Here is a 57,671-nt window from a genome sequence, read left to right on the forward strand (position 1 = left end):
CGCCTTGTAGTGCGGGTCGATCTTCAGCGCGGTATGCGCACGCGAAGTGGTCGCGCCCCCGATCAGCAGCGGCAGGTCGAAGCCCTGGCGCTCCATCTCGCGGGCGACGTGGCTCATCTCCTCCAGGGACGGGGTGATCAGCCCGGACAGGCCGATCAGGTCTGCGTTGTGCTCGCGGGCAGCATCGAGGATCTTCTGCGCCGGCACCATCACGCCGAGGTCGACCACGTCGAAGTTGTTGCAGGCCAGTACGACGCCGACGATGTTCTTGCCGATGTCATGCACATCGCCCTTCACCGTGGCCATGATGATCTTGCCGTTGCTCTTGGCGGTGTCACCGCTGCGCGCCTTTTCCGCCTCGATGTAAGGCAGCAGGTAGGCCACGGCCTTCTTCATCACGCGCGCGGATTTCACCACCTGTGGCAGGAACATCTTGCCGGCGCCGAACAGGTCGCCGACGATGTTCATGCCGTCCATAAGCGGTCCTTCGATCACGTCCAGCGGGCGGCTGGAGGCCTGCCGGGCCAGTTCGGTGTCTTCCTCGACGAAGGCATCCAAGCCGTGTACCAGGGCATGTGCCAAGCGCTGTGCCACCGGCTTGTCGCGCCAGGCCAGATCTTCGGTCTTCGCCGCGCCCTTCTTGCCCTTGTAGCGCTCGGCGATCTCCAGCAGGCGCTCGGTGGCATCGCTTCGACGGTTGAGGATCACGTCCTCGACACGCTCGCGCAGGTCCGGCTCCAGTTCGTCGTAGATCGGCATCGCGCCGGCGTTGACGATGCCCATGTCCATGCCGGCGGCGATCGCGTGGTACAGGAACACCGAATGGATGGCCTGGCGCACGGTTTCGTTGCCTCGGAACGAGAACGAGACGTTGGAGACGCCGCCGGAGACATGGCAGTGCGGAAGGGTCTGCTTGATGATGCGGGTTGCTTCGATGAAGTCCACGGCGTAGTTGTCGTGCTCTTCGATGCCGGTGGCGACGGCGAAGATGTTCGGGTCGAAGATGATGTCCTGCGGCGGGAAGCCGATCTCGTCGACCAGGATGCGGTAGGCGCGTGTGCAGATCTCGACCTTGCGCGCACAGGTGTCTGCCTGCCCGGCCTCGTCAAACGCCATCACCACTGCCGCGGCACCATAGCGCAGCACCTTGCGCGCGTGCTCGCGGAACAGCGCTTCGCCTTCCTTCAGCGAGATCGAGTTGACCACGCTCTTGCCCTGCAGGCATTTCAGGCCGGCCTCGATCACGCTCCACTTTGAGGAGTCGACCATCACCGGGATGCGCGCGATGTCCGGCTCGGACATGATCAGGTTGAGGTAGCGCGTCATCGCCGCTTCCGAATCGATCAGGCCCTCGTCCATGTTGACGTCGAGGATCTGCGCGCCGCTGGCCACCTGCTGGCGGGCCACGTCCACCGCCTCCTCGTAGCGGCCTTCCTTGATCAGCTTGCGGAACTGCGCGCTGCCGGTGACGTTGGTGCGTTCGCCGACATTGATGAACAGCAGGTCCGGGGTGATGACCAGAGGTTCCAGGCCGGACAGGCGGGTAGGGCGGACAGGCGTCATGGCAGGCGTCGGCTCAACAGCAGTAGGGCGGGAAGTGCGGGACAGTGGCGGCAACGTTCATGCGGCCTGCTCCCGGGTGCCGGGCAGTGCGCGCGGCGCCAGTCCGGCCACGGCATTGGCAATTGCACGGATATGCTCGGGGGTGGAGCCACAGCAACCGCCGACCAGGTTCAACAGGCCATCCTCGGCGAAGCCGCGCAGGGTGGTGGCCATCTCTTCAGGGGTTTCGTCGTACTCGCCGAACGCGTTGGGCAGGCCTGCATTGGGGTGGGCGCTGACGTAACAGTCGGCGACCTGCGAGAGGGTTTCCACATGCGGGCGCATCGCATCGGCACCCAGCGCGCAGTTCAATCCGATCGACAACGGCCGGGCGTGGGCGAGAGATGCGTGGAAGGCCTCGGCGGTCTGCCCGGACAGGGTGCGACCGGAAGCGTCGGTGATGGTGCCGGAGATCATCACCGGCAGCCGCGCGCCGCGCGCATCGAACGCTTCCTCCAGCGCATACAGCGCGGCCTTGGCGTTGAGCGTGTCGAAGATGGTCTCGACCATGAGGGTGTCGGCGCCGCCGTCGATCAGGCCCTCGATGGCTTCGCGGTAGGTGTCGCGCAGCTCGTCGAAGCTGGTGTTGCGGAAGCCGGGATCGTTGACGTCAGGGCTGATCGAAGCGGTGCGGCTGGTCGGGCCGATCACCCCGATCACGAAGCGCGGCTTGCCCGGGGTGGTTGCGGCCACTGCATCACAGCACGCGCGCGCGACCGCAGCGCCGGCCTTGTTCAACTCGTACACCAGGTGTTCGAGGTGGTAGTCGGCCTGGCTGACCGACGTGGCGTTGAAGGTGTTGGTCTCGACCAGATCTGCGCCCGCTTCCAGGTAGGCGGTGTGGATGTCGGCGACGATCTGCGGCCGGGTCAGCAGCAGCAGATCGTTGTTGCCCTTCAGGTCATGGCCTTCCGGTGTGGCGTGATCGCAGCCGGGGCCATGCAGATGGTCGTAGCCATCGGCGAAGCGCTCGCCACGGTAATCGTCTTCCTGCAGGCCATGGCGCTGGATCATCGTACCCATCGCGCCGTCGATGATCAGGATCCGCTCGCGCAGGGCGTCGAGCAGGGCGTTGGCACGATCTGGATGCAACCAGGGCAGGGCGGGCATGGCGGTCTCGGGCTCAGGGCTTGTTGGCGATCAGCGAAATCACTTCGAAGTGCGGCGGACGCTTCTCGCGGGTGACCGTCTCCAGGCTGGACACCTGCAGGCCGGCCTTGTCGACGAACCTGCGCAGTTCCTTGTCGCTGAAGCCGAGGTTGACGTGGCCATAGGCCTCCACGGCCGCCTTGTGCTCGTGCCGGGCCAGGCTGCACAGCAGCAGGCGGCCACCCGGTCGCAGTACGCGCGCGGCTTCGGTCACTGCCTGCGCCGGTTTGCTGGCGTAGGTCAACGCGTGCATCAGCACGACCAGATCGAAGCTGCTGTCCTTGAACGGCAGGGCATGCATGTCGCCCTCGCGCACTTCCACGTTGGGCAGGCGGCGCAGGCGCTCGCTGGCGGCGGCGACCACGCGTGCGCTGGTGTCGATGCAGATGTAGCGCTTGGCATGCGGGGCGACGAGTTCGGCCAGCACGCCATCACCGGAGGCAATGTCCAGCACGTCGCCGGTTTCCAGCAGTGGCAGCGCGGTGCGCGCAAGGGCCTCCCAGGTCCGGCCTGGAGAGTAGTGGCGCTCCATGTCGCCGGCCACGCTGTCGGCCCAGTTCTGGTCGGAGGCGCGGTGGGCCAGCACGGCGGCGACGCGTTCGGCGTCCTGGCGAAGCAGCGGGTCGTCGCTTCCATTGCTCAAGGCATGCCACAATGCACGCTGCGCCGGGTCCAGCTGGGCCTCGTCGAAGCGGTAATAGGCCGACACGCCGGCACGGCGGTCGCGGACCAGGCCGGCTTCCTTCAGGCGTGCCAGGTGGGTGGACACCCGCGGCTGTGCCAGCCGGGTGATCGCCGACAGTTCGGCCACGGTCAGTTCCTCCTGCTCCAGCAGCGCCAGCAGGCGCACGCGAGTGGCATCGGCGAACACCTTCAGGCGGGTCGACCAGTCTTCCAGATCCATAAACATCTACCTATCGCGATATAGAGATATATTCGCTGAAGGGGCTGTCGCGGTCAAGTCGCCAGCGTACGGAAACTGCCGGGCCCCGGTACAATCGGAGCACCTGGGCGCGCCGTATGCGGCCCATAACTTCATGTACCCGGGAGGGTGTTGTGGATTTCAGCTTTACCGAAGAGCAGTTGATGCTGCAGGACGTTGCGCGGCGCATCGCGCAGGAGAAGATCGCCCCCAGTGCGGAGCATCATGACCGCACCGGCGAGTTCCCGCTGGACAACATCCGCCTGCTGGGCGAGAACGGCCTGATGGGCATTGAAGTGCCGACCGAATACGGCGGTGCGGGCATGGACCCGGTTGCGTACGTGCTGGCGATGGTGGAGGTCGCCGCCGCCGACGCAGCCCATTCGACCATCATGTCGGTCAACAATTCGCTGTTCTGCAACGGCATCCTGACCCACGGTACCGAGCAGCAGAAGCAGACCCACGTACGTGCCATCGCCGAAGGCACGGCCATCGGCGCGTTCGCGCTGACCGAGCCGCAGTCCGGTTCCGATGCCACCGCCATGCGCTGCCGCGCGGTGAAGCAGGCCGACGGCACCTTCGTCATCAATGGCAAGAAGAGCTGGATCACCTCCGGTCCGGTGGCCAAGTACATCGTGCTGTTCGCGATGAGCGAGCCGGACAAGGCCGCGCGCGGCATCACCGCCTTCATCATCGATACCGACAAGGCCGGTTTCGGTCGTGGCAAGACCGAGCCCAAGCTGGGCATCCGCGCCTCGGCCACCTGCGAGATCGAGTTCAACGACTACGTGGCGCAGGCCGAAGACGTGCTGGGCCAGGAAGGCGAGGGATTCAAGATCGCCATGAGCGTGCTCGATGCCGGTCGCATCGGCATCGCTTCGCAGGCCATCGGCATCGCCCGTGCCGCCTATGAAGCGACGATTGAATACGTCAAGGAGCGCAAGGCATTCGGCGCGGCCATCGGTACCTTCCAGATGACCCAGGCCAAGATTGCCGACATGAAGTGCAAGCTGGACGCAGCGCTGCTGCTGACCCTGCGCGCGGCGTGGGTGAAGGGCCAGGGCAAGCGCTTCAGCAATGAGGCTGCCATTGCCAAGCTGACCGCCTCTGAGGCGGCGATGTGGATTACCCACCAGGCGGTGCAGATCCACGGCGGCATGGGGTATTCCAAGGAAATGCCGCTGGAGCGCTACTTCCGTGATGCCAAGATCACCGAGATCTACGAAGGTACTTCGGAGATCCAGCGCCTGGTGATCGCCCGCAACGAAACCGGGCTGCGCTGAGTCGCATGGCCGCGCCGCCGCAATGGCGGCGCGGCGGTAGGTCCACGCCACGCGTGGATGCGCTGTTCTCTGGCCGTCTGTAGAGCCGAGCCCATGCTCGGCTCCGGTACAAGCAGCCGAGCATGGGCTCGGCTCTACAGAGCGGCAACCTGCGCATCGCCATACATTTCATTCTGCGGCGCCCTCCCAAAGCCCCGCTACAATGCAGGCCGTTTTTTTCATGGGTCTGCACGATGATCTATCGCGGTTGGGGAATCATGACGCTGGTGACGCCGATTGCAGCGATCCTGCTGCTGGCGTACTTCTTTCCGCATGACGGCCCCAAGGGCAATACTCCGCTGTCACAGGTTCTGTTGGGCGCAGGCCTCGGCGCAGCGGTGAACGTGGTGCTGGGCCTGTGGCTCAACCGTGCGCCGCGGCAGAAGGGGGAGGCCGCGCCCCACCATTTCTTCTTCGTACCCATGCAGTGGGCCTCGCTGATTCTGGTGGCGGTGTGCGCCGTGGTCGCGGTGATGCGCTGAGGCGTTGCCCGAACAGCGCCAACCCAGGTTGACGGATATCGGCCATGCCGTTGTTCCGGTAGATGCCAACCTGGGTTGGCATGAATTCAATTGTGGCAATAAAAAGGCCCCGGATCGCTCCGGGGCCTTCTCGTTCTCAGCGCAGCACCGGATCAACGATCCGGACGATGTGCGGCATCCGCATCGCGCTGGCGTTCCATGAACTCCTTGGACGGTTCGTCCAGCTTGTCGCCCAGCATGCGGCGCACGACCACGAAGAACACCGGGATCATCAGCAGGCCGAGCAGGGTGGCGAACAGCATGCCGCCGATCACGCCGGTACCGATGGCGTGGCGGGAGTTGGCGCCGGCACCGGTGGAGATCGCCATCGGGATCACGCCCATGATGAACGCGAACGATGTCATCAGGATCGGGCGGAAACGCAGGCGCGCCGCTTCGATGGTGGCATCACGCAGGTTCTTGCCTGCTGCGCGCTGCTCCACCGCGAACTCCACGATCAGGATCGCGTTCTTCGCCGCCAGGCCGATCACGGTGATCAGGCCGATCTTGAAGAACAGATCGTTGGGCAGGCCGCGCAGCATCGACAGGCCGAGGGCACCCAGCACGCCCAGCGGCACCACCAGCAGCACCGCCACCGGGATCGACCAGCTTTCATACAGGGCGGCAAGGCACAGGAACACCACCACGATGGACAGCACCAGCAGCAGGGTCGCAGCGTTGCCGGCCAGGATTTCCTGGTAGGACATGCCCGACCAGTCGTAGCCGAAGCCGGCCGGCAGGTCGTCGTTGACGATGCCTTCCATGGTCTGCATCGCCTCACCCGAGCTGGTGCCCGGTGCCTGCGAACCGACGATGTTGATCGCCGAGTAGCCGTTGTAGCGGCTCAGCGACGGCGGCGCCGACACCCATTCGGACTTGACCACCGTGTTCAACGGGATCATCGCGTTGGTGCCATCGGCGTTCTGGGTCAGGCTGGACGGGCTGTAGAAGCTCTTCAGCGATTCCTGGCCAGTGCGGTACGGACCATCGGCCTGCATGGTCACGCGCTTGATGCGGCCTTCGTAGAAGAAGTCGTTGACGTACACCGGGGCCAGCATCAGCTGGATGGTGCTGTACACGTCCGACACCGACATGCCCATCGACTGCGCCTGCACGCGGTCCACGTGCAGCTGCAGCTGCGGCGCGTTTTCCAGGCCGTTGGGGCGCACGCCAACCAGGTGGTCCGGCTTCTGCGCGGCCTGGCCGAGCAGGATGTTGCGGGCCTGGGTCAACTGTTCGTAGCCGGCACCGCTACGGTCCTGCAGCCACATGTCAAAGCCACCGAACTGGCCGAGGCCCTGCACGGTGGGCAGGTTGACCACAAAGATCTGCGCTTCCTTGATGCCGTAGAACGCGCCGTTCATGTTCTGGATGAACTCGGGCGCGGTGAACTTGCGTTCCTCCCACGGCTTCAGGCGGATGAAGCCCATGCCCACGTTTTCGCCGGAACCGACGAAGCTGAAGCCGGCCACCTGCAGCATGCCTTCATAGCCATCCTGCTTTTCCAGGATGCCACGCATCTGCGCGAACACTTCGTTGGTCTGGCCCTTGGTCGAGCCCGGCGGCAGCTGCACGATCGCCAGCGCATAGCCCTGGTCTTCTTCCGGCAGGAAGCTGCCCGGCATGCGGGTGAACAGGAAGCCGCACAGCGCGGTCAGCACCACGAACAGGATCATCCAGCGCGGCGCATGGCGCACCGCCGAGGTGATGTGCCCCACGTAGGTGTGGCTGATCTTGTCGTAGTACTTGTTGAAGGTGCGGTAGACGATGTTCGGGTTGTCGTTGTGCGTCGGCTTGAGGAAGGTCGCGCACAGCGCCGGGGTGAAGCCCAGCGCCAGGAACGCCGAGAACGCCATCGAGATGGCGATGGTCAGCGCGAACTGCTTGTAGATCTCACCGGCGGCACCGCCCTGCAGGGCGGAGGGGATGAACACCGCGGCCAGCACGACGGTGATCGCCACCACCGCGCCGGTGATCTGGGTCATCGCCTTCTGCGTGGCCGGCTTCGGCGCCAGGCCCTCCTCGGTCATGATGCGTTCGACGTTCTCGATCACCACGATCGCGTCGTCGACCACGATGCCGATCGCCAGCACCATCGCGAACAGCGTCAGCTGGTTGATCGTGAAGCCGATCATCCACATGCCCAGGAAGGTACCGAGCAGGGCCACCGGGATGACCAGGGTCGGGATCAGCGTGGCGCGGAAGTTCTGCAGGAAGATCAGCATCACCAGGAACACCAGGAACACTGCTTCAAACAGTGTCTTGACCACTTCCTGGATCGAGATCTTGACGAAGGTGGTGCTGTCGTACGGCGAGAACCAGGTGACCCCGGCCGGGAAGCTGGGCTGCAGCTCGTCCATCTTGGCGCGCACCGCTTCGGCCACGTTCAGGGCGTTGGCGCCCGGCAGCAGCTGGATGGCGAAGGCGCCGGTCGGCTTGCCGTTGTACTGGGTGTCGAAGCCGTAGTTGTTGGCACCGAAGGCGACGCGGGCGATGTCCTTCAGCAGCACGCGCGAGCCATCAGCGTTGGCACGCAGGATGATGTTCTCGAATTCCTGCGGCGAGCTGAAGCGGCCTTCGGCCGAGACCGTGGCGGTGAAGTGCTGGCCTTCCGGCGACGGATCCGAACCCAGCGCGCCGGCGGCGAACTGCACGTTCTGCGCACGCACCGCGGCCAGTACCTGGCTGGCCGACAGGCCGTAGCCCTGCATCTTTTCCGGGTTCAGCCAGATGTTCATGGCGTACTCGGAACCGAACTGCTGGGTGCTGCCGACGCCGGGGATGCGCGAGACCTGGTCGAGCACGCGCGAGCCCACGATGTCGTTCAGCGCGTCACGGTTGATGGTCGGGGTATCGGACTGCAGCGCCACCACCATCAGGAAGCCGGCGTTGGCCTTGGCCACCACCACGCCCTGCTGGGTGACTTCCGAAGGCAGGCGTGGCGTGGCCAGCGAGACCTTGTTCTGCACCTGCACCTGGGCGATGTCCGGATCGGTACCGGTCTCGAAGGTCAGGGTGATCTGCGCACGGCCGTTGGAGGCGGACGAGGAGCTGAAGTACAGCAGGTGATCGATGCCGGTCAGCTGCTGCTCGATCACCTGGGTGACCGACTTTTCCGTGGTATCGGCGCTGGCGCCCGGGTAGGTGGCCGAGACGGTGACCTGCGGCGGGGCGATGTTGGGATAGGACTCCACGCCCAGGTTGAGGATCGCGATCACGCCGCTGAGCGAGATCAGGATCGCAACCACCCAGGCGAAGACTGGATGTTCGATGAAAAATTTAGGCATGACGGAAGGTTCCCGTTACTGCTTGTTCGAATCGGTGGCGGCCGGCTTGGCCGCATCGGCCTGCTCGGGCCTGGCCGCGTCGGCCGGTGCCTTGCCTGCAGCCGGTGCAGCGCCCGCCGGGGCGGCGCCGCCTGCGGCCGGCTTGCCGTTGGCGTCCTGGCCAGGGGTCCACGGCTTGGCCACCGCCGGTGCACCTTCCTTGACCTTCTGCACGCCGGCCACGATCACCTTGTCACCGGCGGCCAGGCCGTCGCTGACCAGCCAGCTGCCGTTCTGCGCGCCATCGGTCTTCACGTTCTTGCGCACGACCTTGCCGTCGGCGCCGACCACCATCACGTAGCCGCCGGTGGTATCGCGCAGCAGGGCCTGCTGCGGCACCAGGAAGGCGTTGTTGCGCTCGCCCAGGTTGGCCTGGAAGCTGACGAAGGCGCCCGGCAGCAGGATCTGCTGCGGGTTCGGCAGCAGCGCGCGCAACGACACGGCGCCGGTGGCCGGGTCGACCGTGGTCGAGGAGAAGTCCAGCGTGCCCGGCTCACCATAGGTGGTGCCGTCGGCGAGCTTGACGTTGACCGTGGCCTTGCCGTCGCCGGACAGCGCCAGCGCGCCCTTGGCCTGCTGCGCGCGCAGCTGGGTCAGCTCGTCCACGCTCAACGAGAAGTTGACGTACAGCGGGTCGAGCTGGTCGACGGTGGTCAGCAGGGTCACATCGCCCTGGCCCACCAGCGCGCCCTCGGTGACCTGCTGCTTGTTGGCCACGCCACTGATCGGCGCGGTCACTTCGGCATAGCCCAGGTTGATCCGCGAGGAGGTCACTGCCGCTTCGGCCTGTTTGACCGCGGCCAGCGCGGTGCGCTCGGCCGATTCGGCGTTGTCCAGGTCGGACTTGGAGACGAACTGCTGCGGGGCCAGCGAGCGTGCGCGGTCGGCGGCGACCTTGGCGTTGGCGTAGGTCGCGCGGGCCGAGGCCAGCTGGGCCTCGGAGGCGTTGAGCGAGGCACGCAGCGGCGCCGGGTCGATCAGGAACAGGGTCTGGCCCTGCTTGACCTGCGAGCCTTCCTGGTAGACGCGCTTGAGCAGCACGCCGGGCACGCGTGCGCGGACGTCGGCGCTGCGGAACGGCGACAGGCGGCCGACCAGTTCGCGCTGCAGCGGCAGGGTCTGCGGCTTGGCGTCGATCACGCCCACCTCCGGCGGCGGGGGCGTCTGCTGTTCCGGCTTCTTGCAGGCAGCCAGCGCGACAGCAACGGCGCACGTCAAGGCAAGGGTGCGGAGTGGGGCGGTCATCAGGAGGAACTCCGGGGTTGGTTTGTAGACGGGGCCGGCGACGGCTGAGGCGCGAAGGCGCGCAGGAAGCTGTCGACGGAGAACTCTGCCCAGCGCCGACGCAAGAGCGCGTCATCACGGTGGGGGGTATGGAAGCGCTGTTTGTCGAAATCCTGACCGGCGATCATGCTCAGCAGCAGTTCGGCCATGAAGTGCGGGTCGTCATGCCGGAGCTGGCCCTGCATGCAAACGGTTTCAATCCATTCAGCAAGATGAAGCGACAGCGCGCCGGCACCATGCCGATACAGCGTACGCGCCTCTTCGGGAAACTGGGCCGCCTCGGCCGCGATCAGCCGGCAGGCCTGCCCTACGTGCGGTTGGTTGAAATGCTCCAGGAAGTCGGTGGCGAACTGGAGCAGGCTGGCACGCAGGTCGTCACTGCGGAGTGCACGAACCATGGCCCCGGTGGCGTGGCCGACGTGGCGCTGCATTACCCGGCGCAGCAGTTGCTGCTTGCTGCCATAGCGCGAGTAGAGGGTCTGCTTGGAACAGCCGGCATGCTGGGCCACCGCGTCCATGCTCATCTGGATGCCCTGCTGGGCCAGCAGTTCGCGCACGGCATCGAACACGCGCTCATCGCGTGCGTCGAGGGCAACGGGGAGGTAGGCCGGGTTCACGCGGTGGACTATACCGTCCAGTTCAGGATTGTGGAATCGAATCGGCGTCGCCGCGTGTGTCTTCCGGTAACACGCTTTGCCGATCCTGTCGGCAGTGCTGAAGCAGGCGCCAGCTCCATACCGGAGCGAACTGAATAGGCGTCTAAACCGCAGCAAACCCGAATCTGCTTATTCCGTCCTGCAGCAAGGCCTTTTCGTGCGGTAGGGCTACAATTTCATTTTCCCAACTGAGCAAGCGCATCGCTCTGCCATGAAACCGCAAAAAACCGCAGCCAAGACCGTGAAAAACAAGACGAAACCAGCAGAGTCGGAGGTCGCAGTGACCGCTGGTTTCTCCCTGGAGCCGGTGTACACGGCCTTGCGCAAGCGCTACCCCGCGGCCGCACAGGCCGAAGCAGTGGCCTTCGCCACTGACTTCTACAAGCGCATGGAGTCGGACGAGTTCCCGCACCACAGCGCTGAAGAGTGGGCCGCTCTCGCGGCTGAGACGCTGGAATTCGCCCGGGCCCGCAAGGCTGGCAAGGCCAACGTCCGCGTGTTCAATCCGACCGCGAAGGCCAACGGTTGGGAATCGCCGCATACCGTGCTGCAGATCGTCAACGACGACATGCCGTTCCTGGTCGATACCGTCACCATGTCGCTGGCCGAGCAGGGCGTGGGCGTCCACGTGCTGGGCCACCCGGTACTGCGTTTCACCCGCGACAAGGCCGGCAAGCTGGTCAAGGTCGGCGAAGGTGATGCCGAGTCGGTGATGCTGCTGGAAATCGACCGCCAGCCGGCCGATGCGATGGCCGCCATCGAGCAGGCCATCAACAAGGCGCTGGATGAAGTGCGTGCAATCGTGCGCGACTGGCAGCCGATGAAGGACAAGGCGCTGGCACTGGCCGACGACCTGGGCAGCCGCCAGCTGCCCGTCGACGACGCGTCGCGCAAGGAAGCACAGGAGTTCCTGCGCTGGGCCGCTGACAACCACTTCACCTTCTTCGGCTACCGCGAGTACCGCGTCGAGAAGCAGGGCAAGGAAGAGGTGCTGGCGCCGCTGAACGACACCGGCCTGGGCCTGATGCGCGGCAAGGACAAGTCCGCCGCCCGTCCGGTCAAGACGCTGGCCGCGCAGGGCCTGAATACCACGTCCGGTTTGAAGGATGCGCTGATCCTGACCAAGACCAATGCCCGTTCGCGCGTGCACCGCGCCGGCTACATGGACTACATCGGCGTGCTGGAGTTCGACGCCAAGGGCAAGATCATCGGCGAGCAGCGTTTCCTCGGCCTGTTCACCTCCAGCGCCTACAACCGTCGCCCGTGGGAAATCCCGCTGGTGCGCCAGCGCCACGAGCACGTGATGAAGCAGTCCGGGCTGGCCCCGGCCAGCCACAGTGGCAAGGCCCTGCGCCATATCCTGGAAACCCTGCCGCGCGAAGAACTGTTCCAGTCCAGCGAGGACGAACTGTTCCGCACCGCGATGGGCGTGCTGGGCCTGCAGGAACGGGTGCGCAGCCGCCTGTTCCTGCGCCGTGACAAGTACAGCCGTTTCATCTCCGCGCTGGTCTACCTGCCGCGCGAGCGCTTCAACACCGACGTGCGCCTGCGCATCGAAGCGATGCTCAAGGACGCGCTGCACGGCGAGTTCGTCGACAGCTCGGTGGTGCTGGGCGAATCGCCGCTGGCGCAGGTTCACCTGATCGTGCGCCCGAAGCCGGGTGAAATGCTCGACGTCGATACCGCCGAACTGGAGCAGAAGCTGGCCCAGGTGCTGCGCAACTGGCAGGACGACCTGCGCGAAGCGCTGGTGAGCCGCCACGGCGAGACCGAAGGCCTGCGCATCGCCGCCCGCATCGGCAAGGCGCTGCCGGCCGGCTACATCGAAGACAACAGCACCGCCGTTGCCGCCAACGATGTCAGCCAGCTCGACGCGCTGACCGGCCCGGACGACCTGCGCCTGAGCCTGCAGGCCGTGCCGCGCGAAAGCGGCGATGGCCTGCGCCTGAAGCTGTATCGCCAGCTGGATGACATCCCGCTGTCGGACGCGCTGCCGATGATGGAAAACATGGGCCTGCGCGTGATCGCCGAGCGTCCGTACCGCCTGTCGGTCGACAACGCGCCGGTGTACGTGCAGGACTTCGAAGTCGAGTCGACCGCTGGCGTGATCGATGCCGCCAGTGTCGATGAAGCGTTCGGCGAGACCTTCGCCCGCGTCTGGCACGGCGACGCCGAGAACGACGGCTTCAACCGCCTGGTGCTGGCTGCTGGCCTGCACTGGCGCCAGGTCGCCATGCTGCGTGGCTACTGCAAGTACCTGCTGCAGACCGGCGTGCCGTTCTCGCAGGCCTACGTGGAAGGCACCTTCGCGCGTTACCCGCTGCTGGCCCGCCTGCTGGTCGAACTGTTCGAGGCCCGCTTCGATCCGGCTACCGGCCATGAGAGCAAGGACGACATCGCGGCCGGTCAGGCCCAGCTGAAGGCCCACTTCGATGTGCTGGCCGCTGGCGACGATGCCACCCTGAAGGTGCTCAAGAGCGTGGTCGATGCCCGCAAGGGGGACCGCGACGCGCAGATGCAGGCCGCGCGCGATGCACTGCTGAAGCTGATGGATCGCGTGTCCAGCCTGGACGAGGACCGCATCCTGCGCTCGTTCATGGGCGTGATCGACGCGACCCTGCGTACCAGCTACTACCAGACCGATGCCAACGGCCAGCACGGCCATGTCATCAGCTTCAAGTTCGATTCGGCGCTGGTGCCGGACCTGCCGAAGCCGCGCCCGTACCGCGAGATCTTCGTGTACGGCCCGCGCGTGGAAGGTACCCACCTGCGCTTCGGCGCGGTTGCGCGTGGCGGCCTGCGCTGGTCGGATCGTCGCGAAGACTTCCGTACCGAAGTGCTGGGCCTGGTCAAGGCACAGATGGTCAAGAACACCGTCATCGTGCCGGTCGGCGCGAAGGGTGGGTTCTTCGCCAAGACCCCGCCGGTGAACGGCGATCGCGACGCGATCTTCGCCAACGGCGTGGCCTGCTACAAGCTGTTCATCCAGGGCCTGCTGGACATCACCGACAACATCGTCAACAACAAGATCGTGCCGCCGGTGGATGTCGTGCGCCACGACATGGACGATCCGTACCTGGTGGTGGCCGCCGACAAGGGCACTGCGACCTTCTCCGACATCGCCAACGGCCTGGCCATCGCGCACGGCTTCTGGATGGGCGATGCATTCGCCTCCGGTGGTTCGGTCGGCTACGACCACAAGGGCATGGGCATCACCGCGCGCGGCGCGTGGGAATCGGTCAAGCGCCACTTCCGTGCGCTGGGCCGCGACAGCCAGAGCCAGGACTTCACTGCGGTTGGCGTCGGCGATATGTCCGGCGACGTGTTCGGCAACGGCATGCTGCTGTCGCGCCACATCCGCCTGGTCGCTGCGTTCGACCACCGCCACATCTTCCTGGACCCGAATCCGGATGCGGCCACGTCGTTCATCGAGCGTGAGCGCCTGTTCACCCTGCCGCGTTCGAGCTGGGCGGACTACGACACCAAGCTGATCAGCAAGGGCGGCGGCGTGTACCCGCGCAGCCTGAAGTCGATCGAGATCACCCCGCAGGTGCGCGAAGCGCTGGGCCTGGACGAGAACGTCAAGGCGCTGTCGCCGAACGATCTGATGAGCGCGATCCTGAAGGCACCGGTCGACCTGCTGTGGAATGGCGGCATCGGTACCTACGTCAAGGCCGCCAGCGAGCAGCACAGCGATGTCGGCGATCGCGCCAACAACGCGCTGCGCGTGAACGGTGGCGAGCTGCGCTGCAAGGTGGTGGGCGAGGGCGGCAACCTGGGCATGACCCAGCTGGGCCGCATCGAGGCTGCCCAGGCCGGCGTGCTGCTCAACACCGACTTCATCGACAACTCGGCCGGCGTGGATACCTCCGACCACGAAGTCAACATCAAGATCCTGCTCAACGATGTGGTGCGGGCCAAGAAGCTGACCGTCGAGCAGCGCAACAAGCTGCTGGCTTCGATGACCGATGAGGTCGCCGAGCTGGTGCTCAACGACAACTACCGCCAGAACCAGGCGCTGAGCCTGATGGAGCGGATGGCGGTCAAGCGCCTGGGGTCCAAGCAGCACTTCATCCGTACCCTGGAACAGCAGGGGCTGCTCGACCGCCAGATCGAGTTCCTGCCGTCCGATGCCGAGCTCTCGCAGCGCAAGGCACGCGGCCAGGGCCTGACCCGTCCGGAGCTGTCGGTGCTGCTGTCCTATTCCAAGCTGGTGGCGTTCAACCAGCTGCTGGATTCGGACATTCCGGAAGATCCGTACCTGTCCAAGGAGCTGCAGCGCTACTTCCCGACCCCGCTGCAGAAGAAGTACGCCGACGCGATGGAGCGTCACCGCCTGAAGCGCGAAATCATCGCCACGGCCGTGACCAACCAGACCATCAACCGCATGGGCGCCACCTTCCTGATGCGCATGCAGGAAGACACCGGCCGTTCCATCGCCGAGGTCGCCAAGGCCTACACCATCAGCCGTGAAACGCTGGATGCACGCGCACTGTGGGCGCAGATCGACGCGCTCGACGGCAAGGTGCCGGAGTCGGTGCAGATCGACGCACTGGAAGTGATCTGGAAGCTGCAGCGTTCGTTCGTGCGCTGGCTGCTGTCGCGCCCGGGCGCGATGCCGGGCATCACCGAGGCGGTCAACCGCTACCAGGGCCCGTTCAACGACATTCGCGTTGCTTCGGGCGTGCTGCCGGATTCGCAGCGTCCGACCTACGAAGCCCTGGTGGCCGAGTGGAAGGAAAAGGGCCTGCCGTCCTCGCTGGCACAGCAGCTGGCCGAACTGCACTTCCTGGAGCCGGCGTTCGACATCATCGAACTGGCCCGCACCCGCAAGCTGAAGCCGGTGGACGTGTCCAAGGTCCACTTCCGCCTGGGCGATGCCCTGCAGCTGCCGTGGTTGTTCGAGCAGGTTGACGCGTTGGAGGTCAACGGTCGTTGGCACGCGGTGGCGCGTGGCGTGCTGCGTGACGAGCTGGCAGCCAACCACCGCAACCTGGCCGGGCAGGTGCTGGGCACCAAGGGCAACAGTGCCGAGGCCAAGGTCGCTGCCTGGATGGGCCGCGACGACAACAGCCTGCGCTTCACCCTGGCGATGCTGGCCGAACTGGCCGAGCAGAAGACCCTGGACTATCCGACCGTCTCGGTCGCGGTCCAACGCCTGGGCCAGCTGGCCGCGCATGGTGCGTAAGCGCATTCGCGCTGACGCCCCACGGATTGCTCTGCAAACCGTGGGCCCCATGCCAACCATGCTCCCAGACCCCCGCGCCGTTGGCGCGCCCCCCTGACTCAGGGGGGCTCCTGATCTGCAGCAGTTGGAGGAACGGCCCCGCGAAAGCGGGGCCGTTCTGCATTGTCTGGTAGTGCCGGCCGCTGGCCGGCAACCTCATGAATCGCAGCCGGGTGCAGCAGCCGGCCAGCGGCCGGCACGACCGGGTATGCTCTTGCTGGCACACCCACCCGGATCCACCGATGAGCGACACCCCCCGCATCGCTTTCCTGGCCAGCACCGCCGAACCTGCACAGATGGCCCGCGCGGCGATGATCTCGCGTTATGGCGATCACGCGCCCGAGCAGGCCGACGTGCTGTGCCCGCTGGGTGGCGACGGTTTCATGCTGCAGACCCTGCACCGGCACGGGCACCTGGGCAAGCCGGTGTTCGGCATGAAGCTGGGCACCGTTGGCTTCCTGATGAACCAGTACCGCGGCGACGATGACGTGCAGGCCCGCATTGCGCGTGCCGAACCGGCCAACCTGCGCCCGCTGGAAATGGTGGCGCTGACGGAGTCCGGGACCAGCACCGGCTCGCTGGCGTACAACGATGTCTCGCTCCTTCGCCAGACCCGGCAGGCGGCCCATATCGGTATCGACCTCAATGGCCAGGAGCGGGTGGCCGAGCTGATCGGTGACGGCGTGCTGGTGGCCACCCCGGCCGGCAGTACCGCCTACAATTATTCCGCGCACGGCCCGGTGTTGCCGCTGGGGTCGCATACCATCGCGCTGACGCCGCTGGCTCCGTATCGGCCGCGACGCTGGCGCGGCGCGATCCTCAAGGCCGACACCGAAGTGCGCTTCCGCGTGCTCGATCCCTACAAGCGTCCGGTCAGCGTCACCGCTGATTCGCACGAGACCCGCGATGTGGTCGAGGTGACCATCCGCGAGTCGAGGGACCGTCGTGTGACCCTGCTGTTCGACCCGGAGCACAACCTGGAAGACCGGATCCTGAGCGAACAGTTCGTTTTTTGAGGACAATGGGCGGCCGGCCCCGCCGACCGCTTGAAGGACCCCCACCGATGGGCGACAACTCCCCCCGTTTGCTGACCGTCGCGGTCACCTCGCGCGCGCTGTTCGACCTCGAGGAAAGCCATGCGCTGTTCGAGAGCGATGGCGTGGCGGCCTATGCCGAGTTCCAGCGCCAGCATGAGGACGACATCCTCGGTCCCGGCGTGGCCTTTCCCGTGGTGCGCAAGCTGCTGGCACTGAACCAGGGCGCCAGCCCGGAGAACCCGCGGGTCGAGGTGATCCTGCTGTCGCGCAATTCGGCCGATACCGGCCTGCGCATCTTCAACTCGATCCAGCATTACGGCCTGGGCATCATCCGTGCGACGTTCACCGCTGGCGAGCCGACCTGGCCGTATGTGAAGCCGTTCGGCACCGACCTGTTCCTGTCGGCCAACCCGGAATCGGTGCGTAGTGCGCTGCGCCATGGCATCGCGGCGGCGACCATCCTGCCCAAACCACCGGGCGAGACCGCTGCGGCAGCGGCCGACCAGATCGATACCGGTCGCCCGGCCGGCCAGCTGCGCATTGCCTTCGACGGTGACGCAGTGATCTTCGGTGACGAGAGTGAGCGCATTTCGCGCGAGCAGGGCGTGGAAGCCTTTGGCCGCCACGAACGCGAACGCGCCCGCGAACCACTCAGTGGCGGCCCCTTCCGCGGCTTCCTGTCGGCCCTGCACACGCTGCAGGAAGTGTTCCCGGCTGGCGACAGCGCGCCGATCCGTACCGCACTGGTGACCGCGCGGTCGGCCCCGGCGCACGAGCGGGTGATCCGTACCCTGCGGGAATGGGGCGTGCGCCTGGACGAAGCGCTGTTCCTCGGCGGCCGGCACAAGGGACCGTTCCTGCAGGCCTTCGGTGCCGACATCTTCTTCGATGATTCGCAGCACAACATCGACAGCGCCCGCGAGCATGTAGCCGCCGGCCACGTACCGCACGGCGTCGCCAACGAAGGCTGAGCCCGGTAGCTGCCAACCCTGGTTGGCATCGCGGCGCAGCCGCGCCCACCAAGGTGGGCGTCTACCAGAGCGGGGTACTAGGCGGCGGCAGCGCCGGGCCATGCCCGGCGAGCGCAGCGGCATGGGGCTACGGGCTGCCCGACATCCCCAGCTGCAGGTCCACCACTTTCCAGCGCAGGCCCTGCGGCTCCAGCACCACCTTCATCGGTGGCTGGCCGGGGCCGCGATCCACATCGATCACGAAGCGGTCCAGCGCTTCGAAATGATGTTCGGCATTCTTCAACGGCCGCGCCGGTTCAGTTGCGCCGAAGGCGTCGCCACCCTGCAGTTCATTGCGGCCACGCTTCCACAGCACGTGGCCCTGCAGCATCGCGCCGATCCCGGTCGGGGTCACCATGGTTTCCACCGCGGCCCCCCCGAGCTGGTCGCCGAGGCCGTAGAGGAGGGCACCGAACGGGCTGGCCGCCACGTCTGGGCCGGCCTGGCGCACCAGGTAGTCATTGAGCTGCGCGCGCAGGCTGCTGCGCACGCGCGGGAAATCGACGTAGCGCTCCAGGCGCGCAGTGTCGCGCTGCTCGATGGCCTTGGACAGGCCATTGACGGTCAGGTACGGGCCGCCGAACCACCAGGCCGCCAAGGCCAGGACCAGCAGCACAAGCAGTGCGGTGAGCTTCTTCATGCCGGACAGACTGCCGCAACGGCGGCAGTGCCGGGTGAAGACTCACTGACTGGGCGAACCACGGCCATCACCGAAGGCATCGACCAGCCTTTGGCGTTCTGCCGGAGTCAGCGCCTCCAGCCGCGTCGCCAGCACTTCGTCCAGGCTGCGGGTGCGGGTGGTGCCGAGGATGCCGCTGGCAACGCCGGGATGGCCCAGCGCATAGGCGAAGGCGGTCTGGGCCGGGCGCTGGCTGTGGATCGTGGCCACCGCGCGCCGCATCTGGCGGGCACTGCGCATCAGCTGGCGGCTGCTGGGCTTCAGCCACGCGCGCGCCAGATACCAGCCATCGGCCAGCCGTGGCAGGCGCGCACGCGCGGGCAGCAGGTGTCCTTGCGCCAGCACGGTGCCGGCCAGCACGCCGATGCCCACTGCCTGCAGCCGATCGATAAGCGGTTCCCGGTCCTGCTGCAGGGCGTTGTAGTCCAGCAGTACCACATCGAAGGCGTCCGGATGGGCGATCATCCAGCGCAGGGTCGAGGCCGAGTGGGTGTTGATGCCGGTGTACCGGATCAACCCACGTTCGCGCAGGCGCTGCAGTGCCGCCAGCAGGTCGTCACTGATGTCGTGTTCGCTGGCGCCATGCAGCTGGTAGACATCAAGATGGTCCAGGCCGAGGTTGCGCAGCGACGCCTCGCAGCTGGCGGTGATGGCCGCGGGCGAGAAGTTGCGTTGCTCGGCGCCGCTGATGCCGGCCTGGCCGGTCAGCGTGCCGCCCTTGCTTGAGATCACCAGTGAATCGCGCGGGTACTGCTTCAGCAACGGGCGCAGGATGCGGCCCAGGCGCGGCTCGGCATGGAAGCCGGAATAGTTGTGACCGGTATCGAGCAGGTTCACCCCGTGGGCAAGCGCATGTTCGACCACGGCAGCCGCCTCATGCTCGGGGAAGCGGCGATGACCCCAGAAGCCGGAGCAGCCCAATCCGATCGGTGAAACGGCCAGGCCGGTGCGGCCGAGCACGCGCCGCTGGCGGGCCAGCGGAAGATTCTGCGACATCAGAATTCCAGGTCCAGCGCAGCGCACAGGTAGTCGACGAACGGGCCGAGCGCGGCCAGGTCCTTGCCCAGCGTGGACAGCAGGCGTGGGCCGGTCATCGTGGCGTCGTCCAGCGAGCGCCACATCACCCAGTTGCGGTGCTTGAGGTCGTCGATGAACTCGAAGTCGGCCGGGAAGCCACGAGGGGGGCGCACCAGCTTCTCGCTCTCCTCGAAATCGAAGCGCTTGCGCAGGGCCGGCGCGTGCGCGGCGGCCTTCCAGCTGCCCGGGTTGTCGAGGATGAAATGGCGCACGCGGCGCTGGGTTTCCGGTTCCGGATGCCACAGGCCGGCGCCGACGAAGCTCTCGCCGGGTTGCAGGTGCACATAGAAGGACGGCGCGGCCACCTCTCGGCGGCGCTCATGGAACAGGCGCGCACCCTGCCAGGTCTTGTACGGTGACTTGTCGTTGGAAAAGCGCGCGTCACGGTGGATGCGGAACAGCGAGCCACCGACGCCGCGGGTATCGGCGCGGAAGTGCTCGCTGACCTCGGCCAGTGCCGGCTGCAGGTCGCCCAGCAGGCGCAGGAACGGCTGCCGGACGTGGTCTTCATACTGCTGGCGGTGGTCGTTGAACCAGGTCTTGTCGTTGTGCCGCGCCAGGCTGCGCAGGAACTTGAAACTGGCGTCCGAGAAATAGGTGCTCACAGCGTCTCCTGCAGGTGCTGGCCCCAGTCGCGCAACGATTGCAGCAGGGCCTGGCGCCGCGCGTCGCCGGGCGCTTCGGCGGCCAGTGCATCAAGCTGTTGCTGGTACTGGGGCAGGTTGAGTTCGCCCAGGCCGCCGTCGCCGAGCAGGCGCTGGCGGCGGTAATCCTGCCAACGCTGGTGTTCAGCCGGCGCGAGGCTGCCGGGATGGTTGCGTGCGCGGTAGCGGAACAGCAACTCTGGCAGGCGCGGGTCGCGGAAGCGGCCTTCCAGCGCGGCCAGCTGCTCCGGCGCGGTGGTGCGTGCCAGCGCGAGCAGCGGCTTGTCGCCGTTGCCGAGGAATCCGTCGTACAGCGAGGCATCGACATCGGCCACGGTCGCGACGCGGGGCTGGTTGTAGACCTGGCGTGCCTTCTCGGCCAGCTGTGGAGCGAACGCGCGCAGCCGTTCCACCTTGGCCTCGATCGCGGCCACGTCCAGGCCGAGGCGCGCATGATCGTCGGCGCGCAGGTGGTTCCATGCGATCAGTGCCGGCACCTTGTTCAGGTGTACTTCCTTCAGCGGTACGCGTGTCACGCCTTCGGGCAGCTCGCTGGCCCGCATGTACAGGCGCTGTGCGATCACCTCGGCCGGCAGCTCCAGCAGGTCGTCGATCTCGCCTTCCAGGTCGAACACGATCACCCGGTTGTTGATGGTCGGGTGTACGGCCAAGGGCAGAACCGGTGCGGCGCAAAGGCGGCTGGCAGGGTAGCGCATGGAAATGTGCAGGACCGGCTTCATCGCGGCCACGTCCAGCAGGCCGCCGACGAAGCGCTTGTCGCGCAGCTTCAGTGCGTACTCCCACAGGCGCGGCTGCGACTGCTTGAACAGCCGAGCCATGCCGATGGTGGCGCGCACGTCTGACAGCGCTTCGTGCGCATCGCCTTCGCGCACGTTGTTGGCCTCGGCCAGGTGCTCGAGCTTGAACGAGGTGGCGCCGTCTTCGCGCAGCGGCCACCGGATGCCGTCCGGGCGCATCGCGCGCATCAGCCGCAGCATGTCCAGCAGGTCCCAGCGCGAATTGCCATTGCGCCACTCGCGCTCGTAGGGATCGTGGAAGTTGCGGAACAACCCGTAGCGGACGAACTCATCGTCGAAGCGCAGGGTGTTGTAGCCAAGTGCGCAGGTGCCGGGGCGCGACAGCTGCTCGTTGATCCGGTCGAAGGCTTCGGCCTCGCTGATGCCCTCGGCCAGGGCCTGCTGCGGGGTGATGCCGGTGACCAGGGTGGCCATCGGCGAGGGCAGCAGGTCGTCTGCCGGGCGCACGAAGAAGCTGACCGGCGTGTCGATCTCGTTGAGGTCGGCATCGGTGCGGATCGCGGCGAACTGCGAGATGCGCGTGCGCCGCGGGTCCTGGCCGAAGGTTTCCAGGTCGTAGAACAGGAAGCTGTCTGCCATCAGTGCGCGCCCTCCAGGACCGGCAACTGCGCGTGGACCTGCGCTTCCAGTGCGGCCCAGTCGATGTTGTCCAGTGAATCGTGACCGGCGGTGGCTGCAACCAGCAGGTCGCGCTGCAGTTCGGTGCGGCGCAGCGCCTCGGCGTAGGGCGTGTGCAGGAAGGTGACCATCGTGTAATGCGGCACGAAGCGGGTCGGCCAGCGCCGCTGCAGTTCCTGCTCCAGCTCGCGTTGCAGCAGGAATGCAGGGTCGGCCACGCGGTCGCGCATCTCCAGGTAGTTCTCAAGCGCCATCTGCTGGATGGCACGTGCATTCGGTTTGCGCTCGGCTTCGAACGCGGCGAACGCGCTTTCCAGGTCATCGGCCTCCATCAGCTGGCGGGCCAGTGCAACGCAGTCCTCGAATGCGCAGTTCATGCCCTGGCCGTGGAACGGCACCATCGCATGCGCGGCGTCACCGATCAGCACGGCGCGGCCCTGCTGATGCCAACGTTCCAGGGTGAGCGTGCCGAGCAGGCCCGGCGGGTGTTGTTCCCAGTCCTTGCGCAGGTTGGGAATCAGCGGCAGGGTGTCGGCGAACTCGCGCGCGAACAGCGCCTCGGCCTGCGCGCCGGTGTTGACCGTGGCAAAGCTGGGATCGCCCTGGTTGGGCAGGAACAGGGTGACCGTGAAAGTGCCTTCGTGGTTGGGCAACGCGATGCACATGTAGTGGCCGCGCGGCCAGATGTGCAGCGCATTGCGCTCGATGCGGAAGCCGCCGTCGGCGGCCGGCGGGATCTCCAGTTCCTTGTACGAATGGTCAAGGAAGGCGATGTCCTCGCCCAGCGGCGCACGACGGTTCATCGCCGCGCGCAGTGCCGAGCCCGCGCCGTCGGCACCGATCAGGGTGTCAAAGCGGATGTCGTGCGGGCTGTCGTCACGGTCATCGATGAAACGCGCGTAGCCCGCGTCGAAATCCACGGTGTGCAGGCGGCGATGGAAGTGCACGGTGGCACCGGCCTGTTCGGCCAGTTCCAGCAGCGTGGTGTTCAGATCGCTGCGATGGATCGACCAGATCACCTCGCTGTCGTCGCGGCCATAGCGCTGCAGCTGCGGTTCGCCGTCGCGTGGATGCACCATGCGCCCGCGCATCATCACCGCGCGCGCCATCACCTCGTCTTCCACGCCGGCCTGGCGCAGTGCATTGCGCCCGCGCTCGGCCAACGCCAGGTTGATCGAACGACCGCTCTCGTAGTCGGCAATGCGGGGATCGCCACGGCGTTCGTACAGGGTGATGCGCCAGCCTTGCCGTGACAGCAGGATGGCCAGCAGGGACCCGGCAAGGCCGGCACCGATAATGCTCAACGAGCGGGAGGCGTGTGCGATCAACGAACTGTCCAGCAGCAGGGGAGGGGTCGGCTTACAGGCCGGCCCAGGCTTCCACTTCCTCGACGAAATGGTGCACGTCCAGGTAGCGGTTGTAGAGCGGGGTGGGCGAGATGCGGATCACGTCAGGCTCGCGCCAGTCGCCGAGCACGCCGATGCCGCGCAGGTGCTCGAACAGTGCACGGCCACGCTCGCGGCCACCGATCACGCGCAGCGACAACTGGCAGCCGCGGCGCTGCGGATCGGCCGGGGTAATGATGTCCAGCACCTGCGGCAGGCGTGCGCGGACCAGTGCTTCGAGCAGGCCGGTCAGCGCCAGCGATTTGCTGCGCAGCGCCTCCATGCCGGCACGCTCGAACAGGTCCAGCGAGGCACGCAGTGGTGCCAGGCCGAGGATCGGCGGATTGCTCAACTGCCAGCCTTCGGCACCGATGGCGGGGGTGAACTGGGGCGCCATCTGGAAGCGGGTCGATTCCTCATGGCCCCACCAGCCGGCAAAGCGCGGCAAGGTGGTGTCGCGATGGTGGCGCTCGTGCACGAACGCGCCGGCCACCGCGCCCGGGCCGCTGTTGAGGTATTTGTAGTGGCACCACACGGCGAAATCGGGCGCCACCTCATGCAGGCGCAGCGGCAGGTTGCCAACCGAGTGCGCCAGGTCGAAGCCGATGCGTGCGCCCTGCAGGCGTGCGGCGCGGGTGATCGCATCGAGGTCGAAGGCCTGGCCGGTGCGGTACTGCACGCCGGGCCACAGCACCAGCGCCAGGCGCGGGCCGTGCTCGGCGATGGCGCGTTCGATCGCGGCCAGCGAAATCGTGCCGTTGGCTTCGTCCGGCTGCACTTCCACCAGACACTCGGCCGGGTCGAAACCATGGAAGCGGATCTGAGCTTCCACCGCGTGGCGGTCGGTCGGGAATGCGCCGGCTTCCATCAGGATCACCGGGCGCTGCGTGGTCGGCCGGTAGAAGCTGACCATCATCAGGTGCAGGTTCACGCTCAGCGTGTTCATCGCTACCACCTCGCTGGGCAGCGCGCCGACCACGCGGGCCAGCTGCGCGCTCACCAGGCGGTGGTAGGACAGCCACTGCGTCGGGCCGGTGAAGTGGCCTTCCACCGCCAGTTCGCCCCATTGTTTCATCACTTCCTGCACCGCTGCCTGCGCACCGCGCGGCTGCAGGCCCAGCGAGTTGCCGACGAAGTAGGTCTGCTCGCCGCCTCCATGGCGCGGAATCAGGAATTCGCCACGCAGCGGGCGCAGCGGATCGGCGGCGTCCAGGGCGATGGCGTGGGTGCGGCTGAGCAGGTCGGACATGGTCGGGCAACAGGCTGCAACGGGACCGCCAGTGTAGCGCCTGGGGCCGGCGTGATGCCGCGCGGCGCGCTCGCCGGGCATGGCCCGGCGCTACCTGGGGATCACGCGCATCGGTAGCGCCGGGCCATGCCCGGCGGAGGTAACAGCAATCGCCATGCCCACCGGCCTTTCAACCCGCCGCGGGCACCGGCAGCGGGTCCACGTGCCCGCACTGGCTGCAGGTACGCAGTTCCAGGCTGGCGTGGTAGCGCGCAAACACCTTGGGCAGGTCGGTTTCGATGTTCTGCAGCGGGAAATACTCTTCGTGCAGCTTGTGGTTGCAGCGCTCGCAGTGCCAGATCACGCCGTCCATCTCATGCGGCAGCCGCTTGCGCTCGACCACCAGGCCGATGCCCCCGGGCGGGCGCCGCGGCGAGTGCGGCACCTTCGCCGGCAACAGGAAGATCTCGCCGGCGCGGATCGGAATGTCGCGTACCGCGCCGTCCTCCTGCACCTTCAGCACCATCTCGCCTTCGAGCTGGTAGAACCACTCGGGGCCTTCGTCGTAGTGGTAGTCGGTACGCGAGTTCGGCCCGCCGACCACCATCACGATGAAATCGCCGTTGTCGATCATCTTGTTGCCCACCGGCGGCTTCAGCAGGTGGCGGTTCTCTTCGATCCAGGCGTGCAGGTTGATCGGTGGAGCGAGCATGGTGGTCATCCGTGTGGGGATCAGTCGCGACGGCCCTTGCGCGGCACGAAGGACAGCGCTTTTTCATACGCTGGCTGCAGCTCTTCCAGCGAACCGACGTCGATGCCCATTTCACGCACGCGTCCGTCTTTCAGGCTGTAGACCCAGCCGTGCACCATCAGCTTCTGGCCGCGGGCCCAGGCATCCAGCACGATGGTCGAGCGGCAGAGGTTGGCGACCTGCTCGATCACGTTCAGCTCGCACAGCCGGGCGTGCTTGAGTTCGTCGTCTTCGATGGCGTCGAGGATGCCCTGGTGCTTCTGCACCACGTCACCGACATGGCGCAGCCAGTTGTCGGCCAGGCCGACGCGGGTGTTGTGCAGGCAGGCATGCACGCCGCCGCAGCCGTAGTGGCCGACGATCAGGATGTGCTTGACCTTCAGCTGGTCCACCGCGTACTGCACCACGCTCAGGCAGTTAAGGTCGGTGTGGGCGACCACGTTGGCGACGTTGCGGTGCACGAACACTTCGCCCGGCGCCATGCCGATGATCTGGTTGGCCGGCACGCGCGAATCGGAGCAGCCGATCCACAGGTACTCGGGATGCTGCTGCTTGGCCAGCTGGTGGAAGAAGTCGGGGTCCTCCTTCTCGATGCGGTCGGCCCAGTCGCGGTTGTTCTGCAGCAGCTTGTGGATGTCTTTCATGTTCGGGTCCCTGGCGTCGGGTGGGGCGCACCGCAGCCATCCAGCTGCGACGTCGCGGGAATCGGGGGTGTTCAGCCGCTGCGGGCGGCCTGTTCGCGGTGCCAGCGCATCCACTGCGCCAACTCGGTGGAGGAAGGGGTGCCCAGCTGTTCCAGTTCGGCGATCACGGCGCGCTGGTTGGCGTCGGGATGGTTCTGGCTCAGCTTCAGCTTCAGCTGCACGTGTTCGACCTGGAAACGGAAGCCGACGATGGCACGCAGTTCCGGGCCATGTTCGGCACGCGTGGCATCGAACTGCCAGGCCTGGCCGACGCTGGCTTCGAAGTGGTCGCTGATCGTGCCGACCAGCCCGGCCAGCGCATCGGTGTCGTCGAAGGTGTGCAACTGGCCACGCAGCTCGGCGGCGGCGTAGTTCCAGGTCGGCACCCGCGCGGCAGGCTCCTTGTCCGGATACCAGCTGGCCGAGACGTAGCCGTGTGGTCCGTCGACCAGCACCTTGGCCGCACCGCCGTGGCGCGACTGCGGGTTGGCGCGGGCCCAGTGCCCGCGCAGCTCGATGCGCTCGCCCTCGCGCCGGTACAGCACCGGCATCCGGGTCAGCTCCGGCAGGCCATCGCTGCCGGGGGTGAGCACAGTGACGAATGGATCACGCGCCAGCAGGCGGTCCAGCCAGAGCAGGTCGGTCTCGGCGAAGGCGCGTGGAGTGAACATGCCTGGATCAGGCGCGCGCGCCCAGCGACTGGATCATGCGGCCGCGCAGGCCTTCGTCGTTGTCGGCCTGCGGCGGCTGCACTTCGTGCAGGCTGAAGCCGCGCACCAGCGCGTCTTCCTCGTCCAGACCGTCATACTCGACGAATTCGGCGTCGAACAGCTGCGAACGGGCGGTGTCTTCGCTGTCATAGCTCAGCGTATTGCCGTCGCTGTCGAGCACCTCAGCGGTGCCGGCCGGGCGAACGCGCAGGCGCGCCCAGATCAGGGTGTTGCCGAGGCTGGCCAGCCACCAGCTGTCGCGCGAGGCGGAAATGTCATTCATGGGGGTTACCAGAGCGAGGCCAGCCAGAGCAGGGCGGCCATGCCCAGTCCGGCCAGCAGGGTCAGCAGCGATACCCAGGCCGGCGTCGCCAGCCCGGACAGCGAGCGGTCCGGCTGCTGGCGATAGTCGCGGCGCAACAGCCAGGCCAGGGCATCGGGCTTGAGGAAGGCGCCGCTGCCGAAGCGCTCGGCGAGCGCCGGATGACGGTCGCGGACGTGCACCAGGGTCAGCGGCCAGAAGATCACGAAGGCACTGAACCCGGCCACTGCAACGCCGACGAAACACAGGGCGAAGAACAGGGTCATGGGAGCCGTACCTCCGTGGACGTGTGGGCCTTAGAAGTCCGCACTGCCCGGGGCGCGCGGGTAGGGGATCGCATCGCGGATGTTGGACAGCCCGCAGACGTACACCACCAGGCGTTCGAAGCCCAGGCCGAAGCCGGCGTGAGGCACCGAGCCATAGCGGCGGAAGTCGCGGTACCAGCTGTAGTGCTCACGATCCAGGCCGAACTGGGCCATGCGCGCGTCCAGCACGTCGAGGCGCTCCTCACGCTGGCTGCCACCGATGATCTCGCCGATGCCCGGGGCCAGCACATCCATCGCGGCAACGGTCTTGCCGTCGTCGTTCAGGCGCATGTAGAAGGCCTTGATGTGCTCCGGATAGTTGGTCACCACCACCGGACGGCCGACATGCTCCTCGGTCAGCCAGCGCTCGTGCTCGGTCTGCAGGTCCAGGCCCCATTCCACCGGGAAGTCGAACTTCCTGCCGGACTTCTGCAGCAGGCTGACCGCATCGGTGTAGTCGATGCGCTCGAACGGTGCGTTGATGAAATCTTCCAGCTTGGTGATCGCGTTCTTGTCCACGCGCTCGGCGATGAAGGCCAGGTCGTCGCTGCGCTCGTTCAGCACGGCGCGGAACAGGTACTTCAGGAACTCTTCGGCCAGGCGTGCGTCTTCGGCCAGGTCGGCGAAGGCGATTTCCGGCTCGATCATCCAGAACTCCGCCAGATGGCGGGTGGTGTGGCTGTTCTCGGCGCGGAAGGTCGGGCCGAAGGTGTAGACCTTGCTCAGCGCCAGGCAGTACGCCTCGACGTTCAGCTGGCCGGACACGGTCAGGAACGTTTCCTTGCCGAAGAAGTCGCGGCTGAAGTCGATCGCGCCCTTCTCGTCACGTGGCAGGTTCACCATGTCCAGGGTGGACACGCGGAACATCTGGCCGGCGCCTTCGGCATCGGAGGTGGTGATGATCGGGGTGCTGATCCAGTTGAAGCCGTTCTCGTGGAAGAAGCGGTGCACGGCCTGGGCCAGGCAGTTGCGGATGCGGGTGACTGCGCCGAACAGGTTGGTGCGCGGGCGCAGGTGCGCGACTTCGCGCAGGAACTCCGGCGACATCGGCTTGGGCTGGATCGGGTAGGTGAGCGGGTCTTCGACCCAGCCGACCACGTCCAGTGCGCTGGCCTGGATCTCGAACGACTGGCCCTTGCCCTGCGACTTCACCAGGGTGCCGGTGCCGATGACCGAGCAGCCGCTGGTCAGGCGCTTGATCTCGTCGAAGTTGGCCAGGGTGTCGTTGGCCACGATCTGGATCGGGGCGAAGCAGGAGCCGTCGCTCACATTCACGAAGGCCAGATTCGCTGAACCGCGCACCGTGCGCACCCATCCGCGTACCGTGACTTCGCCGCCTTCCGGGATCTTCCCGGCAAGCGCATGTTCAACGCTGACCACCGTCATGACTTGAATCCTCTGCTGATCGACTCGATCTGTGAACACGGGAGTTTACCGGTTGCAGCGTTCTGCTTGCGAGGCATTTTTCGCGGCAACGGCTCCTTATAATGTTCCCGTACCTCTGGAGTAGCCCCATGGCCGTCAGCCTGACCCCCATTGCCTTCGAGCGCGTGCAGCGCTTTGTCGCCCAGACCCCCGGCGCGCTGGGCCTGCGTTTCGGCGTGACCAGGACCGGCTGCTCCGGTTGGGGCCACGTGACCGACCTGGCCCGAGACGAGCGCGAGGGCGATACCGTGTTCGACCAGGACGGCGTGAAGATCTATGTCGACGCCAAGAGCCTGGCGCTGGTGGACGGCACCGTGATCGACTTCGGCAAGCATGGCCTGAGCGAGACCTTCACGTTCAGCAACCCGAACGCCACCGCCGAGTGCGGCTGCGGCGAGAGCTTCACCACCGACGCCGACAAGGCCTGACGCGCGGCTTTGGCGCCCGCCGGGCATGGCCCGGCGCTACCCGCCTGGTGGGTGCCGACCTTGATCGGCACCGGGGCAGGGCACCCCGGTTCAGAAGGTCGGGTGCCCCCGGTTGCCCGCCATTCCCATCTGCGCCATAATGCGCGGCTTCCTGCCTTCCTGGCGGGAATCCTTGCCCCACCGCGGTCTCAACGGCGGGGGGCTGTCCGGCCGAAAGGCCACATCCGAAAGGTAGAAAAAACATGAGTCGTCATTACGAAATCGTGTTCATGGTCCACCCGGACCAGAGCGAGCAGGTCCCGGCCATGATCGAGCGCTACAAGTCGCTGGTCGAGAACGGCAACGGCACCATCCACCGCCTGGAAGACTGGGGCCGCCGCCAGCTGGCGTACCCGATCCAGAACCTGGTGAAGGCCCACTACGTGCTGATGAACATCGAAGCCGACCAGGCCGTTCTGAACGAACTGACCGAGAGCTTCCGCTTCAACGACGCCGTGCTGCGCAACCTGGTCATCAAGCGTGACGAGGCTGACACCGAGCAGTCGCTGATCATGAAGAGCAAGGACGAGAAGGGTGACAAGCCGGAGCGCGGTGAGCGCCGTCGTCGTGACGACGAAGAAGGCGAGTCCACCACCACCGCTGACAACGAAGCCGGCGACGACGCCGCTTCCGCCGCCTAAGGAGCCTTCCCATGTCCAAGTTCTTCCGTCGCCGCAAGTTCTGCAAGTTCACGGCTGAAGGTGTGAAGGAGATCGACTACAAGGATCTCAACACCCTGCGCCAGTACCTGACCGAGAACGGCAAGATCGTGCCGAGCCGCGTCACCGGTACCAAGTCGAAGTACCAGCGCCAGCTGGCGACCGCCGTCAAGCGCGCTCGCTTCCTGGCCCTGATCCCGTACACCGACAACCACGACGTCTGATGCCGGCGGGGCGGCCCGGTGCCGCCCCCGCTGTGCCAGCTATTCGGACAGCCTTTGTTGCGGGGCATCGCCTCGCTAACGAATAACTCATCTGGAGCAATACCATGCAGCTGATCCTCCTGCAGAAAGTCACCAACCTCGGCAACCTGGGCGACCTGGTCGACGTGAAGCCGGGCTACGGCCGTAACTTCCTCGTGCCGCAGGGCAAGGCCGTGCCGGCCACCGAGAGCAACAAGGCCGAGTTCGAAGCCAAGCGCGCCGAATACGAAGCCAAGGCCCAGGCCATCCACGCCGAAGCTGACGCCCGCAAGGCCAAGCTGGACGGCGCAAGCGTGACCATCCCGGCCAACGCTTCGACCGAAGGCAAGCTGTACGGCTCGGTCGGCGCCCGTGAAATCGCCGATGCCTTCACCGCTGCCGGCCTGCCGGTCAGCAAGAGCGAAGTCATCCTGGGCGAAGGCGCCTTCCGCAACATCGGCGAGTACGACGTGCTGATCCACCTGCACGCCGACGTCGAGACCACCGTCAAGGTCGTCGTCGTCGCCGAAGCCTGATTCCACGCCGCAAGGCCTGGCATCACCGCAGAACGGGCGCCCGCAAGGGTGCCCGTTTTGTTTTATGGTTCCGTTTCGCCAGCTCGGGCCACGTGCGGCCGGCGGGGCAGGGCCGGGCAATGTTCCACGCCCATTCGTAGAACACGGCCACATCGGTATACTCAGGGCGTCACACCCGTTCCACGGGCATCGATCCCAACAGGATCAATGACTTGGAGGGTAAACGCAGGCCGCTTGCCGGCCCCAGTCCGGAACCCCTATGCGTCTTTCCACGATCAAGCTGTCCGGCTTCAAGTCGTTCGTCGATCCGACCACCCTGCACCTGCCGACCAACATGACCGGCGTGGTGGGCCCCAATGGCTGCGGCAAGTCGAACATCATCGACGCCGTGCGCTGGGTCATGGGCGAGAGCTCGGCCAGCCGCCTGCGCGGCGACTCGCTGACCGACGTGATCTTTTCCGGTTCCAATGCCCGCAAGCCGGTGTCGCAGGCCACGGTCGAGCTGATCTTCGACAACTCCGACCACACGATCTCCGGCGAGTACGCCGCGTTCAACGAAATCTCGGTCAAGCGCACGGTCAGCCGCGACGGTACCAGCAACTACTACCTCAACGGCACCAAGTGCCGCCGCCGCGACATCACCGACCTGTTCCTCGGCACCGGCCTGGGCCCGCGCAGCTACTCGATCATCGAGCAGGGCATGATCAGCCAGATCATCGAGGCGCGCCCGGAAGACCTGCGTGTGTACCTGGAAGAGGCAGCCGGCATCTCCAAGTACAAGGAGCGCCGCAAGGAGACCGAGACCCGCATCCGCCACACCCGCGAGAACCTGGACCGGCTGGGCGACCTGCGCGACGAGATCAGCAAGCAGCTGGAGCACCTCAAGCGCCAGGCCAAGCAGGCCGAGCAGTACCAGGCCCTGCAGGAAGAGCGCCGGGTCAAGGATGCCGAGTGGAAGGCGCTGGAATTCCGCGGCCTCGACGGGCGCCTGTCGAAGCTGCGCGAAGGCCTGTCGCAGGAAGAGACGAGGCTGCAGCAGCTGATCGCCGACCAGCGTGATGCCGAGGCGCGCATCGAGACCTCGCGCGCGCGGCGCGAAGAGGCCGCCGACGCGCTGAACACCGCGCAGGCTGCGGTCTACCAGGTCGGCAGTACGCTGGCGCGCCTGGAACAGCAGATCCAGCACCAGCGCGAGCTGTCGCAGCGCCTGCACAAGGCGCGCGATGAAACCCAGCAGGCGCTGGCTGAACTGGGCCAGCACATCAGCGGCGACGAGGCCAAACTGAGGGTGCTGCGCGAGGCGGTGGAGGCCGCCACTCCGAAGCTGGAAGCACTGCAGGAAGAAAACGAGATCAAGCAGGAAAGCCTGCGTGAGGCTGAAGAGCGGCTGGCCAGCTGGCAGCAACGCTGGGAACAGCACACCTCGCAGAGTTCGGAAGCCTCGCGCGCCGGCGATGTCGAGCGCACGCGCGTGGACTACCTGGACAAGCAGATCCTCGACGCCGACCGGCGTCGCGAGGCCCTGGCCGCCGAACGCGCAGGCCTGGACGTGGACGCGCTGGAAGAAGCCTTCGAGCAGCTGCACCTGCAGCACGACACGCAGAAGGCCGCACTGGATGAATTGAGTGAAGACGTCGAGCTGCGCAAGCAGGGCGTGACGGCAGTGCAGGAACAGCAGCGCAATGGCCAGAACGAACTGGCTGAACTGCGCAAGCAGGCCAACGGCCTGCGCGGTCGCCTGGCCTCGCTGGAAACCCTGCAGCAGGCCGCGCTGGGCCAGGAGCAGGGTGCAGCCGTGGCCTGGCTGAAGGCGCGCGGGCTGGATTCGGCGGCGCGCGTCGGCGAACGCCTGGACGTGGATGCCGGCTGGGAAAACGCGGTGGAAAGTGCGCTCGGCCAGCTGATCGAAGGCGTGCTGGTCGATGACCCGGCCAGCCTGGTCGGCGCGCTGGGCGAACTTGGCGAAGGCCACATTGCGCTGGTCGCCGACGATGCTTCTGAACTGAAGGTGGCGCCGACCTCGCTGGCGGCACGCGTGCGCGGCCCGGCGGCGATCCGTCGGCTGCTGGCGCACCTGCATGGTGCGAAGGACCTGTCCGAGGCGAAGGCCCTGCAGGCCAGCCTGCCGGAAGGCGATTCGATCATCACCCAGGGCGGCGAGCGGCTGGGCCAGGGCTGGCTGCGCGTGTCGCGCTCCGGTGCCGCCGAGCAGGGTGCGCTGCTGCGCGAGCGTGAGATCAATGAACTGCGTGAGCAGATCGAGCAGCTGCAGGACCGCGAGGCCGAGCTGGAAGAGCAGCTGAGCGGTTTCCGTGAGCAGCTGCAGGCGGCCGAGCAGCAGCGCGAGGACGCGCAGCGCGCGCTCTACCAGGCCCACCGCGCGGTGTCCGAGCTGGCCGGCCAGCTGCAGGGCCAGCAGGGCAAGGTGGAAGCGGCACGCACCCGCATCGACCGCATCGAGGGCGAGCTGAAGCAGTTGCAGGAAACGCTGGAAGCCAACAACGAGCAGGCGCGGGAAGCGCGCTCGCGGCTGGAGAGTGCGGTCAGCAGCATGGGCGACCTGGAATCGACCCGGCAGCGGCTGGAGGGCGAACGTCGGCAGTTGACCGAGGCCCGCGACCTGGCCCGCGATGCCGCCCGCGCGGTACGCGAGCGCGCGCATTCGCTGGCCTTGACCCTGGAATCGCAGCGCGCGCAGCTGGACTCGTTGAGCCAGGCGCTGGAACGCATGGGCACCCAGCGCGGGCAGCTGGACGCGCGGCTGGGCGAGCTGTACTCGCAGCTGGACGAAGGGGATTCGCCGGTCGAATCGCTGCAGGCCGAACATCAGAACGCGCTGGAAGAGCGCGTGCGGGCCGACCGTGTGCTGACCGAGGCGCGAACGCTGCTGGACGGCATCGACGCCGAGTTGCGCAACTACGAGCAGACCCGCCACCAGCGCGACGAGCAGGCGTTGGCCCAGCGCGAGCGCATTTCGCAGCGCAAGCTAGACCAGCAGGCCTTGGTGCTCAGCGCCGACACCCTGCAGGCGGCGGTGGAAAAGGCCGGCTTCGTGCTGCAGGACGTGCTCAATGCACTACCCGAGGACGCCCGCCTGGGCGACTGGGAGCAGGCCGTGCACCAGATCGACGCACGCATGCGCCGGCTGGAGCCGGTCAACCTGGCCGCCATCCACGAGTACGGCGAGGCTTCGCAGCGTTCGGACTACCTGGATTCGCAGCACGCCGACCTGACCACGGCGCTGGAAACACTTGAGGATGCCATCCGCAAGATCGATCGCGAGACCCGCGGGCGCTTCAAGGACACCTTCGACCGCGTCAACGCCGGCGTCCAGGCCCTGTATCCGCGCCTGTTCGGTGGCGGCCACGCCTACCTGGAACTGACCGGTGAAGACCTGCTCGACACGGGCGTGACCATCATGGCGCGCCCGCCGGGCAAGCGCGTGTCGAGCATCTCGCTGCTGTCCGGCGGCGAGAAAGCGATGACCGCGGTGGCGCTGGTGTTCGCCATCTTCCAGTTGAATCCCGCCCCGTTCTGCCTGCTGGACGAGGTGGACGCGCCGCTGGACGAAGCCAACGTCGGCCGCCTGGCCAACATGGTCAAGGAAATGAGCGAGAAGGTGCAGTTCCTGTTCGTCAGCCACAACAAGGCGACGATGGAGGCCGCGCACCAGCTGTCGGGCGTGACCATGCGTGAGCCGGGCGTCAGCCGCCTGGTCAGCGTGGACCTGGAAGAAGCCGCGCGATTGGCGGGCGCGGCCTGACGTGCCATCCTAGTTACCTGAATGAACTAGCCGGAGAACCTATCGAATGTCCGACACGGCACTGTTGCGCATCGGCATCCTGGCCGCCGGCCTGCTGTTGATCGCCGCGATCTTCCTGTTTGGCCGTCCGAAGAAAAAGCCCCAGGGGCGCCGCGTGGAAAACGCGGAACCGACCAGTGGCGAGCGCCGCGAACCGGTCCTGGGCGAGGACGGCGTCGTGGTGGCCGAGGGCCGCGTCGAACCGGGCATGGGCGGCGAAGGCGAGCAGGCCGAACTTGGCCTGGCCGACACCGATCCGGGCGCGGCCAACGACGTCGGCAAGCGCACCACCCAGGATTTCGACAAGATCGTCTCGCTGTTCGTGGCCGCCCGTGCCGGCGAGCAGCTGCGCGGCGAAGACATCGTGGTGGCGGCGGAGAAGACCGGCCTGGTATTCGGCCACATGAACGTGTTCCACCGCCTGGTGGAAGGCCACCCCGAGCGCGGCCCGATCTTCTCGATGGCCAGCATCATGAAGCCGGGCAGCTTCGACATGGCCAACATCCGTGCCATGGAAACCCCGGCCATCGCCTTCTTCCTGACCCTGCCGGCGCCGCTGACCGCGCTTGATGCCTGGGAGAAGATGCTGCCGACCGTGCAGCGCATGGCCGAGCTGCTCGATGGCGTGGTGCTGGATGACAGCCGCAATGCCCTGGGCCGCCAGCGCATCGCGCACATCCGCGACGAGCTGCGTGCCTACGACCGCCAGCACCAGGCACCGCCGCTGACCAAGACCCCGCGCTGGTGAGCGCCATGGCGTGCCGACCAACGGTCGGCACCCACCCCGACCAATGGTCGGCATCCACAACAGCAGATCCACGCCATGCGTGGATGGGGCGAACCAAGTTCGCCCCCACCAACGGGGTCAGGCCGGTACGCCGGCCACCTTGGCGAACGCACGGCGGAATGCGGCCATTTCGTCTTCGGTGCCGACGGTCACGCGCACGCGCTGTGGCCAGATCGGCCAGCTGCGGCCAATGATCACGCCGTTGTCTGCCATCGCCTTGGCAAAGGCGGCACCGTCGCGCTGCACATCCACCACGAAGCAGTTCGCTTCCGACGGGACGCAGCTGAAACCACGCTTGCCCAGCCACGCGATGGTGGCCTGCCGCACCTGGGCATTCTGCAGGCGCCGCTGCGCGATCAACTGGGGATCCTGCAGGCTGGCCAGTGCTGCGGCCAGTGCTGGCACGGGCAGTGGGTTGTCGCCCAGGCTGGCCAGTTCGCGCAGGCGGTCGGGATGTGCGGCCGCCACGCCCAGGCGCAGGCCGGCCATGCCGTACAGCTTGGAGAACGTGCGCAGCACGATCAGGTCATCGCGCTGCGCTACCTGCGCGATCAGGCTCGGCTGCTCGCTGTACTGCAGGTAGGCCTCGTCGACCAGCACGCGGGTCGATGCGGGCTTGTGGGCCAGCAGCCAGGCGAGCTCATCCGGTGGGCTGATCGAACCGGTCGGGTTGTTCGGATTACACACATACACCAGCCCGGTCGGGCGCGCTTGCGCGGCGGCGACCATCGCACGCAGGTCATGCGCGCCGTCGTCGCGCAGCGGCACCTTCTGCACATGGGCGCCGCGAGCAGCGGCGACCTCGCCCAGGGTCTCGAAGGTCGGGTCGGCCACCACCAATCCCGCCTGCGGCCCGGTCCACACCGTGGCGGCGCGGTTCAACGGCTCGCTTGAGCCGGGATAGAGGCGCACGTGGTCGGCCGGAATACGTGCCTGCTCGATGAAGGCATCGCGCACCTGTGCGGCCAGGGCGAAGCGGTAGCGGCCGCAACTGGCGATACTGTCGCGCGCGGCCTGCTGGGCCGCCGGCGAGGGGCCGTAGGGGCACTCGTTGAAGTTCAGCAGTACCACGCCTTCGGCAGGGGCCGGGGCGACGGCGGCCGCAGGTTGGGCCTGGCCAAGCCGCGGCAGTCCGCTGCCAGCGACGGCGAGGCCGGCACCGGCCAGTTGCAGGAAGCGTCTACGGGAAGCAGGCAGGGTCACGGGTGGGATTCCGAGGAGTAGCCTTCGCACGCTAGCGCTGGTTGCGGTGGGCGGCAAGCCCGCTTTTTGTAGTGCCGAGCCATGGTCGGCTGCAGGTGTGCCAACCAAGGTTGGGCACCTGCCGGGGCGGGGAGATGGTTGGCATCCACCAGGGCAGGGGGGCGCCCGTCGAGCATGGCTCGGCGCTGCGAAGGGGGGGCATTACAGGGCCTGACGGCCGGGCGCGGTAGAATCCCCGGCCATCCCAGAACCACCGGATTCCGATGAGCTCCAGCCCCGCCGAACGCGCCGAAGATCTCCGCCGGCAGATCGCCCAGGCCAACCGCGCCTACCATGAGCTGGACGCCCCGGAGATCCCCGACATCGACTACGACCGGATGGTGCGCGAGCTGGAAGCGCTGGAGCGCGAACATCCGGAACTGGCCCGGGCCGACAGTCCGACCCAGCAGGTCGGCGCGCGTCCCTCCGGCCGTTTCCCCGAAGTCCGCCATGCGGTGCCGATGTTGTCGCTGTCCAACGCCTTCAGCGATGAGGAAGTGGCGGATTTCGTGCGCCGCATCGATGAACGCCTGGGCCGCCGCAGCCTGCAGTTTTCGGCCGAGCCGAAGATGGACGGCCTGGCGATCAGCCTGCGCTATGAGGATGGTCATTTCGTGCTCGGCGCGACCCGCGGCGATGGCAGCACCGGCGAGGACGTGACCGCCAACCTGCGCGAGATCGGCGATGTTCCCAAGCGGCTGCACGGCAAGGACTGGCCGGACGTGCTGGAGGTGCGCGGCGAAGTCTACATGGCGCGCGCCGATTTCGAGGCGTACAACGAACGTGCGCGCCTGCACGGCGGCAAGGTGCTGGCCAACCCGCGCAATGCGGCGGCCGGGTCGCTGCGACAGCTCGACCCGAAGATCAGTGCGCAGCGCAGGTTGAGCTTCTTTGCCTACGGTACCGGTGAAGTGCAGGGCGGCGAGCTGCCCGATACCCATTCGGGCACGCTGGCGCAGCTCGGCGCCTGGGGTTTCCCGGTCAGCGCGCTGTGCAAGGTGGTGGAAGGCACCGACGGCCTGCTCGGCTACTACCGCGATATCGGCGAGCGCCGCGACGGCCTGCCGTTCGATATCGATGGCGTCGTCTACAAGCTCGATGACCGTGCCGGCCAGCAGGCGATGGGCTTTGTCTCGCGTGCGCCGCGCTGGGCCATCGCGCACAAGTTCCCGGCACAGGAACAGAGCACCACGGTGGAGGCGATCGAGATCCAGATCGGCCGCACCGGTGCGGCCACACCGGTCGCGCGGCTGGCACCGGTGGCCGTGGCCGGCGTGATCGTGTCCAACGCCACGCTGCACAACGCCGACCAGATCGCACGCCTCGACGTGCGCGTCGGCGACAGCGTGATCGTGCGCCGTGCCGGCGACGTGATCCCGGAAGTGGTCAGCGTCATCCTCGATCGCCGCCCGCAGGGCACCACGCCCTGGCAGATGCCGACGCGCTGCCCGGTGTGCGGCTCGGAGATCGTGCGCGAGGAAGGGGCGGCCGCATGGCGCTGCTCGGGCGAACTGTCCTGCCCGGCGCAGCGCAAGGAAGCCATTGCCCATTTCGCTTCGCGCCGCGCGATGGACATCGACGGCCTGGGCGACAAGTACATTGAAACCCTGGTCGACGCTGGCATCGTCAAGAGCGTGGCCGACCTGTACAGGCTCAGTCGTGACCAGCTGCTGCACCTGAAGCTGGTGCTGGACGCTGAAGATCCCTCGGCGCTGGCCGCCGCACTGAAGCTGCACCTGCCGGCTGAAGGCAGTGGCGCGGTGCTCAATGCGGTGCTCAGGCTGGACGGCAACGATCCGGGCTGGCGCGCGCAGGCGCTGGCGCAGCCGGCCCGCTTCGAATGGAACACGAAGAAGATCGCGACCAAGTGGGCCGACAACCTGATCGCGGCCATCGACGCCAGTCGTGCCGCCACGCTGGAACGGCTGCTGTTCGCGCTGGGCATCGAGCACGTGGGCGAAAGCACGGCCAAGGCGCTGGCGCAGTGGTTCGGTGACCTGGAACTGATCCGCCACCTGCCGTGGCCATTGTTCAAGCGCGTGCCGGACATCGGTGGCGAAGTGGCGCGGTCGCTCGGCCACTTCTTCGAACAGCAGGGCAACCAGCAGGCCATCGATGACCTGCTGCAGGTCGGCCAGGTCCGCATCAGCGATGTGCACGCGCCCAGCGCCAAGCTGCGCGAGGGGCTGGACCTGGCGCAGCTGTTGGTCGAATCAGAGATTCCCGGCATCACCCGCCTGCGCGCGGAGAGACTGGTGGCCGCGTTGCCCGGTGCCCAGGCGGTGCTCGACGCCGAGCATGGGCAGTTCGTCAACGCCGGATTGCCGGACGACACCGCGCGTGGCCTGGCCCAGTGGCTGGACAGCGAGGGCCATGGCGCGATGCTGCTGGCAGCCGAGAAGGCGATGCAGCAGATCCTGGCCAAGGCACCGGCGCTGGCCGAGATCGTGGCCGGCCCGCTGGATGGGCAGACCGTGGTGCTGACCGGCACCCTGGCCCAGCTCACCCGCGATGCCGCCAAGGAGCGCCTGGAGGCCCTCGGTGCAAAGGTCTCCGGCAGCGTCTCGAAGAAGACCAGCTTCGTGGTCGCCGGTACCGAAGCGGGTTCCAAGCTGGACAAGGCGCAGTCGCTGGGCGTGCCGGTGTGGGACGAAGACCGCCTGCTGGCCTATCTGGCCGAACACGAGTGACGATCCCGCCGGGTGTCCCCGCGCCCGGCATGAAACACAAAGGAACACCGATGCAGACCGCCCCGCTGGATTTCCGCCTGGCCACCCGTGCCGACGAGGAGCTGTTGATCGCGCTGATGCGCGAGTTCTACGCCGAAGACAGGATCGACTTCGATGACGCGCGCGTGCGTCGCGGCGTGGACGCGCTGCTGGCCGATCCGCGCAATGGCGAAGTGCTGTTGTGGATGGACGAGGCGGGCGAGGTAGTCGGCTACGCGGTGATCGCGATGGGCTTCAGCCTGGAGCAGGGCGGCCACTTCATGCTGCTGGACGAGCTGTACCTGAGCCATCGTGCGCGCGGTCGTGGCCGCGGCAAGCAGGCGCTGGCCATCTGCGAACAGCGCGCTCGCGGTCGTGGCGTCAGTCGCCTTCGCCTGGAAGTGAACCACCACAACAAACTGGCACGCCGCCTGTACCTGGCCAGCGGCTACATCGACGATACGCGCGATCTGCTGACCCTGCCGCTCGACCATCCGCGCCCGGAGGGCATCCTGTGAGCGAGGCCCTGCTGCGCGCGCTGCGGCAGCGTGCCGAGCTCAATGCGCTGGTGCGCCGCTTCTTCGCCGAGCGCGATGTGCTGGAGGTGGAAACGCCGATCCTGTCGGTGGCAGGCAACACCGAGCCGAACATCGACAGCTTCCACACCGATTTCACCGGCCATGTCGATGCCGGTGGCCGTCGTCGCTGGCTGCGCACTTCGCCGGAGTATCCGCTCAAGCGCCTGCTGGCGGCCGGTGTGGGCGACTGCTACGAGCTGGGTCGGGTATTCCGCAACGGTGAGGCCGGCGGCCGCCACAACCCCGAATTCACCATGCTGGAGTGGTATCGGGTCGGCTGGGACCACCATCGGTTGGTACAGGAGACCGCCGAGCTGATCGGACAGGCGCTGGCCCTGGTCGGACGCCGTGCAACGCTGCACGTGCTGAGTTACCGTGAGCTGTTCCAGCAGCACCTTGGCGTGGATCCGTTCGAGGCGGATGAGTCCACGCTGCGTGCCGCGTTGGGCGAGGTGCACATTGACCCGGTCGGATTGACCCGTGATGACTGGCTCGACCTGCTGATGACCCATCGTATCCAGCCGCATTTCGACGACGCGGTGATGACCGTAGTGCATGACTGGCCAGCCAGCCAGGCCGCGCTGGCACGCATCCGCGCCGGCACGCCGCCGCTGGCCGAGCGTTTCGAGCTCTACCTGGGTGCAGTGGAGCTGGCCAACGGCTATCACGAACTGAACGACGCCGACGAGCAGCGCGCCCGCTTCCGGCGCGACCAGCAGCGCCGCCACGAACGCGGGCAGGTGCAGCCGCCACTGGATGAGGCGCTGCTGGCGGCGTTGCCAGCGTTGCCGGCCTGTGCCGGCGTGGCGGTGGGTGTCGATCGCCTGCTGATGGCGATGAACCGCACGCCACGCATTGCCGATGTGCTGGCCTACGACTTTGCCCACGCGTGACGCCCGCGTGTTGCTGAACATCGCAGGCTGAACGAAAGGCGGGCTCTGTGCGCTTGCGTCGGTAAGCAGGATGATGCTCTTATCACGGCCAATGCCGGACACTGGCATGCAGTTCATCCATTCCTGCTGGGGAAGGCTTTGGTCAAGTGGTTTGCGGTTGTCGCTGCACCGATGTACTCCATTGCGCTCTGGGGTGCCTGGCTGCCGTCGCCGGCGTCGGCCCAGCAGGTGGGCTACGACGATGAAGTGGTGACCTGCGAGTCCCGCGACATGGGCTGGGTGCACTGCGACATCGATGTGGCCAACGGCGTCGATCTGGTGCGCCAGCTGTCGAGCAACAGCTGCATCCGCGGCAGCGAGTGGGGCACCGACCGCAGCGGCGTGTGGGTCACCCTTGGCTGCCGCGCCGAATTCCGGGCGCGCCGTGCGCAGGGTGCGGCACCTGCGGCAACGGAAGGCAAGCGCCTGGTGCGCCGCGTGGTGCGCTGCGAATCCAATGGCCGTCCGCAGAGTTGCCCGGTACGCCTGGATGGCGCGCCGGTGCGCCTGCTTCGCCAGTTGTCGGTGCTGCCGTGCCGGGAAGGCCAGGGATGGGGCTACAAGCGCAATGAAGTCTGGACCAGCCGTGGCTGCCAGGGCGATTTCGAGGTGGCCGACGAGGATGGCCGCTTCGTCGATGTGCCGCGCCGCCTGACCTGCGAATCGAAGTCGAAGAAGCGCCGCTTCTGCGGCGCGAGCATCTCGGCGGGTGCTGTGGTCTCCGAGCAGCTGTCCAGCACGCGCTGCGAGGAAGGCAGCACCTGGGGCTGGAACCGCAACGGGATCTGGGTGGATGGCGGCTGCCGCGCCGAATTCTCGGTGAATTGAGCCGGGGCAGGCTCCAACCGCGCGGGGCGTGGCCCTACAATGGGCCCATGAACACTGCCTCCGACATCGACTACGCCCGTTACGACCACATCCGCCCGATCCTGTGGACCGGCGATGCCTTGCAACTGCTGGACCAGCGCAAGCTGCCGTTCGTGGTCGAGCACGTGGTCTGCCATGACAGTGACGAGGTTGCCAGCGCCATCCACGCACTGACCGTGCGTGGCGCGCCGGCGATCGGCATTGCCGCCGCCTGGGGCGTGGTGCTGGCTGCGCGCGAGGTGCAGGCCGCAGACGGTGCGCACGCGTTGCAGCAGCTGGAGCCGGCACTGCAGCGCCTGAACGCATCGCGCCCTACTGCGGTCAATCTGGCCTGGGCGCTGGCACGGATGCGCCGTTGCCTGAACGCTGCCGGCGCCGACTGGAAGGCGTTGCTGGAGTCCGAAGCGCAGGCGATCGCAGAGGAAGACCTGGCGGCCAACCGCCACATGGGCGCACTGGGCGCTGGCCTGATCGAGGCTGGCAGCGGTGTGCTGACCCACTGCAATACCGGCTCGCTGGCCACCGCCGGCTTCGGTACCGCGCTGGGCGTCATTCGCGCCGGCATGGCCCAGCACCGCATCGCGCGCGTGTTCGCCGGCGAGACCCGGCCGTGGCTGCAGGGTGCACGCCTGACCGTGTGGGAGCTGCAGCAGGACGGTATCGATGCCACCCTGATCGCCGACTCGGCGGCCTCGCACCTGATGAAGACCGGTGCCGTGCAGTGGGTGATCGTGGGCGCAGACCGCATCTGCGCCAATGGTGATACCGCCAACAAGATCGGCACCTACCAACTGGCCATTGCCGCACGCCACCACGGCGTGAAGTTCATGGTGGTGGCGCCGTCCTCGACCGTGGACATGGAGACCCTGGACGGCAGCCAGATCGAGATCGAGCAGCGCGACCCGGGTGAGCTGTATGGCGTGGGCGGTGCCCGCACCGTGGCCGAAGGCATTGCCGCCTGGAACCCGGTGTTCGATGTCACCCCGGGCGAGCTGATCGACGCCATCGTGACCGAGCGCGGGGTGATCCTGAACCCGACCGCCGAGAACATGCGCGCCGCCTTCGGCGGTTGAGGCGGGCAGGGTTGCGGATGTCTGTAGAGCCGAGCCCACGCTCGACTCAGCCAGCGAATCCGCCGCAGCCGAGCATGGGCTCGGCTCTAGAGGATCGGTGGGGCCCCTAAGTTCCTGATTTGTGCCGGTAAAATCCCCGTAAAGGGAGGCGGAAAACGGCCTGTTGTGGTAGTATCCACAGGTTGAATCGAGGTTCCGGCGCGACCGCCCACGGGCGAATGCGCCGGACTGGACCGCTACCAGACAACGGAACCCGAATGGCAGAAACCGCCAAGGAAATCATCCAGGTCAACCTGGAAGACGAGATGCGCAAGAGCTACCTCGATTACGCCATGAGCGTGATCGTGGGCCGCGCGCTGCCGGATGCGCGCGACGGCCTCAAGCCGGTGCATCGCCGCGTGCTGTATGCGATGAACGAGCTCAACGCACACAGCAACAAGCCCTACTTCAAGTCGGCGCGTATCGTCGGTGACGTCATCGGTAAGTACCACCCGCATGGCGACCAGTCGGTGTACGACACGCTGGTGCGCCTGGCGCAGCCGTTCTCGCTGCGCTACATGCTGGTCGATGGCCAGGGTAACTTCGGCTCCATCGATGGCGACTCCGCCGCGGCCATGCGATACACCGAAGCGCGCATGTCGCGCCTCGCGCACGAGCTGATGGCCGACATCGACAAGGAAACCGTCGACTTCCAGCCCAACTACGACGAAAAGGAACTGGAGCCGACGGTCATGCCGACCCGGTTCCCGAACCTGCTGGTCAACGGCTCGGCCGGTATCGCGGTGGGCATGGCGACCAACATCCCGCCGCACAACCTGAGTGAATCGATCAACGCCTGCATTGCGCTGATCGACAACCCGGAGATCGACGTCGACGGCCTGATGGAGTACATCCCGGGCCCTGATTTCCCGACTGCCGGCATCATCAACGGCACCGCCGGCATCGTCGCTGGCTACCGCACCGGCCGTGGCCGCGTGCGTATCCGTGCCAAGGCCGATATCGAAGTGGCCGACAATGGCCGCGAATCGATCATCGTCACTGAAATTCCTTACCAGGTGAACAAGGCGCGTCTGATCGAAAAGATCGCCGAGCTGGTCAAGGAAAAGAAGATCGAAGGCATCAGCGAGCTGCGCGATGAGTCCGACAAGGACGGCATGCGCATCTACATCGAGATCAAGCGCGGCGAATCTGCCGAGGTTGTGCTGAACAACCTGTACCAGCAGACGCAGATGGAATCGGTGTTCGGCATCAACATGGTGGCGCTGGTCGACGGCCGCCCGCAGTTGATGAATCTGAAGCAGATGCTGGAGGCGTTCGTCCGCCACCGTCGCGAAGTGGTCACCCGCCGCACCGTGTTCGAGCTGCGCAAGGCGCGCGCCCGCGCCCATGTGCTGGAAGGCCTGACCGTCGCGCTGGCCAACATCGACGAGATGATCGAACTGATCAAGACCTCGCCGAACCCGAACGAAGCACGCGAGCGCATGCTGGCGCGCGTGTGGGAGCCGGGCCTGGTCGGTGCGATGCTGGGTGCCGCCGGTGCCGAAGCCTCGCGCCCGGAAGACCTGCCCAAGGGCGTGGGCCTGATCGAGGGCGGCTACCAGCTGACCGAGATCCAGGCCACCCAGATCCTGGAAATGCGCCTGCACCGCCTGACCGGGCTGGAGCAGGACCGCCTGACCGACGAGTACAAGCAGCTGCTGGAAGTGATCGCCGGGCTGATCCACATCCTGGAAGATCCCGACCGCCTGCTGCAGGTGATCCGCGAGGAGCTGGTCAACGTCAAGGCCGAGTTCGGCGACGAACGTCGCACCGAAATCCGCCACAGCGAAGAAGACCTGGACATCCTCGACCTGATCGCACCGGAAGACGTGGTGGTCACCGTGTCGCATGCAGGTTACGTGAAGCGGCAGCCGGTGAGCGTGTACCGCGCACAGCGCCGCGGTGGGCGTGGCCGCAGTGCGGCGGCGACCAAGGAAGAGGATTTCATCGAACAGCTGTGGCTGGTCAACACGCACGACACGCTGCTGACCTTCACCAGCTCGGGCAAGGTGTTCTGGCTGCCGGTCTACCAGCTGCCGGAAGCGGGTTCCAACGCCCGCGGCCGTCCGATCATCAACTGGATTCCGCTGGAACCGGGCGAACGCGTGCAGGCCGTGCTGCCGGTGCGCGAGTACGCCGATGGCCAGTTCGTGTTCTTCGCCACGAAGAACGGTACGGTCAAGAAGACCCCGCTGGGCGAGTTCGCCTTCCGTCTGGCCCGCGGCAAGATCGCGATCAACCTCGATGAGGGCGATGCGCTGGTCGGCGTCGGCCTGACCGACGGCCAGCGCGACATCCTGCTGTTCGCCTCCAACGGCAAGACCGTGCGCTTCGGCGAGGACAAAGTCCGCTCGATGGGCCGTACCGCAACCGGCGTGCGTGGCATCAGGATGCCGGCCGGCGAGGAAGTGGTCAGCCTGATCGTGGCCGAAAGTGCCGGTGGCATCGAGGACGAGAACGAGGACGACAACGGTGTCGAGGAAGCCGCCACCACGGGTGATGCGGTGATCGATAGTGCCGACGACGCCAGCGTGCAGTACATCCTCACCGCCACCGAGAACGGCTACGGCAAGCGCACCCCGCTGCCGGATTACCCGCGCAAGGGCCGTGGCACGCAGGGCGTGATCGGCATCCAGACCACCGAGCGCAACGGCAAGCTGGTTGCCGCAGTGCTGATGGGCTCCCGCGACGAAGTCCTGCTGATCTCCGACGGCGGTACGCTGGTGCGTACGCGTGGCTCGGAAATCAGCCGCGTCGGCCGCAACACCCAGGGCGTGACCCTGATTCGCCTGTCCAAGGACGAGAAGCTGCAGGCGGTGGAGCGCATGGATGCCTCGATCGACGAGGACGAGGACGAGGTGGCAGTCGCCGCCCCGGCCACGACCGACAGCGCCCCGGCTGCGGCCAGCAGCGAGGACGCCGCACAGGACTGATCCTGCCGCGAGCCTGAGGCACCCGACGACGCCGGCCCTGTGCCGGCGTCGTCGTATCCGGATGCCACGCATACGCGCGCGCTTCACGCAGGCGGTGGGATAACGACGGATGCTGCCCCCGGAGATCGACGATGTCCGCCACGCCGCAGTCCGCTCCTGCTCCCGTCCGCGCTTCCCGGCACCCTCTCGTTACCGTGCTGTCGCTGCTGCTGGTCGTGCTCGGCCTGGTCATCGGCGGGCTCGGCGCGTGGCTGCTCAGCCTGGGCGGGTCTGCGTACTACGCCATCGCCGGGGCCGGCCTTCTGGCCAGTGGCCTGTTGTTGTTCGGCAATCGCCGCAGCGGCGCGCTGCTGTATGCGCTGGTGTTCGTCGGCACGCTGCTTTGGACCTGGTGGGAATCGGGTAGCGACTACTGGCGCTGGGTGCCGCGGCTGGGCCTGGTGACCGCGCTCGGCATCGTGCTGGCGCTGCTCGCGCCGACCCTTCGCGAACCGGTTTCAAAGCGCCTGTCGCGCAGCGTGGCGGGCGTCCTGATGCTGGTGTTCGTCGCTGCCTTCGGGTTGGCGTTCGCACCGCATGGTGAAGTGGACGGGCACCAGTCGTTCCCGGAAGGCGCGGCCAGCGCCGGACTGGAACCCACGCGGGATACCACCGGCCTGCAACCGGCCGACCAGCCGGCCGAGGGAGACTGGCCGGCGTGGGGCCGCAGCAATGCCGCCACCCGCTATTCGCCGCTGCAGCAGATCACCCCGGCCAACGTGGCCACGTTGCAGCTGGCCTGGCAGTTCCGCACCGGTGACCTGCCGAAGAAGCGCTGGGGTGCGGAAACCACGCCGCTGAAGATCGGCGACCGCCTGTACCTGTGCACTGCCCGTAACCGCCTGATCGCGCTCGACGCCGCCAGTGGCAAGGAACTGTGGCGGTTCGATCCGAAGGTGAAGGACGCCTCGATCCCGTACACCGCCGCCTGCCGTGGTGTGAGCTACTACGAGCAACCGGCAGCGCCGATCCTGGCCGATGCCACCCTGGCCGATGCCGCGGCTGATCTGGCGTTGCCCGAGCCGCCGACCAGCGTGAGCCGCAGCGCTGCACCGGGCAGCCGTCCGGCGTGCTGGGCGCGCATCATCGAAGGCACGCTGGACGGGCGCATCATTGCAGTGGATGCAGATAGCGGCCGTCCCTGCGCGAACTTCGGCAACAACGGCCAGGTCGACATCACCCTCGGCATGGGTGAGGTGCCACCCGGCTATGTGTCGATCACCTCGCCCCCGGCCATCGTGCGCGGCGTGATCGTCACCGGCCACCAGGTGCTGGATGGTCAGCGCCGCGACGCGCCATCGGGCGTGATCCAGGCCTACGACGCGATCACCGGCAAGCTGCGCTGGGCGTGGGACATGGACCAGCCCGAGCGCAGCGGCCTGCCGCCGCATGGGCAGACCTACACGCGCGGCACGCCGAACATGTGGACCACCGCGACCGGTGATGAGGCGCTGGGGCTGGTCTATCTGCCGCTGGGCAATTCTGCGGGCGATTACTGGAGTGGCTCGCGTACGGAAAACCAGAACCGCTATGCGACGTCGCTGGTGGCGATCGATGTGGCCACCGGTAAGCCGGCCTGGCATTTCCAGGCCGTGCGCAAGGACGTGTGGGATTACGACCTGGGTTCGCAGGCCAGCCTGATCGATTACCCGACGGCGGCAGGCAAGGTGCCGGCACTCCTGCTGCCGACCAAGCAGGGTGATCTCTACATCCTCGACCGCCGCAACGGCCAGCTGCTGACCGCTGCCGAAGAGCGCAAGGTGCCGGTCGGCGGTGTCGAACCGGAACAGCGCTCACCCACGCAGCTGTTCTCGCTGTACCACACGCTGCGCCGCGAGCATGACCTGACCGAGCGCGACATGTGGGGCATCACCCCGATCGACCAGCTGATCTGCCGCATCCAGTTCCGCAAGGCCTATTACGAAGGCTTCTACACGCCGCCGAGCAGTGATCGCCATTCCATCGAATACCCCGGCTACAACGGCGGTTCGGATTGGGGCAGTGTTTCCATCGATACGCGCCGCGGCGTGATCGTGGCCAACTACAACGATATGCCCAACTACAATCGGCTGGTGCCACGTGCCGAAGCCGACCGCCTGGGCTGGCTGCCGCGCGAGAAGATCCGTGCCGACAGGGGCGGTGGCGAGGGGGCCGGCGATCCGCAGGTGGGAACGCCGTATGGCATCCAGGTCAACGCTGGCTGGCGGCTGCCGTTCACGGGTCTGCTGTGCAAGCAGCCTCCCTACGGCGGCATCCGTGCCATCGACCTGCGCACCGGCAAGCTGTTGTGGGATCGTCCGTTTGGCAGTGCGCGTGGCAATGGGCCGTTCGGCATCCGTTCCGGCCTGCCGATCGAGATCGGCACGCCGAACAACGGCGGTTCGGTGGTGACCGCCAGCGGGCTGATCTTCATCGCGGCCGCCACCGATGACCTGCTGCGCGCCATCGACCTGAAGACCGGCAAGGAGCTGTGGCACGCGGCGCTGCCCGCGGGCGGGCAGGCTACGCCGATGGTGTATGAACAAGACGGACGCCAGTTCGTGGTGATCATGGCCGGCGGCCACCATTTCATGGAAACCCCGAACGGCGATTACGTGATGGCGTTTGCCCTGCCGAACTAGCGGTTGCCGGCCTGAACACGGTATGCGGGGCTGTGACCGCTGTCGCTGAAGTTGCGCTGGCGAGTGGGCAGCATCCATCGTCGGACCAGGACGGGGCCGGCCATTGTCCATCCGGCCGATCTGAGCCGGCACGAGTGCCTGGGCTTCGCGCATTCGATCATGCGCACGCGCTGGAGTTTCCGCGACACCGATGGCAGCGTGCTGACCGTGCCGGTGTCCAGCCGCTTCATGGTCAATCAGGCCGAGCCGTTGCTGACCGCGGCCGTCGGTGGGCTGGGGTTGATCCTGCAGCCCCATGAAATGCTCGCCGCCGCGCTGGCGCGTGGCGAACTGGTGGAAGTGCTGCCGGACTACGTGCCGGTGTCGACGTGGATCAACCTGGTGTATCCGCGCGACCGCCAGCTGACGCCCAAGCTGCGCAGTTTCCTGGACTTCTGCGTGGCACGCTTCAGCGAGCAGACGATGGCACGGTGATAGCGCGGTATCGGGTAGCATTCCTGTGACTGCCTGCGAAGGATCGCCCTGAGATGATTGCCCGGTTGCCGCTGCGTAGCGCGTGCCTGCTGCTGGGGCTGCCGGCATTGCTGTTCGCCGCCAACGTGATTGCGCAGCAGACGCCTGCGCAGGCGCTGGCCGCGTGGGAAGCGCAGGGGCGTGCGGACGGCCTGGCGCGACCGGATATCGAATGCCAGGATTTCCTGCAGGCGATGGAGCGGAAGCCTGCGGGACTGGAATACCTGGGCTGCAGCCAGGACGACGCGTCCTACATCAAACCCATGCAGGCCCACTACCGCGTTCCAGGCGCCCAGGCAGTGAAGGTGGAAGCCTATCTGCGCGAGACCTTTGGCACGCCTGCATTGCGCTACGTCTGTTGCGGCTGGAGCAATGGCGCGCCGTACTACTGGCGCGACGGCCCGGATGCGGTGCGGTACCAGATCGGCATGGGTGTGGAATCGCTGCCGTATGAGCGGATCGAATGGCATCGCATCGAGGCGTTCACTGTCACGGTCGAGGTGTTGCGGCAGAGTCCCTAGCGTGGATGCAGTGGGCGGTTCCATCATCTAGGATGCGTCCAGGGATAACCGCGAAGGAGCTGCCATGAAGGCTGTTGGACGCCTGCTTCTCTGCAATGTACTGGCCTGTTCGGTGTTGATGAGCCTTTCGGCTTTTCCGGCAGTGGGCGCACCTTCCAGCGAGCGTGCACATCCGCGTGCGCAGGATGCCATCGATGACTGGCTTGCGGCCTTCAATGCAGGCAGTCTCGATGCGTTGCAGACGTTCGCTGACAGGTATGCGAAGAAGGAAGGCAGCGGTCCCGGGGACTATCTCGAGTTCCGCGAGAGCACCGGCCCGCTGCGCGTACTGGAAACGATCGAGCGCACGCCCGGCCAAGCGAAGCTGCTGGTGATGGGGCAGCTGAGCGAACGTGCGATGTGGGTGACGGCGGTCATGGACCCGATCAATCCGTCGCACCTGAAGCAGTTCCAGATCGAGGGCACTGAAACGCCGGACAAGTACAAGCCGGCACGGGTTGCATTGCCTGCCCTGATGGCCGATGCCGCAGCGAAACTGGAGGCGCTGCGGGCGCAGGATGCGCTGTCCGGTGCGTTGCAGGTGGCACGGAATGGCAAGGTGCTGCTGGACTGGCGCGGTGGCGATGCCGATCGCACAGCTGGAATTCCAGTGGGCGCGGATACGCAGTTCCGCCTCGCGTCCTCCAACAAGATGTTCACTGCCGTGGCCATCCTGCAGCTGATGCAGACCGGCAGGCTCAGTCTCGATGACACGATCGGCAAGCACTTGCAGGACTATCCGAACAAGGCCGTCGCCAACAGCGTGACCGTGCGCGAGTTGCTGTCACATACCAGTGGCCTGGGCGACTTCTTTGGCGATGATTTCGAACAGTATTCCGCGTCCCTGAAGACGCTGGATGACTACGTGCAGCGCTTCGCCAAGGATGCGCCGCAGTTCACGCCAGGCAGCCAGGACAGCTACTCCAACTATGGCTTCATCGTATTGGGACGCATCATCGAGGCGGTATCGGGGCAGTCGTACTACGCATATTTGGAGGAGCACATCCTGCACCCGGTGGGCATGACCGGCACCGGCTTCGAGCCGGAAACAGTGAGCGTTCCAAAGCGTGCCGTCGCTTACACGAAGCACGATGGGCAATGGGTCCGTGAAACGAAGTCGCTGCCCTGGCGCGGCATGTCGGCCGGTGGTGGCTACAGCACAGTGGCCGACATGGTGAAATTCGCCGAGGCACTGCAAAGCGGAAAGCTGGTTTCACCTGCGTTGCTGCAGCAGGCCACTACGGCGCAGAACCACAAGGGCTGGTATGGCTTTGGTTTCGTGGTGCAGGGCGAGGGCAGGGAGCATCAGTACGGCCACGAAGGCGGTGCGCCCGGATCGAACAGTGCCATCGTGGTGCTGCCGGCGCAGGGCTATGTGATCGTTGGCCTGGCCAATGTCGATCCGGATGCGATCGGTAATGTGGTCAACTACATCGCGCGAAGGTTGCCACTGTGAACGCGGTAGGTGCCGTTCATTCCGGTACCCGCACCATCTTCGTCATCAAGTGTTCCACCACACCCGCTGGGTCCGCAGTGCGGCCGACATGCGTGCTCGACATCTGCACAATCGAGCTGCGCTTGGCGGTGAGGAAGTGAAAGCGGGCGCGCGCGGGCAGCTGTGCGATTGGTCCGGCGCTGGCGTCGCCGCGGCAGATGGCCACGATCGCATCCAGCCATGGCTGCAACGCGTCCTGGTCCAGCGCCGGAGCGAACGCGCGCAGGCGTGCCGGATCGATCTCGATGGCCGCTTCCAGATGGCGTGCGCCGGGGCAGGACACGATCACCCCGACGTTGATGAATTCCTCGCGTTCCACCCGCGGTACCACGCGGATGACCGCGTAGTCATACGTGTGCAGCGTGGGCACGGATGGCCTCCTGCACGAACACCGCACGCACTTTCAGGCGATGCTTGAGATAGTCGATGTAGCCCTGGCGATAGGCCTGCGGGCCGTCGAATGCCGGCTCGTTGACCAGCCAGCTGTCCGGCACCAGGCCGACGATGTGCTCGATCTCGGCATCGGTCAGGCGCGCGGCCAGCTCGGCATCCACCTCGGCGATGCGGCTGGCGAACGACAGCAGCACATGGTCGCGGATCAGCACGAAGGGCTTCTCGCAGGCATCGCCGGCATTGGCCCAGTCGTGATGGAAGTACATCGCCGCGCCGTGATCGATCAGGTACAGCTTTCGATGCCACACCATCAGGTTGGGATTGCGCGTGGTGCGATCGACATTGCTGGTGAACGCATCGAACCAGACGATGCGCGAGGCCAGGTCGGCATCCACCGGCATCGCTGCCGGGTCGTAGTTGATCGCGCCGGGCAGGTAGTCCAGGCCCAGGTTGAGGCCCTCGCTGGCGCGGATCAGCTCCTGGATCTCCGGGTCGGGCTCGGTGCGGGCGAACTCGCGGTCCAGCTCGACGAACAGGATCTCCGGAATCGGCAGGCCCAGCGTACGGGCCATCTCGCCGGCGATCAGCTCGGCGATCAGCGCCTTCGGGCCTTGGCCGGCGCCACGGAACTTCAGCACGGCCATGCCGTCGTCGTCGGTCTCGACCACGGCCGGCAGGGAGCCACCTTCCCGCAAGGGGGTGATGTAGCGGAGGGCATGTACGGTGCGCATGGCCGCATTCTAGCGTGGCGTCCGGTGCAGGCGTGCCGCGGCAGGGTGGGCGGCAGCTTAATGAACGGGTACCGCGCGAACCACCTTGTACAGGTCGCCTGCAATCTTCACTTGTTCCTTCCGCGCAGAGTGGCAACATTCGTTCCAACGGAGCAACACACCCGCGTGTGACCTTCAACAGGAGGCCCTCATGCCGCTACAGTGCAGCTGTCACGCTTCACCGTGTATGCAACGCAACGCGTGGTGTTGACCTTGACCTGACACGGTCACGCCATCGGCGCAGATGGCCGTCCCCCACAGTTCCAGACACCTTCCGCCCATCGCGCCCCGGCGTTGCCCGGTTGCTCCTGCGATCCAGCTACTTGCGCCCCAAGAGAGATCCCTGCGTTGCCGTCGACGCTGGCAACGTGGGGCCGCCGAATCCACGCTATCCCCACAGGCTTTGGAGGTGCTCCGATGAACGACGAATTCAATCCCATTCTGCCCCCACTGGACGATGCGAAGGCCGAGGAAATGATCGGCAAGGTCGTGCTGGTGGGTGTCACCCGCTATGGTGGCGACGGCCAGGTGCAGGGTCTGGAGCAGTACGCGGGCACCGTGCTGCGCATCAGTGCCGACGAAGGCGTGGTGCTGGCCGACGAGGACGATGGCCATGAGCGCTACCTGCCGCCCATGCTCGACCAGTACCAGCGGGCCGAGCCAGGCGAATACCGCATGCGGAACAGTGGCATGATCGTGGTCGACCCCGATTACCTGACGGCCTGGGATCTGCACGCCCAGCAGTGATGACAGACCACGCCTGGCAGATGCCGGCCCATCGCCGGCCTCTCCGGGCGTGTCCCACTTTGCCCCATCCGGCCACTAGCCCTTCCGGCCCATTCACCCCAACCCCTGCGGTGCTAGATTCGGGTCCATGCCCGAATCCGGGTACCCATTCACACCCAGGGGATAAGGATGCTGATCCGTCGAACCTCTCTGGCGGCGGCTGTTGCCGTTGCCACCTTCGGCCTGCTTGCCGCAGGCCCGGCGCTTGCCGACTACGCGAAACCGCCGGAACACCTGCTCAAGGTGCTGAAGGCGCCGCCGCCGCCGGCACCGAACGTGGCCCCGGGCGGCCAACGCCTGCTGCTGACCACCGCGCAGACCTATCCGTCGATCAGCCGCGTGGCCGAGCCCTACCTGAAGCTGGCTGGTGTGCGCCTGGAGCCGAAGAACCGCAGCCGCCATGACACCCCCGGTGGCTATGGCATCCCGGCCTGCGTGGCCGACTTCACCCTGGTCGACATCGGCAGTGGCAAGGAGACCAAGGTCAACCTGCCGCAAGGCTGTGCCACCGGCGCGCTGTGGTCGGCCGATGGCAGCCACTTCGCCTTCCAGAATGCGGTCGATACCAGCGTGCAGCTGTGGGTGGGCGATGCCGCCACCGGCCAGGTGAAGCAGGTGCCGAACGTGCAGTTGAACCCGATCTTCGGTAACACCGTGCAGTGGCTGGGCGGCAGCCAGAACCTGCTGGTGAAGCTGGTGCCGGCCAACCAGGGCCCGGCGCCGTCCAACGGTGGCGTGCCGACCGGCCCGGATGCGCAGGAGTCGCTGGGCAGCAGCGGCGAGAGCAGCACCTACGAAGCCCGCGATACGCTGACCAGCGTGCATGACGAAAAGCTGTTCGCCTACTACGGTGCCTCGCAGCTGGCCGTGGTCGATACCGTCGCCAACAGCGTGCGTCCGGTCGGCCAGCCGGCACTGTTCAACGACGTCAGTGCCGCACCCGATGGCGCGCACGTGCTGACCGAATCGATCAAGGCACCGTATTCGCACGCGGTGACCTACCAGCGCTTCGCCAACGACGTGGCCGTGCTGGATATCGCCAGCGGCAAGTCCACGCCGATCGCCAGCCTGCCGCTGGCCGACCGCGTGCCGGTGCACGGTGTGCCGGAAGGCCCGCGCGGTTTCGACTGGCGTGCTACCGATCCGGCCACCCTGGTCTATGCCGAAGCGCTGGACAAGGGCGACTGGAAGGTCAGCGTGCCGCATCGCGATCGGGTACTGATGCTGAAGGCACCGTTCAACGGCAAGCCGGTCGAGATCGCCCGCACCGCACAACGCTTCGAAGGCTTCGCATGGACCGCCGATCCGGCCGTGGCGTTCCAGTTCGAGAACGACGAGAACCGCCACTGGATGCAGACCCGCATCGTCGATGTGGATCAGCCGAAGAAGGAAGGCCGCCTGCTGTGGGACATGTCCAGCGATGAGCTGTACGGCAACCCCGGCAACCTGGTATTCACCCGCCTGCCGAATGGCGCGCAGGTCGTGCGCCGGGAGGGCGATCACGTGTTCCTGAGCGGCCGTGGCGCCTCGCCGCAGGGCGACCGTCCGTTCCTCGACCGCCTCGACCTGGGCACGCTGAAGAGCGAGCGCCTGTTCCGCAGCAGCGCCGATGCCTACGAGCAGTTCCTTGGTTTCAGCAATACGCCTGGGCGCTACCTGACCTGGCACCAGTCGGTGATCGATCCGCCGAATGCCTTCATCCGCCAGCAGGGTGAGGCGGTGGCCGATGCGAAGACCGGCGAGGCGCAGTTCGCGTCCACCGCGACCGCGCTGACCAAGCTGGTCGACCCGACTCCGGAAGTGCGCCAGATCAAGAAGCAGCTGGTGACCTACAAGCGTGCTGATGGCGTGGACCTGTCGTTCACCCTGTACACGCCGCCGGGCTACAAGGAAGGCCAGCGTGTGCCGGCGATCCTGTACGCCTACCCGGCCGACTTCGCCAACGCCGCGCAGGCGGGGCAGGTGTCCGGTTCGCAGCAGACCTTCACCCGCCTGCAGCCGTACCGCCTGATGCTGCTGGCCGGCTACGCGATCATCGACAACGCCTCGTTCCCGATCGTAGGTGACCCGAAGAACGCCTACGACACCTACCTGGAGCAGCTGGAAGCCGACGCCAAGGCGGCGGTGGACAAGGCGGTGGACATGGGCGTGGTCGATCGCAACCGCATCGGCGTGACCGGCCACAGCCATGGCGGCCTGATGACCGCCAACCTGATCGCCCATACCAATCTGTTCAAGGCTGGCGTGGCGACCAGCGGTTCGTACAACAAGACCTTCACGCCGTTCGGCTTCCAGAACGAACGCCGTTCGGTCTGGCAGGCGCAGGACGTGTACCTGAAGGCCTCGCCGTTCTTCTACGCAGACAAGATCAAGCTGCCGCTGCTGCTGGTCCACGGCGAGGACGACGCCAACCCGGGCACCGAGCCGTTCCAGTCGCGCAAGCTCTACCAGGCGATCCGTGGCAACGGTGGCATCACGCGGCTGGTGATGCTGCCGAACGAACCGCACTGGTACACCGCGCTGGAATCGAACGAGCAGCTGGTGGCGGAAATGCTGAACTGGTTCGACACCTACGTGAAGAACGCCAAGTGAAGAACGCCAAGGCCGCCTCCGGGCGGCCTTGGCGTATCGGAGGAGGGAGTCAGACCCTGCACGTTGAATTCATTGCACATTGACAGAGAGTCAGCTCCTTTCGGATGATCGCAGCGTCAGGCAGCATCCAGGAGCGGCATGCGGGATCGGGAGCGATGGATTGTCATGGACGGCCCGGCACGGAGGGCATTGATGGTCGTCCTGCTTGTGTCACTGGCCGGTTGCGGACGCAGTGAAGCCGAGCGGGCCAAGGAAAGGTTGACGGGGGTCATCGGTGGTACTGCACTGAATGCCAGAGCCCAGGCGGTCTGGATCTGGGAGCTCGATCGGGAAGCTGATAGCCAAGGCATCACGCCATGCGGGCCGACCCTGCGCAGTGCAACCTTCCAGTTGCGCTGGCCCGAGATGGCTCCTCGTACGAAAGCCAACCGCGACGATTACAACACCCATCACTCCGGTGGAACGGGTGATTCACAGTGGATCGAGATTGGGATGTCTCAAGGGGGACCGGGGGAGATCGTTTCGTTGCAGGGAACGCGGGAGCGTGCGCTCGGTCGTGATCCGGCATGGGGGATGCCATACCAGGTTTCGTTCGAGTTCGGATGGGATGAGACCTTGGGACTTGAGATGGCACGGCCCAGCGTTTCCGAGCCCAAGAGCTACAATTGGAATCGGATCAATTACTCCGATACCTTCGCGATCGGGGCAACGCCCAACGTGCTGATTCGTTGCATGACCGGGCCGCAGTACCGACCTCCGCACTGGACGCCGCTCTGCGAGGCGACGCTGGAAGATGCCAATCTGAAGCAGGTCCACCTGAGCATCAGGTATCGTCAGAACCTGCTGCCACACTGGCGCGATATCGAGCGTGATGTCCGCCAGTTCCTGCGAAGCGTCCAGAGGGAATGCCCGGTGCCGGGCCACGGGCCTGGCATCGCAGCTGGTACAGCGGCTTGATCGCCTGTTTCGGCCTGCCTGCATTGCGCGGCGGTCCGTGATGCGGCAGGAGCCGGGCAGGAAGGTGCAGAGGCTGCGCAGCTGGCTGCCTGGGTACCGGCGCGGCGGGCGGCGCGCGAGGCCCCCGTGGCGGTTCTCAACAGCACCTGATTGATTCGAAGTGTGCCCTCGTGTCATTGGCCGTTGCGATTGCGTAACCGTATGTGATGCGGGTGCCATGGCGTGCGGAAGCTGCGATACGCTGCAGGCCTGTTGCTGTCTGCCATGGGTTTCACCAATGAAGTCCAAACGTGTTGCCGCAGTGTTGGCGCTGGTGATGACGCCGGGCCTGCACGCCCAATCACTCCCATCCGAACTGGCGCAGCTGGGCATTGTCGCCGGCATGCCTTATGCCAAGGCCAAGCGCCTCATGGATGCGGCAGGGTGGCAGGCGAGTCCGGTCCAGGGCGCGCCCGAGTCACTCGAGGGCTTTCCGGAAGTCGGATGCCAAAAGGGCGCCAAGCAGTGCGCCACGACCTTCGAAAAGGAAGGTCAGCAGATCGCGGTGCGGCTGGGCACTACCCTGGCAGGGCAGCCGTTCGTGCAGGGCGTGGACTGAGCGCTCATTGCGTTCAGGCCAGCGGTAACCGGTCCTGCGCGTGCGACAGCCGATCGTGCAGCTCGCGCACATGCTCGGCCTTGGCATGCACCCGGGAGGTATCGCCGAAGCTGCGCAGGTAGGTGCACGCGGCAAAGCCGGCACTCTTCTTTTCGTACTCGGCAATCCAGGCCAGTCGATCCGGATTGTTGGCCTGTTCGGCTGACCACGCGGCCACCGGCGGCCGGATGCGGTACTTCAGGCCGACGCGCCACGGCTTCGGTGTCAGTCGCGCACGGAAACAATGCTGCAGCCGGCACATGCGCGCGTACAGGGTGTCGGTGCCCAGTGCCTTGAAGAATGCCTGGAGCTGCTCGTCCTCCGGTGAGAACGTGGCATGCATCGCCAGCACGCGCAGCCCGGCGGGTGTGCGGTAGGCACGCAGGTGCCAATCGGGATGCTGTTCGCTGAAGGCGTCCACGCGTTTCAGCGCAAGCCCTTCAGCACCGCCGGCGGCGGCCAGGCGCTGCTTCCGCCGCATCAGCAGTGTCGCGTTGACCAGCAGCACTGCCGCCACGCCCAGTACCAGGCCCACCAGCCAGTGCCAGAGCAGGGTGCCGATGACGGCGCCGGCAAGCAGCACGATCGCAGCCACGATGGCCGGTATCACGCATCCGGCCGGTGGCTGCGCATGGTCGATGTCGGCAAACAGCACGTCGGGGCTGTTGAGGCACAACGCGCCATAGCTGTTGCGGGTGATGATGACATCGCCGTCGCGCTGCACGATCTGCTCGCGGATTGG

The 57,671-nt window shown here is 66.5% G+C and carries 47 protein-coding genes (2 of these 47 cut by a window edge); 25 read left to right on the plus strand and 22 right to left on the minus strand.

All coding sequences use genetic code 11. From position 1 onward, the window contains the following. The 3 genes in view from metH to AC5P74_RS05300 are tightly spaced (at most 57 nt apart) and all read right to left on the minus strand, a layout consistent with a single transcriptional unit that may run on beyond the window. Positions 1–1,563: the 5' portion of a methionine synthase gene (gene metH, locus AC5P74_RS05290; RefSeq protein WP_206620449.1), read on the minus strand. Its footprint begins 1,122 nt before the window's first position; the window shows 1,563 of its 2,685 coding nt (coding positions 1–1,563); its start codon is at positions 1,561–1,563; its stop codon lies beyond the left edge, outside the window. Positions 1,564–1,620: 57 nt separating this feature from the next. Next, positions 1,621–2,712 (minus strand): homocysteine S-methyltransferase family protein, encoded by a 1,092-nt coding sequence (locus AC5P74_RS05295; RefSeq protein ID WP_346608063.1) that lies wholly within the window; start codon positions 2,710–2,712, stop codon positions 1,621–1,623. Between the two features lie 13 nt (positions 2,713–2,725). Next, on the minus strand, positions 2,726–3,655 hold the full coding sequence (locus tag AC5P74_RS05300) for an ArsR/SmtB family transcription factor (protein WP_049465810.1): 930 nt from the start codon (positions 3,653–3,655) through the stop codon (positions 2,726–2,728). Positions 3,656–3,807: 152 nt separating this feature from the next. Here AC5P74_RS05300 and AC5P74_RS05305 point away from each other — a divergent pair, with 152 nt between their 5' ends. Both AC5P74_RS05305 and AC5P74_RS05310 read left to right on the plus strand, forming a co-directional pair. Next, complete coding sequence (locus AC5P74_RS05305) at positions 3,808–4,956, plus strand: acyl-CoA dehydrogenase family protein (protein ID WP_070490445.1); 1,149 nt, start codon at positions 3,808–3,810, stop codon at positions 4,954–4,956. A gap of 122 nt (positions 4,957–5,078) precedes the next feature. Beyond that, positions 5,079–5,477, plus strand: coding sequence for a hypothetical protein (locus tag AC5P74_RS05310; RefSeq protein ID WP_229766042.1), 399 nt, complete (start codon positions 5,079–5,081; stop codon positions 5,475–5,477). A 152-nt stretch (positions 5,478–5,629) separates the two neighbouring features. Here the strand turns inward: AC5P74_RS05310 and AC5P74_RS05315 are convergent, their stop codons facing one another. From AC5P74_RS05315 to AC5P74_RS05325, 3 genes are read right to left on the minus strand one after another with little or no spacing between them, the layout of a single operon-like run. Then, positions 5,630–8,803 (minus strand): multidrug efflux RND transporter permease subunit, encoded by a 3,174-nt coding sequence (locus AC5P74_RS05315; protein WP_053499470.1) that lies wholly within the window; start codon positions 8,801–8,803, stop codon positions 5,630–5,632. A gap of 15 nt (positions 8,804–8,818) precedes the next feature. Then, a complete protein-coding gene (locus tag AC5P74_RS05320) occupies positions 8,819–10,087 on the minus strand; it encodes an efflux RND transporter periplasmic adaptor subunit (protein WP_495204836.1) in 1,269 nt (422 codons plus the stop codon). Continuing rightward, positions 10,087–10,743 carry a TetR/AcrR family transcriptional regulator gene (locus AC5P74_RS05325; RefSeq protein WP_005417420.1) on the minus strand — a complete coding sequence of 219 codons (657 nt, stop codon included), beginning with the start codon at positions 10,741–10,743 and terminating at the stop codon, positions 10,087–10,089. Before AC5P74_RS05325 ends, AC5P74_RS05320 begins: the two co-directional genes overlap by 1 nt. A gap of 250 nt (positions 10,744–10,993) precedes the next feature. Between AC5P74_RS05325 and AC5P74_RS05330 the strand changes: the two genes are divergently transcribed. The 3 genes from AC5P74_RS05330 (at position 10,994) to AC5P74_RS05340 (ending at position 18,017) form a co-directional block, all read left to right on the plus strand. Next, positions 10,994–15,970 (plus strand): NAD-glutamate dehydrogenase, encoded by a 4,977-nt coding sequence (locus tag AC5P74_RS05330; protein ID WP_372483930.1) that lies wholly within the window; start codon positions 10,994–10,996, stop codon positions 15,968–15,970. Between the two features lie 281 nt (positions 15,971–16,251). After that, positions 16,252–17,025 carry an NAD kinase gene (locus tag AC5P74_RS05335; RefSeq protein WP_005417415.1) on the plus strand — a complete coding sequence of 258 codons (774 nt, stop codon included), beginning with the start codon at positions 16,252–16,254 and terminating at the stop codon, positions 17,023–17,025. A gap of 47 nt (positions 17,026–17,072) precedes the next feature. Then, on the plus strand, positions 17,073–18,017 hold the full coding sequence (locus AC5P74_RS05340; RefSeq protein WP_005417414.1) for a 5'-nucleotidase: 945 nt from the start codon (positions 17,073–17,075) through the stop codon (positions 18,015–18,017). A 127-nt stretch (positions 18,018–18,144) separates the two neighbouring features. Here the strand turns inward: AC5P74_RS05340 and AC5P74_RS05345 are convergent, their stop codons facing one another. From AC5P74_RS05345 to asnS, 12 genes are all read right to left on the minus strand, one after another. Beyond that, entirely contained in the window at positions 18,145–18,696 is a 552-nt protein-coding gene (locus AC5P74_RS05345) for a DUF2939 domain-containing protein (protein ID WP_171957308.1), read from the minus strand. Positions 18,697–18,738: 42 nt separating this feature from the next. Then, positions 18,739–19,731, minus strand: a complete 993-nt coding sequence (locus tag AC5P74_RS05350; RefSeq protein ID WP_171957309.1) for an aldo/keto reductase — start codon at positions 19,729–19,731, stop codon at positions 18,739–18,741. Continuing rightward, on the minus strand, positions 19,731–20,417 hold the full coding sequence (locus AC5P74_RS05355) for a DUF2461 domain-containing protein (RefSeq protein WP_053500718.1): 687 nt from the start codon (positions 20,415–20,417) through the stop codon (positions 19,731–19,733). The genes AC5P74_RS05350 and AC5P74_RS05355 overlap by 1 nt, the downstream gene beginning before the upstream one ends. Beyond that, a complete protein-coding gene (sbcB, locus tag AC5P74_RS05360) occupies positions 20,414–21,853 on the minus strand; it encodes an exodeoxyribonuclease I (protein WP_005417410.1) in 1,440 nt (479 codons plus the stop codon). Before sbcB ends, AC5P74_RS05355 begins: the two co-directional genes overlap by 4 nt. Continuing rightward, complete coding sequence (locus AC5P74_RS05365; protein ID WP_053500712.1) at positions 21,853–23,220, minus strand: FAD-dependent oxidoreductase; 1,368 nt, start codon at positions 23,218–23,220, stop codon at positions 21,853–21,855. Before AC5P74_RS05365 ends, sbcB begins: the two co-directional genes overlap by 1 nt. 31 nt (positions 23,221–23,251) lie before the next feature. Further along, positions 23,252–24,526 (minus strand): kynureninase, encoded by a 1,275-nt coding sequence (gene kynU / locus AC5P74_RS05370; RefSeq protein WP_005417408.1) that lies wholly within the window; start codon positions 24,524–24,526, stop codon positions 23,252–23,254. 169 nt (positions 24,527–24,695) lie between these two features. After that, positions 24,696–25,217, minus strand: a complete 522-nt coding sequence (locus AC5P74_RS05375; protein WP_049439577.1) for a 3-hydroxyanthranilate 3,4-dioxygenase — start codon at positions 25,215–25,217, stop codon at positions 24,696–24,698. 20 nt (positions 25,218–25,237) lie between these two features. Next, positions 25,238–25,900 (minus strand): carbonate dehydratase, encoded by a 663-nt coding sequence (gene can / locus AC5P74_RS05380; protein ID WP_005417406.1) that lies wholly within the window; start codon positions 25,898–25,900, stop codon positions 25,238–25,240. A 71-nt stretch (positions 25,901–25,971) separates the two neighbouring features. Beyond that, positions 25,972–26,610, minus strand: coding sequence for an FMN-binding negative transcriptional regulator (locus AC5P74_RS05385; RefSeq protein ID WP_053500867.1), 639 nt, complete (start codon positions 26,608–26,610; stop codon positions 25,972–25,974). A gap of 7 nt (positions 26,611–26,617) precedes the next feature. Next, complete coding sequence (locus AC5P74_RS05390) at positions 26,618–26,932, minus strand: hypothetical protein (RefSeq protein WP_005417404.1); 315 nt, start codon at positions 26,930–26,932, stop codon at positions 26,618–26,620. A gap of 5 nt (positions 26,933–26,937) precedes the next feature. Then, a complete protein-coding gene (locus AC5P74_RS05395) occupies positions 26,938–27,237 on the minus strand; it encodes a hypothetical protein (protein ID WP_005417403.1) in 300 nt (99 codons plus the stop codon). Between the two features lie 30 nt (positions 27,238–27,267). Further along, entirely contained in the window at positions 27,268–28,662 is a 1,395-nt protein-coding gene (gene asnS, locus AC5P74_RS05400) for an asparagine--tRNA ligase (protein WP_005417402.1), read from the minus strand. A gap of 128 nt (positions 28,663–28,790) precedes the next feature. On the opposite strand from asnS, the gene AC5P74_RS05405 reads away from it, so the two are divergent. The 6 genes from AC5P74_RS05405 to zipA all read left to right on the plus strand — a co-directional run bounded on the left by AC5P74_RS05405 (position 28,791) and on the right by zipA (position 35,155). Beyond that, the gene (locus AC5P74_RS05405) at positions 28,791–29,129 is read left to right on the plus strand and encodes a HesB/IscA family protein (protein ID WP_005417401.1); all 339 of its coding nucleotides are present in this window, start codon (positions 28,791–28,793) and stop codon (positions 29,127–29,129) included. A 242-nt stretch (positions 29,130–29,371) separates the two neighbouring features. Next, positions 29,372–29,809 (plus strand): 30S ribosomal protein S6, encoded by a 438-nt coding sequence (gene rpsF / locus AC5P74_RS05410; protein WP_006452997.1) that lies wholly within the window; start codon positions 29,372–29,374, stop codon positions 29,807–29,809. 11 nt (positions 29,810–29,820) lie between these two features. After that, positions 29,821–30,051 (plus strand): 30S ribosomal protein S18, encoded by a 231-nt coding sequence (gene rpsR / locus AC5P74_RS05415; RefSeq protein ID WP_002804494.1) that lies wholly within the window; start codon positions 29,821–29,823, stop codon positions 30,049–30,051. Positions 30,052–30,155: 104 nt separating this feature from the next. After that, a complete protein-coding gene (gene rplI / locus AC5P74_RS05420; protein ID WP_043398478.1) occupies positions 30,156–30,605 on the plus strand; it encodes a 50S ribosomal protein L9 in 450 nt (149 codons plus the stop codon). 259 nt (positions 30,606–30,864) lie between these two features. Continuing rightward, on the plus strand, positions 30,865–34,368 hold the full coding sequence (gene smc / locus AC5P74_RS05425; RefSeq protein WP_346607431.1) for a chromosome segregation protein SMC: 3,504 nt from the start codon (positions 30,865–30,867) through the stop codon (positions 34,366–34,368). Positions 34,369–34,414: 46 nt separating this feature from the next. Beyond that, positions 34,415–35,155, plus strand: coding sequence for a cell division protein ZipA (gene zipA / locus AC5P74_RS05430; RefSeq protein ID WP_053500863.1), 741 nt, complete (start codon positions 34,415–34,417; stop codon positions 35,153–35,155). Positions 35,156–35,272: 117 nt separating this feature from the next. On the opposite strand, the gene AC5P74_RS05435 is transcribed toward zipA, so the two are convergent. After that, positions 35,273–36,397: a pyridoxal phosphate-dependent aminotransferase gene (locus tag AC5P74_RS05435; RefSeq protein WP_065178621.1), complete on the minus strand. Its 1,125-nt coding sequence runs from the start codon at positions 36,395–36,397 to the stop codon at positions 35,273–35,275. Between the two features lie 257 nt (positions 36,398–36,654). On the opposite strand from AC5P74_RS05435, the gene ligA reads away from it, so the two are divergent. The 10 genes from ligA (at position 36,655) to AC5P74_RS05485 (ending at position 50,755) form a co-directional block, all read left to right on the plus strand. After that, a complete protein-coding gene (gene ligA, locus AC5P74_RS05440; RefSeq protein ID WP_428986913.1) occupies positions 36,655–39,126 on the plus strand; it encodes an NAD-dependent DNA ligase LigA in 2,472 nt (823 codons plus the stop codon). Between the two features lie 50 nt (positions 39,127–39,176). Next, positions 39,177–39,662 (plus strand): GNAT family N-acetyltransferase, encoded by a 486-nt coding sequence (locus AC5P74_RS05445; protein WP_346607433.1) that lies wholly within the window; start codon positions 39,177–39,179, stop codon positions 39,660–39,662. Beyond that, positions 39,659–40,615: an EF-P lysine aminoacylase EpmA gene (epmA, locus tag AC5P74_RS05450; protein ID WP_346607434.1), complete on the plus strand. Its 957-nt coding sequence runs from the start codon at positions 39,659–39,661 to the stop codon at positions 40,613–40,615. The genes AC5P74_RS05445 and epmA overlap by 4 nt, the downstream gene beginning before the upstream one ends. 138 nt (positions 40,616–40,753) lie before the next feature. Beyond that, positions 40,754–41,482, plus strand: coding sequence for a DUF3011 domain-containing protein (locus tag AC5P74_RS05455; RefSeq protein ID WP_495204835.1), 729 nt, complete (start codon positions 40,754–40,756; stop codon positions 41,480–41,482). 47 nt (positions 41,483–41,529) lie between these two features. Continuing rightward, positions 41,530–42,594 (plus strand): S-methyl-5-thioribose-1-phosphate isomerase, encoded by a 1,065-nt coding sequence (gene mtnA / locus AC5P74_RS05460; RefSeq protein WP_346607435.1) that lies wholly within the window; start codon positions 41,530–41,532, stop codon positions 42,592–42,594. A gap of 257 nt (positions 42,595–42,851) precedes the next feature. Continuing rightward, a complete protein-coding gene (gyrA, locus tag AC5P74_RS05465; RefSeq protein WP_053497326.1) occupies positions 42,852–45,566 on the plus strand; it encodes a DNA gyrase subunit A in 2,715 nt (904 codons plus the stop codon). A gap of 131 nt (positions 45,567–45,697) precedes the next feature. Continuing rightward, positions 45,698–48,226, plus strand: coding sequence for a membrane-bound PQQ-dependent dehydrogenase, glucose/quinate/shikimate family (locus AC5P74_RS05470; protein WP_206620440.1), 2,529 nt, complete (start codon positions 45,698–45,700; stop codon positions 48,224–48,226). A gap of 63 nt (positions 48,227–48,289) precedes the next feature. Then, complete coding sequence (locus AC5P74_RS05475; RefSeq protein ID WP_235642163.1) at positions 48,290–48,700, plus strand: LysR substrate-binding domain-containing protein; 411 nt, start codon at positions 48,290–48,292, stop codon at positions 48,698–48,700. A 53-nt stretch (positions 48,701–48,753) separates the two neighbouring features. Next, positions 48,754–49,260 carry a DUF4952 domain-containing protein gene (locus AC5P74_RS05480; protein WP_206620439.1) on the plus strand — a complete coding sequence of 169 codons (507 nt, stop codon included), beginning with the start codon at positions 48,754–48,756 and terminating at the stop codon, positions 49,258–49,260. A gap of 64 nt (positions 49,261–49,324) precedes the next feature. Continuing rightward, the gene (locus AC5P74_RS05485; RefSeq protein ID WP_053497320.1) at positions 49,325–50,755 is read left to right on the plus strand and encodes a serine hydrolase domain-containing protein; all 1,431 of its coding nucleotides are present in this window, start codon (positions 49,325–49,327) and stop codon (positions 50,753–50,755) included. A gap of 16 nt (positions 50,756–50,771) precedes the next feature. Here AC5P74_RS05485 and AC5P74_RS05490 read toward each other — a convergent pair whose 3' ends face one another. Both AC5P74_RS05490 and AC5P74_RS05495 read right to left on the minus strand, forming a co-directional pair. Continuing rightward, on the minus strand, positions 50,772–51,164 hold the full coding sequence (locus tag AC5P74_RS05490; protein ID WP_053497318.1) for a DUF3037 domain-containing protein: 393 nt from the start codon (positions 51,162–51,164) through the stop codon (positions 50,772–50,774). Then, on the minus strand, positions 51,142–51,918 hold the full coding sequence (locus AC5P74_RS05495; RefSeq protein ID WP_053497316.1) for a HipA family kinase: 777 nt from the start codon (positions 51,916–51,918) through the stop codon (positions 51,142–51,144). Before AC5P74_RS05495 ends, AC5P74_RS05490 begins: the two co-directional genes overlap by 23 nt. 456 nt (positions 51,919–52,374) lie before the next feature. Here AC5P74_RS05495 and AC5P74_RS05500 point away from each other — a divergent pair, with 456 nt between their 5' ends. From AC5P74_RS05500 to AC5P74_RS05515, 4 genes are all read left to right on the plus strand, one after another. Further along, complete coding sequence (locus AC5P74_RS05500) at positions 52,375–52,704, plus strand: hypothetical protein (RefSeq protein ID WP_053497315.1); 330 nt, start codon at positions 52,375–52,377, stop codon at positions 52,702–52,704. Positions 52,705–52,872: 168 nt separating this feature from the next. Continuing rightward, positions 52,873–55,335 (plus strand): S9 family peptidase, encoded by a 2,463-nt coding sequence (locus AC5P74_RS05505; protein ID WP_495204834.1) that lies wholly within the window; start codon positions 52,873–52,875, stop codon positions 55,333–55,335. Positions 55,336–55,527: 192 nt separating this feature from the next. Then, positions 55,528–56,292 (plus strand): hypothetical protein, encoded by a 765-nt coding sequence (locus tag AC5P74_RS05510; protein ID WP_229765992.1) that lies wholly within the window; start codon positions 55,528–55,530, stop codon positions 56,290–56,292. 277 nt (positions 56,293–56,569) lie between these two features. Beyond that, positions 56,570–56,890, plus strand: coding sequence for a hypothetical protein (locus tag AC5P74_RS05515; RefSeq protein WP_053497309.1), 321 nt, complete (start codon positions 56,570–56,572; stop codon positions 56,888–56,890). A gap of 13 nt (positions 56,891–56,903) precedes the next feature. Here the strand turns inward: AC5P74_RS05515 and AC5P74_RS05520 are convergent, their stop codons facing one another. Beyond that, positions 56,904–57,671: the 3' portion of a hypothetical protein gene (locus AC5P74_RS05520; protein WP_171957323.1), read on the minus strand. 216 nt of this gene lie beyond the right edge of the window; the window shows 768 of its 984 coding nt (coding positions 217–984); its start codon lies off the right edge, out of view — the gene reads right to left on this strand; it ends in the stop codon at positions 56,904–56,906.

The organism is Stenotrophomonas sp. YJH_SMC_94-11 (assembly GCF_059370435.1).

Bases quoted from the DNA above. Each gene is read 5' to 3' on its own strand.
- AC5P74_RS05295 (WP_346608063.1), bottom strand. From the start codon at position 2,712: ATGCCCGCCCTGCCCTGGTTGCATCCAGATCGTGCCAACGCCCTGCTC.
- AC5P74_RS05300 (WP_049465810.1), bottom strand. From the start codon at position 3,655: ATGGATCTGGAAGACTGGTCGACCCGCCTGAAGGTGTTCGCCGATGCC.
- AC5P74_RS05310 (WP_229766042.1), top strand. From the start codon at position 5,079: ATGGGCTCGGCTCTACAGAGCGGCAACCTGCGCATCGCCATACATTTC.
- AC5P74_RS05315 (WP_053499470.1), bottom strand. From the start codon at position 8,803: ATGCCTAAATTTTTCATCGAACATCCAGTCTTCGCCTGGGTGGTTGCG.
- AC5P74_RS05320 (WP_495204836.1), bottom strand. From the start codon at position 10,087: ATGACCGCCCCACTCCGCACCCTTGCCTTGACGTGCGCCGTTGCTGTC.
- AC5P74_RS05330 (WP_372483930.1), top strand. From the start codon at position 10,994: ATGAAACCGCAAAAAACCGCAGCCAAGACCGTGAAAAACAAGACGAAA.
- AC5P74_RS05335 (WP_005417415.1), top strand. From the start codon at position 16,252: ATGAGCGACACCCCCCGCATCGCTTTCCTGGCCAGCACCGCCGAACCT.
- AC5P74_RS05340 (WP_005417414.1), top strand. From the start codon at position 17,073: ATGGGCGACAACTCCCCCCGTTTGCTGACCGTCGCGGTCACCTCGCGC.
- AC5P74_RS05345 (WP_171957308.1), bottom strand. From the start codon at position 18,696: ATGAAGAAGCTCACCGCACTGCTTGTGCTGCTGGTCCTGGCCTTGGCG.
- AC5P74_RS05350 (WP_171957309.1), bottom strand. From the start codon at position 19,731: ATGTCGCAGAATCTTCCGCTGGCCCGCCAGCGGCGCGTGCTCGGCCGC.
- sbcB (WP_005417410.1), bottom strand. From the start codon at position 21,853: ATGGCAGACAGCTTCCTGTTCTACGACCTGGAAACCTTCGGCCAGGAC.
- kynU (WP_005417408.1), bottom strand. From the start codon at position 24,526: ATGTCCGACCTGCTCAGCCGCACCCACGCCATCGCCCTGGACGCCGCC.
- AC5P74_RS05375 (WP_049439577.1), bottom strand. From the start codon at position 25,217: ATGCTCGCTCCACCGATCAACCTGCACGCCTGGATCGAAGAGAACCGC.
- can (WP_005417406.1), bottom strand. From the start codon at position 25,900: ATGAAAGACATCCACAAGCTGCTGCAGAACAACCGCGACTGGGCCGAC.
- AC5P74_RS05385 (WP_053500867.1), bottom strand. From the start codon at position 26,610: ATGTTCACTCCACGCGCCTTCGCCGAGACCGACCTGCTCTGGCTGGAC.
- AC5P74_RS05390 (WP_005417404.1), bottom strand. From the start codon at position 26,932: ATGAATGACATTTCCGCCTCGCGCGACAGCTGGTGGCTGGCCAGCCTC.
- AC5P74_RS05395 (WP_005417403.1), bottom strand. From the start codon at position 27,237: ATGACCCTGTTCTTCGCCCTGTGTTTCGTCGGCGTTGCAGTGGCCGGG.
- asnS (WP_005417402.1), bottom strand. From the start codon at position 28,662: ATGACGGTGGTCAGCGTTGAACATGCGCTTGCCGGGAAGATCCCGGAA.
- AC5P74_RS05405 (WP_005417401.1), top strand. From the start codon at position 28,791: ATGGCCGTCAGCCTGACCCCCATTGCCTTCGAGCGCGTGCAGCGCTTT.
- rpsF (WP_006452997.1), top strand. From the start codon at position 29,372: ATGAGTCGTCATTACGAAATCGTGTTCATGGTCCACCCGGACCAGAGC.
- rpsR (WP_002804494.1), top strand. From the start codon at position 29,821: ATGTCCAAGTTCTTCCGTCGCCGCAAGTTCTGCAAGTTCACGGCTGAA.
- rplI (WP_043398478.1), top strand. From the start codon at position 30,156: ATGCAGCTGATCCTCCTGCAGAAAGTCACCAACCTCGGCAACCTGGGC.
- smc (WP_346607431.1), top strand. From the start codon at position 30,865: ATGCGTCTTTCCACGATCAAGCTGTCCGGCTTCAAGTCGTTCGTCGAT.
- zipA (WP_053500863.1), top strand. From the start codon at position 34,415: ATGTCCGACACGGCACTGTTGCGCATCGGCATCCTGGCCGCCGGCCTG.
- AC5P74_RS05445 (WP_346607433.1), top strand. From the start codon at position 39,177: ATGCAGACCGCCCCGCTGGATTTCCGCCTGGCCACCCGTGCCGACGAG.
- mtnA (WP_346607435.1), top strand. From the start codon at position 41,530: ATGAACACTGCCTCCGACATCGACTACGCCCGTTACGACCACATCCGC.
- gyrA (WP_053497326.1), top strand. From the start codon at position 42,852: ATGGCAGAAACCGCCAAGGAAATCATCCAGGTCAACCTGGAAGACGAG.
- AC5P74_RS05470 (WP_206620440.1), top strand. From the start codon at position 45,698: ATGTCCGCCACGCCGCAGTCCGCTCCTGCTCCCGTCCGCGCTTCCCGG.
- AC5P74_RS05480 (WP_206620439.1), top strand. From the start codon at position 48,754: ATGATTGCCCGGTTGCCGCTGCGTAGCGCGTGCCTGCTGCTGGGGCTG.
- AC5P74_RS05485 (WP_053497320.1), top strand. From the start codon at position 49,325: ATGAAGGCTGTTGGACGCCTGCTTCTCTGCAATGTACTGGCCTGTTCG.
- AC5P74_RS05495 (WP_053497316.1), bottom strand. From the start codon at position 51,918: ATGCGCACCGTACATGCCCTCCGCTACATCACCCCCTTGCGGGAAGGT.
- AC5P74_RS05500 (WP_053497315.1), top strand. From the start codon at position 52,375: ATGAACGACGAATTCAATCCCATTCTGCCCCCACTGGACGATGCGAAG.
- AC5P74_RS05505 (WP_495204834.1), top strand. From the start codon at position 52,873: ATGCTGATCCGTCGAACCTCTCTGGCGGCGGCTGTTGCCGTTGCCACC.
- AC5P74_RS05510 (WP_229765992.1), top strand. From the start codon at position 55,528: ATGGTCGTCCTGCTTGTGTCACTGGCCGGTTGCGGACGCAGTGAAGCC.
- AC5P74_RS05515 (WP_053497309.1), top strand. From the start codon at position 56,570: ATGAAGTCCAAACGTGTTGCCGCAGTGTTGGCGCTGGTGATGACGCCG.